The organism is Corynebacterium sp. MSK041 (assembly GCF_030232265.1).
GTDB lineage: Bacteria > Actinomycetota > Actinomycetes > Mycobacteriales > Mycobacteriaceae > Corynebacterium.
On record NZ_JASPJK010000012.1, the window covers coordinates 1 to 56390 of the forward strand.

Here is a 56390-nt window from a genome sequence, read left to right on the forward strand (position 1 = left end):
GCGCGGTAGCGCGCACCGGAGAGTACGGAACATAGCCTTCACCAGCGGGAACAGGACGAGTTCCCAAACCAGCAAAAAAGTTAAATCCCGCAGAGAGTAATTGGGAACAACTTTTGACGCTTAATGGGGAGACGATTAAGAGCCCCACTCTGAGGTGGGGCTCTTAACGGTTGACGCTCTGGGCCCTGTTTCATCCCTAGCTTTCGCAAATAATCCTAAGCACGCGAGACCATCTTTGCGACCACGAAACGAAAAGCCGGCGCCCGAAAACTCGGAGCCGGCCTTAATCGTTGAACGTTAGTTGTTCAGCGGGCGACGCGTGGTGGCCATGGCCACTGCACGGTCGTGGTTTTCCTGACGCGCCAGGACCTTGGCTGCAGCCTCAACCTGACGGCGGCCAAGCTCGTCCTCGTCCGCAGTGCCTTCACCGGCGTAGACGGAGGCGAGAGCCTCGCCGATCGCCTTGTCGGTGTCGGAGCCTTCGGTGTACTCAAGGGTCTCAGTGGTCAGCGGCAGCTGTGCCTCAGCGGGGGCGGAGTAGCCCTCGGCGAGCTTCTTCACCAGGTCCAGTGCGCCTTCAACAACGTGGTCCGGAGACTGGATGAGCTGGTCATCCTTGCGCCAGAAGTCGATGTTGATGGCCGGGACCGGCTTCACGGTGCCCAGCAGTGCGTCGAAAGCAACCTTGTGCGGGTTCGGCACACCCAGGTCCACCAGGCGCTCCAGCAGGCGCACCGGGCCGGACCATGCCGGGAACAGGCCAACGTTGCGCTCCGGGAAGCCAACGCGGGTTTCCGCGTGGATGACGGAAGCGTCGGTGTGCAGGAGGATCTCCATGCCGCCACCGAGGGCAACGCCACGGACAGCGCCAACGACTGGGTACGGGGCGCCGCGCAGTGCGCGGAAACCGTCGATGCCCTGCTTGATGGTGCGGGCCAGCTCCTCGTTGTCACCCTCCGGGCCGGAGAGCTTGGCCAGGGTGCCCAGGTCAGCGCCGGCGGAGAAGGCACGCTCCTCATCGTTGGCAATGACAAGGCCCTTGATGTCCCACTCACCAGCGTGAGTGAGCAGCTCAGTGACATTGTTGGAATTGGAGTTCATCGGGGTCTTGTACACGAAGACACCGAAGCCGGCGTAATCACCATCGGTGAGCTTGTATACCGAAACGTCAGCGTTGCCAGCGATCTCCTCAGCACCAGCGACCAGGTCAGCGACGCGAATGACGCCTTCGCGGGCCGGCAGGTCAGTCAGTTTACCGTCGGTACCCAGCACCTTGCCGTCGGCATAGAAGCCACCGGCGGTCTGGGCGGAGGCGAGGAGGGCCGGGACATCGTCGAAAAGCGATGCAACATAGTCCAACCCGATGGAATCAGCGAGCTGGAATGGGCCCTGCTTCCAGCCGTAGCCGAGCTGCATGGCGATGTCGATCTGGTCGACGGAGTCTGCGATTTCCGGTGCGGTATCGCAGCAGTACTTGATGAAGACCTTGAAGACTTCCTTCGCGTAGTCGCCCTCAGGCGTGCCGGACTCCATGAGCTCCTTGGCGTCCTTCGGCACAGTGAAGGACTCCTTCGGGCGGTAATCGCCTGCAGCAAAGTCGTAGACCTCATCGCGACCACGGAAGAAGCCGGACTCGGCGGTACGGCCGGTGAAGCCCTTGTCCAGCAGGGTCTTGAACTCATCGCGCTCCACGATGTTGTAGTCGTGGTACGCATCCGACTGGGGCAGGGCCTTCAACAGGGAGCCCCAAATGCCCGGGACGAGCTGGATGCCCACGTAGTCGAAGAGGCCGAAGATACCGGTGCGCGGAACGCCGAACGGGCGGCCGAAGGCGACGTCTGCCTGCTCTGGCTTGATGCCCTGATCAAAGGCGGTCTTGGCACCAGCGGCCATCCAGAAGTTACCAATGCGGTTAGCAATGAAGCCCGGGGTATCGCGGCAATCCACCACCACCTTGCCCATCTGACGCTCCAGCACGTGGTGCATCTTCTCGTTGACCTCAGCGGAGGTGTCTGGGCCCTCAACGTACTCCACCAAGCGCATCACGCGCGGCGGGTTGAAGAAGTGGGTGATGGAGAAGTCGCGCTTGAACTCATCCGATGCCTCGCCGAGCAGAACCTCGAGCGGGATGGTGGAGGTGTTCGACGACACTGGGGTGCCCGGCTTGCGGTGTGCGTCAACCTTGGCAAAGGTGTCGCGCTTGACGTTGATGTCCTCGAAGACAGCTTCAACGATCCAGTCCACCTCGCCGAGACGATCCAGGTGGTCCTCGGTGTTACCCGGGGTGACCAGCTTGGCGTACTCGGGGCGCTGGAAACCGTAGCGCTTGATCTGGGTGTCAATGCCGTTCTGGGCGCGAGCATTACGCTCATCGCCTTCAGCACCCTCCACCGGCAGGTCAAGGAGGTGAACCTTGATGCCAGCGTTGGCCATGTGCGCGGCGATGCCAGCACCCATGGAGCCAGCACCGAGAACAGCTGCGGTCTTGATGTCATTTACTGCCATGTTTTAAACCTCCAGAACGAGTGCGATGCCCTGGCCGCCACCGATGCAAGCGGTGACCAGGCCGTAGCCACCACCAGCGTTCTTCAGCTGGTGGATGAGCTTGGTGGTCAAAATGACGCCGGTGGCGCCGATTGGATGGCCGAGTGCGATAGCGCCACCCTGGATGTTGGTCTTCTCATTATCGAAGCCGAGCTGGTCAGCAACAGCGATGCACTGCGCAGCGAACGCCTCATTGGACTCAATCAGCTTGATGTCCTTCAGGTCCAGGCCAGCCTTTGCCAGTGCCTTCGGCACAGCGGCAACCGGGCCAAGGCCCATCGTTGCTGGGTCGCAGCCAGCGAGGCCCCAAGAGACAACTTTGGCCAGTGGCTCCAGGCCGAACTCCTTCAAGCCGGACTCAGTGGTCATGACGGTGGCCGCCGCCGCGTCATTAATACCGGACGCGTTACCAGCGGTGACGGTGCCGTCCTTCTTAAAGGTCGGGCGCAGGCCGGCGAGCTTCTCCAGCGTGGTCTGGCGCGGGTGCTCATCGGTGGTGAACTCGCCAACCGGAACAATCTGGTCGGCGAACTCGCCGTTAGCAATCGCGGCAGCAGCACGCTCCTGGGACTGCAGCGCATACTCGTCCTGGCGCTCGCGGGAAATGCCGAACTTCTCAGCGATGTTCTCTGCGGTGATGCCCATGCCGCCGTTGCCCATTGGGTCCGTCAGTGCACCGGTCAGCCAGTCAATCAGACGACCGTCTCCCATCTTGCGGCCCTGACGCATGCCATCGACGGAGTACGGCGCCTGAGACATGACCTCCACGCCACCAGCGATGGAGAGCTTCGCATCACCCGTGATCAGCTGCTGTGCAGCGGAAATGATGGCCTGAACACCGGAGCCACACAGGCGGTTCACGCCGTATGCGTGGGAGCTCTGCGGCATACCGGCCTCGAGCGACACAGCGCGGGAGGTGTAGTTGTCGCGCGGGATGGTGGTGACAACGTTGGCCCACACAGCAGAATCAAACTGGTCGGCGGAAACGCCGGAAGATTCGATGACAGCCTTGGCAAGGTGGGTGCCAAGGTCAATGGTGGCCATGCGGGACAGCGAACCGCCGAACGTGCCAATCGGGGTGCGCTTGGCCTGGGTAATGTAAATCGGCTCAGACATGGATCTCCTTTATAAATTGTGCTGGATTACACATCGCCACAATTATAGGGAAGATCACACTGGAGTATCGAACCTCAATCACTTTTCTTCAGCTAGGTGCCTGCCCAGCTCCGAGTTACGCACCCAAGTGCTGCGTGACCAGCAGGCCACGGCGCTGGCGTTCCAAAATGTCTGCGCGCATTTTCACGATGAGGAACCACACGATGCCGAACATCACGCCCACTGCACCGACAGACCAGTGGATGAAGAACCCCGGAATGATGAGTGGGACTTGCAGCGCAAGATCAAGCCATAGCGCCCACGGGCGACGCTGGATGAAAGCCACGAAGAAGTGCACGAGCCCCATCACGGTGATGAAGACCCAGTTGAAGGTGGTCCACAATTCGCCGTCGTTAATCTTCAAGATCACGGTGAGGCACAGCAGGATGGTGATGGATTCCATCACCAACGTGCCCGCCAACACACCACTGAGTCCCTTAATCGGATCTTTGACGGGGGCGGCACCGGGGCCCAGCGGGCCCATTTCAACTCCAGGCTTCATTTTTTCCCTTGACATGGGGCCATCGTATCCGGGGTTGGTGCTGAAGTTCACTCCGCATCTCTCACCTGAGCCCGTTTCGGGGCGGCCGCTGCAAAAACGATCAGGGGGAGGGCAAGAATGAAGGCAACCGCAGTCCACCACATACTGATCCCCATGGACGGGACCACCTGCAAAAGCGTGAGCAACCAAGCTAAAGCTGAGAGGACATAGATGTTGAGAGTCTTCTGCAGGAGGTAATTCACATCGCGGTCCACTCTCACGGACTCGTTGATGCCGGGAACCCCGAGTTTTGTGCGTAATCCGACCGGTATGCCAATCACTGCGTCAAGGGTTTCTGCCTGGCTGATATAGGAATTCATACGAAATCTGTCTTCGTCCGTAATCGCCATCGCCCGCGCAATGATTGAATGTTTGCCGTAGCGGATTCGCACCAAGTCCGTCTCCTCAATCCCCAACGATGTCATCGAATCAGGTGACAGACGTACCGCTGCGCGGGATTCATCGATGTCATACGGACGCACAACCCGCAGCATGTGGTCCCGTGAACCCACATACTTTTGCGCCACCCAGTACCAAATGCGACGAAGCCTGGCAAAGCGTTTGCCACGAGTCTTTGCTCCCGCAAAAAGCGAAGACTCTGGTTCCTGGACAAGTGGAGTGATGCAAATGGTGAAGAAATGAGCCTGTTTCAACGCCCGCATAATCGTCTGCATCTCTGGGTAGAGCAAACCGTCCGACCGCACGCGCGGCCACCCACCATCTTCAGCGGTGTAGTAACCGTCGATGACCTTTACAGCCTCAGGCGTCAGAGTGCCATGAAGGAGCTCCTCAAAATCAAGTGGCGGGTACAACCGCAGAAGAATGCGCTGGTACCGGGAGAGTTTGATGGTCCCTTCAGGCTCACTGCCTTCCGGATAGGTTGAAATCTCCTTCCGCGACACAATGAACGAGCATTTCGTTGCGGGACATGTGACCCGGTAGTGATCAGCTTTGGGGAGGCGGGCGAACGCTTCCGGTGCGATCTGCACCGTACGTCCACGAACAATGTCTGCACCCTGGACCCCGTAGCGCGTGAACACCTCTGCTTGTAGTGGAGTGAGTTTCTCCAGTTCCCCCGAAGTCAAGCTACGGGACACATCCCGCACGCGTTTTCCGGCCTGCGCACCACTGCCTACTGGCCCCTTCACCAGCCGTACTACCTGCGTATCGTTCAACAGCGCTGGGTGATAGTCCCTGAGACCTTCCCACCCTTCCCAGTCCGCTTCAATGACGATGGCATCAAGTGGATAGCGCCCAAATTCTAATTTCTTGGAGCTGAGTTGAAGGTGGCGTTCAGGCAGGTACATTTACTTCTCCTCGGCCACGCGCACAAGGTAGTCGATGACATGGCTTGCCACATCAACCCCCGTCGCTTTAGCCAATGTGACAAACTGCGCGTTTGAATTGACCTCCCCAACGAGGGGTTGCCCGGACGCAGGCTCCAGGAAATCAACAGCCGCGATATCCAGGCCCAGTGCATCCATTGCTCGGCGGGCAACATCCACGTGCTCGGCGGGAGGGTCCCACGGCTCCGCCTTCCCGCCTCCCGTGATGTTCGCACGGAAGTCCCCGTCCGAACCAAAGCGACGCATCCCAGCGACAGCCTCGTGCTCCACCATGTACAGTCGCATGTCGCGCCCCGCGGATTCCGCAATAAACTTTTCGACGATCACCGGTGCCGGATACGCCTCCATCACCACGCGCACGAGATCAGAGCGGTTGTGCACCACAAAAACGCCACTCCCCCACGATCCAACCGCGTGTTTCGCCACTGCCGGATACCCCAGCTGCGACTCGACAGCAGCAACGAAGTCACTGTTTTCCCACTCTTGGGCCGAAAGCGCCCGGTATGCCAAAGGCGCAGTGATAGTGGCCGGATGCGCGATACCCGCGCGGGTCAAGGCCGCATGGGTGTACGCCTTGTTATCGCACAATGCAATCGCTTTAGCAGTGTTCACAGTCCGGACACCGAGCGCTTCCAGTTGTGCGACGGCTGCGACGTCCTTGTCCATCACCAGTGCGACGTCCGGGAGGTCACCGTCAAGGTGGGACACAACCCAGTCGGTAGAAACGCGGGAAAGATCGAGGACCCCCTCCGCAGCGGCGAGGAGATGGTCGAACTGGAGCTCAAACTTGTCCCACTCCAACCACTCGTTGGTGATCAGCCATCCCCGCTTCACCGCTCCTCCTCGTTCGCTTCGCGTGGGAGCTCGGCGGGCAGGCGGGACACGATCTTTTCAAGGGCCTGGCACACGACCTCGCGCTGGGAGTCCCCCACCAGAGCGCTGTTGATCTCAATTTGCACGTATGGAATGCCAGTCCGCCGAGACACGTCCGAGGAGACGCGGTATTCGCCCATGGCGGGGAAGATTTCGTCGACAAGCACGGGGATGCCCACCGCATTGAATTCGGTGACGACGATATCGCGGAACCCCCACAAGCGATGAATATTCCTCCCCCTACCTGTGCCCAGAATGATCTGATCTTCCCGCTCCGAGCTCATTTGGTGCAGGTCTATCCCGGCGCGAATGCCAGTTTCAGCGACCAGCGCAACAGCCTGATCCCGGAAAGGACTGGATTCATCAGCATTCGGATCCACCGTGTCTTCATCCGTCTTGATCAGAGCAGTCGCACCACATCGTTCGGCAAGCTGCTGCGCTAACCATGCTGTGGCTGGCTCAGCAAATCTCATCTTCCCGTCACGTTCATGCGCAACCGCGTGCGGTGCAGTCACGAGAACCGGAAACTGCCCCTCAATGAGCTGATGAGAACCCATGCTTTATCCCCCCTACTTCTTGTGGTGTGTGGCGAAGTACGCGCGGGCTTGCCCAGCTGTTGCCACCGAACCAGTCACAACCACTCCGGCGCCGTCCTCACTGTGTTCTTCTGCCAGTTCCATACTCAGCTCAATCGCGGCCCCGAAATGCTCTTCCACCCTGACCCGATCATCACCAAAAATCTCATAGGCAATGTCCACAACATCAAACGGATCGGCTGCCCGCGAGGAGCTGTTGCGGGTGAGCACGACCTCGCTGACCACCGGTTCTAATTCCGTGAGGAAAGCCCGGATGTCCTTGTCGGCGAACACGGAGATCACCGCGATAACCGAGGCGAAGTTGAAATCGCGCTTCAGGGTGTGGGCGAGGCTGCGGGCGCCGTGGGGGTTATGGGCGGCGTCGATAAGCACTGTGGGCTCCGAATGCACGCGCTCAACGCGCCCTGGAATCCTCACTTGCTCAAACCCGGCGCACACAGCAGCGTGATCCAACTGGGAATCCGCCGTTGCGCCGAAGAACGCCTCGACAGCAGCAAGCGCGAGTGACGCATTGGCTGCTTGGTGGGGACCGGACACCGGCAAGAAGATGTCGCTGTACTCCCCGCTGAGCCCTTTCAATCGCAGCTGTTGGCCACCAACTGCCAAAAGCGATTCAGCGACGTTGAATTCCGTACCTTGGCGGGCAACAGCGGAGTTTGTTTCCACCGTGCGTTCCAGAATGACGTGCAGCGCCTCTGGGTCTTGCTCAGCCACAATTGCAATATTCTCTGCGGGCCCAGAGCCCATCGGGTCACGTGGTTTGATGATGCCGGCTTTGTGCCCAGCGATCTCCGGCAGCGTGTCCCCGAGGAAGTCCGTGTGATCAAAACCAATTGGGGTGATCACCGCCACCTCAGCATCAACCACATTCGTGGCATCCCACGTGCCACCCATGCCCACTTCGAAGACGGCAACCTCCACCGGCGCGTCGGCAAACGCGGCGCATGCCATGCCCACGAGCAGCTCGAACCGGCTCATCGGGGCCTGTCCCTGCGACACGAAATGTGCGTCCACCATGTCCACATACGGTTCGATGTCGCGCCACGTTTCTACGAAGCGGGTTTCGGAGATCTCCTCACCATCGATCTCAATACATTCCGTGATCCGCTCAAGCTCCGGCGAAGTGAAAAGGCCGGTGCGCCGGTTGAAGGAACGAAGCAGGGACTCCGTCATGCGTGCCACGGACGTTTTACCGTTGGATCCTGCAACGTGGATGGCTGCGAATGATTCCTCAGGGGACCCGAGGTAATCAAGCAACATTTCCACCCGATCGAGGCTCGGGTTGGGGTCGCGGGCACCAGCCCGCGCATCAAACAACGCGACCACATCGGCGAAGTCTGGGTGAGCCCCCTCCGCAGGTGCTACGGCGGGTTCCTCTCCCCCATCCTCCTCAGCGTTGGTGGGCGTGCCGCTTCCGTCGAGATGCAACGTGAATCCGGTGGAGGTCATCTCCAAAGGACCGAACTCGGTGAGGCGCTGATCTTCGCCTTCATTAGGCAGGTTACCCACTACTTCGCCTCCGGCAGCCCTTCAAGGCGGGCGGTGAGGCGCTCGGCTTCCTCCTGCGCAATCTGCTGGCGGGCCTTGATCTTCTCCACCACTTCAGCAGGAGCATTGGCCAGGAAGTTCTCGTTGCCGAGCTGCTTGCCAGTGGTGTCCAGTTCCTTCTGGGCTGCCGCGAGTTCCTTCTCCAGGCGCTTGCGTTCCGCCGCAATGTCCACGGTGCCGGAGGTATCCAGCGCCACGTCCAGGGTGACGGTACTTAGACGCATCTCGACGCTTGCCGACGCCGTGAAGTCAGCACCCGGCGCCTCCACCTTCGCGATGGAGCGAACCATGTCCTCCTGGCCAGCCAGATCAGCCGCAGCGAAATCAATCTGGGCCGGAACCTTCTGGGAGGGCTTCACACCCTGGTCAGAGCGGAAGCGACGCAGCTCGGTGATGAGCTTCACGGCATCCTCGATGCGGCGCTGCGCTGTCTCATCCACATCTGCCCCACCATTGGTGTCCTCAGCAGTCGGCCACGGCGCCAGGCACAGGGAGTCCTTCTCCGTCAGCGCCTTCCACAGCACCTCGGTGACAAACGGCATGGTCGGGTGGAGCAGGCGCAGGACCACATCAAGCACGCGACCAAGCACGATCTGGGTGGTACGGCCACGCTCCTGCTCCTCGGGTGTCGCTTCAGCGGCATCGCGCGGAATCTGGGTCTTGGCAATCTCCAGGTACCAGTCGCACAGCTCATCCCACGCGAAGTGGTAGAGCTCTTCGTTGGCCTTGGAGAACTGGTAGTCATCGAGAAGCTTATCGACGTGCCCCCGCACCGTCTCCAGCCTGTCCAGAATCCACCGGTCCGCGTCCGTCAATGCGCTGCGCTCAGGCAACGCCCCAACCGCCGCACCATTCATGAGCGCGAACTTGGTGGCGTTGTACAGCTTGGTGGCGAAGTTACGAGCAGATGCGGCGTTATCATCGCCGATCGGCAGGTCAATGCCAGGATTAGCACCGCGTGCCAGGGCGAAGCGCAAAGCGTCCGCACCATAGTCGCGCACCCAATCCATCGGGTCGATGCCGTTGCCCAAAGACTTGGACATCTTCCGCCCCTTCTCATCACGGACGAGGCCGTGGAGGAAGATGTTCTTAAACGGTACCTGCGGACGGCCCTGGCCGTCCGCACCATCTGTGCCAGCACCAAGGACATCGGGCGTCTCGGTGCCGGCGAAGGTGCCAAACATCATCATGCGGGCAACCCAGAAGAAGAGAATGTCGTAGGCGGTGACCAGCACCGTCGTTGGGTAGAACTTCTCCAGCTCCGGTGTCTTGTCTGGCCAGCCCATCGTGGAGAACGGCCACAGGGCAGAGGAGAACCAGGTGTCCAAAACATCTGGGTCCTGCTCGTAACCTGCCGGTGCTTCCTCGTCCGGGCCAAGGCAGATGATGTCGCGCTCTCCGTTTTCATCTTCCGGGCCGTACCAAATAGGAATCCGGTGGCCCCACCACAGCTGGCGCGAAATGGTCCAGTCGTGCATGTTATCCACCCAGTCGAAGTAGCGCTTTTCCAGGGACTGTGGGTGGATAACGGTATCGCCCTTGCGGACAGCGTCACCGGACATGCGGGCAAGCTCATCCACCTTGACAAACCACTGCAGGCTCAAGCGCGGCTCGATCGGCTCGCCGGTGCGCTCAGAGTGGCCAACGGAGTGGACGTACGGGCGCACTTCCTTAACGATTCGACCCATCCGTGCGAGTTCTTCACGAACTCGCACGCGGGCCTCGAAGCGATCCAGACCATCAAACTGGGTACCGGTATTAGCAATGTGGCCGGTCTTGTCCATGATGATCGGCATGTCCAAGTTGTGGCGCAGGCCCATCTCATAGTCATTCGGATCGTGCGCTGGGGTGATCTTCACCGCGCCGGTACCCAGCTCCATATCCACGTAATCATCAGCGATGACTTCAAGCATCAGATCATCACGGAAGGGGTGCGGGAACTTCTCGCCGATGAGGTGCTGGTAGCGCTCATCATCCGGGTGGACGGCAATAGCCACATCCCCAAGCATCGTCTCCACACGGGTGGTGGCAACGATCAGGTGTGGTTCATCGTCATTCAGCGAGCCGTAGCGGATGGAGACGAATTCGCCTTCCACATCCTTGTACATGACCTCGATGTCGGAGACCGCGGTCTCCAACACTGGCGACCAGTTGACCAGGCGGTAATCGCGGTAGATCATTCCTGCGTCGAAAAGCTGCTTGAAGATGGTCACGACAGCGCGGTTCAGACCATCATCGAGCGTGAAACGCTCCCGCGACCAATCAACGGAATCACCAATCGCGCGCATCTGCGACGTGATCGTGCCCCCGTATTTTTCTTTCCACTCCCACACGCGCGAAATGAATTCCTCACGGCCGTAGTCGTAGCGGTCTTTGCCCTCTGTCTCCTTGAGCATGGCCTCGACCTTGGTCTGCGTGGCAATGCCGGCGTGGTCCATGCCCGGCAGCCACAGGACCTCATAGCCCTGCATGCGCTTACGGCGCACAAGCGAATCCATGAGGGTGTGGTCCAGCGCATGGCCCATGTGCAGCTGACCGGTCACATTCGGTGGCGGCAGCACGATCGAGTACGCGGGCTTATCCGACGACGGGTCCGCCGTGAAGTAACCGCGGACTACCCAATCATCATAAATGCCCTGTTCAAGCTCCTGCGGCTCCCAACTCTTGGGCAGGCTATCTGCCCGGTTGACGCCGATGAGGCTCTCATTGAATGCGCTAAAAGTCCCGGAAGTGTCAGTCACGGTTAGATAGTTTAACGCGGGCTGGTTTTCCGGGACTCGTCGATAAGCAAAAAGCCCTAGAACAGGCGGTCCGCGATCGCTGCCTCCTCGCGCAGGGCCTCCACATTCGCGTTGATGCGTGCACGCTGGAAATCAGTCAGCTCCAGGCCTTCCACAACGGACCAGCGACCATCGCGGGCGATAGCCGGGAAGCCGAAGACCAGGCCCTCGTCGACGCCGTAGCTGCCTGTCGACGGCACCGCCGTCGTCGCCCACTTACCTTCCGTTCCAGCAACCCAATCACGCATGTGATCAACAGCTGCGGACGCCGCGGATGCAGCGGAAGAACGTCCACGGACCTCAATGATCTCCGCACCACGCTTAGCCACACGCGGGATGAACTCATCGACGTACCACGCCTCATCCACCAGATCCTTCACCGGCTGGCCATCCACCGTGGCATACGCGATATCCGGGAACTGGGTGTCCGAGTGGTTGCCCCACACCGCGATGTTCTCAAACTCGCTAGAGTGCTTGCCCAGCTTCTGCGACAGCATCGAAATCGCACGATTGTGGTCCAGACGCATCAGCGCGTTGAAGTGCTCCGCCGCCACATCCGGTGCCGCTTTGTTAGCAATGTACGCATTCGTATTCGCCGGATTACCCACCACGAGAACACGCACATCATCCGCCGCATGGTCATTGATTGCGCGGCCCTGACCAATGAAGATCTTGCCGTTGGCCTGCAACATGTCAGCGCGGGACTCACCCTTACCGCGTGGCTTCGCACCTACGAGAAACGCTGCGTTCGCGCCATCAAAAGCCTTCGCCGCATCATCTGTCACCGTGATGTTGCCCACGCGCTCCAGCGCGGAATCAGACAACTCCATGGCAACACCTTCGGTGCTAGCCACATGGGCTGGCACCTCCAGCAACGCCAAGTCAACAATGGTGTTAGGGCCGAAGACTTCGCCTGCGCCGATGCGCCACAGCAACGAATAAGCGATGTTGCCGGCAGCACCGGTGACAGTTACTTTGACCTTGTTGGGTGTGGTGGTCATATCTCCTCCTAGAGGTTGGGCAATGTTGGGTGATGGTGTGCCGTTTCGGAGACCGTGCGTAGCCGCATACCCCCGAATAGGCGCATCCGGACCATCTGCATGCTCCATGCTACCCCCGAAACTCTAGGGCTTTTCCCCATCCAGTGCCCCACCTTGCGCGGTACAAGCGACAAATAGGCCCACTGTTAGGCACGATGAACAGAAGTGGAATTGGTTGAGCACAAGACCACAGAAGAAAAACCACGGAACGAAAAGCCACCGGACATTGCACGGACAAAGGACACGAACGTGACGGAACTTGGTGTAGGCGGCAGCCACCCCGACGGGATTGAACCCACGGGCCCAGTCTCCCCCACTGACGCGGCCGAGGGCGCAAACAAAGCTGACCTCGATCGCGCTATCACCGTTGCCATGTCTCACTTTGCCCAGGAAGGCTATGCAGCCACCAGGCTGGATGCGATAGCCAAGGAAGTGGGCATGTCTAAACGCATGCTCCACTACCACTTCGGGGACAAGAAGGAGCTCTATCGCCGTTGCCTCGTCCACGCCGCGTGGAGCTTCTCCCCACCACAGGATTTCTTAGAGCGCTCCTACGCCGCACCCGTGGAAGGCATCCGCCGTTTCGTCGATGCGCTTCATCACGGCATGGTGCAAAACCCAGAGGCCATTCGTCTGCTGTTGCGGGAGAACCTCGATCCGGTGCTCACTCCCGGTGAAGCCACCTCACTACGCGGTGAGTCCGAGGTGATCCTTCAACTGGAACGCCTTCTGCTCATGGGGCAGGACGTTGGCGCCTTCCGCCCAGGCATCAGCGCTGCGGATGTTGTGGTGCTCATCGCCTCCCTGTCCTTCTTCCGCACGAGCAACCACATCACGATGGACGAGTTCAGCTCCATCAACTTGCTCAGCCCCGCCAACACCGAAGGCATGCGGCGCCTCACCATTGATGCCGTGCTGACATTCCTCACATCCAACATCCCCGACTCGGGCTACGAGTCCTACCTCACCCACACCACTGGCACCCCGCGTGCCATTCACTCCGATGATGATGGCCACACGAAGGACTACCTCTCAGGCACCTCCATCGCCGAGCCGCTTATCGACGACATTTACGACGACGACCTCGAACCCTCCGGCGAATAAAAACCGCCGCGGTGTGCACCCAAAGGTGCGTGCCACGGCGGTGAGTTAAACGAGCTGTTTAGCCCTCAATCTCCTTGACAGGGATCTTGTCAATGAAGCCAGCCAGGGAGGTCAGCCCCAGTTTGCGTAACACGTCAGCAGCAAGCGCCTTGGAGAACTCTGCAGCGGTCTTTCCTGCCTCTGGGTTCGGCGCTGGGCGCAGCTGAGTTGCGATGGCAACGTAGTAGTAGTTCTCATCATGAGCCGTGCGCATATCCCAGCGGACGTTATTCAACCAGTCACCGCCCATACCGGTCTCCGGGTTGAAGATGTTGCCCTTGTGCTCCGTACCAACACCAAGGTCAACGCGGTAGAAGTACACCACCGTCTTCTCATCAGCCTGGTATGCGAGCATATCCACGCCTGCGAGGTCCTTGTTCGGCTTCACTGCCTGGCTGAAGTCCAGGGTGTCCCGCGCCTCAAGCTCCTGCTTTGCAATAGCCGGCAGGCCACCACCGGCGAAACGAACCGAATGGTTCTGAATGCTGCGCCCCACCAGCTCCGTGTTGAAGCGCTGCTCCTTGATACCAATCCGAACCTTCGTCAGACCAAGCTGCTCCTGGCGGGACGGGCCCTCCGGCGGAGTGGTCGGCTCCGTCAGAGTCGGGCGTGGCGCCATGGTGGTCGTCGGCGTGGTCGTCTCAGTCTCCACCGGACCAGACGGCAACGTGGGCATCTCGGTCGGCTCCGGATCCTTCGTTGGCGTCGGCTTCGGTGTCGGCTTCGGCGTCGTAGTGGTAGGGGCGGAAGTCGGGGTGTCCTTCGTCGGAGTCGGCTCCGGAGCCTCCGGGGTGGCTGTCTCGGAGGTAGAGGGCTCCGTGGTCTCTTCGGTGCCGAGGTTCGAAGAACCATTTCCGTCCTTCATCCCAAAGGTGAGGCCGAGGACGAGAGCAAGGATGGAAAGAAGGCCTACGGCTGCACCAGCAATCTGCTCGAGCCTGATCTCACCGACACCAGGAATGTTGATAGTTGGCATGAGAGTCCTTTCAGACACAGGAAAACATTCAACGGAAAGTTAACACACCAAAATTAAAAAAAGAAGCGCAGACTCAAACTGCGCTTCTACAAAATCTGGGAGAGCCTCTCACCAGAGGATCTAGGCCGACTTCTTCGTATCGTGCAAAACGTATTCTGGGCTCGCCCCTGAATCAATAACCGCCTTGCCAATGACTACTTCACGGACATCATCACGGTCCGGCAGGTCATACATGATGGGCACGAGCGTCTCTTCCATGATCGCCCGCAGACCACGGGCACCAGTTCCACGTTCAGCAGCCTTCTTCGCCACCGCATGCAACGCAGCATCCGTGAAACGGAGCTCCGCACCATCCATCTCAAACAGGCGTTGGTACTGCTTCACCAAAGAGTTCTTCGGCTCCGTGAGCACCTTCACCATGGAATCCTCATCCAGGTTCTCCACCGCCGCCAAAATCGGCAGACGACCAATGAACTCTGGGATCAAACCAAACTTGACCAGATCCTCCGGCTGCACCTTCGACAGCATGTTCGCCGCATCACGCTCCGAAGCTGAATCAATCTCCGCTCCGAAGCCAATGCCCTTCTTGCCCACGCGCTCCGCAATGACCTTATCCAGACCATCAAAAGCGCCAGCAACCACAAACAGGATGTTGGTGGTGTCTAGCTGAATGAATTCCTGGTTCGGGTGTTTGCGCCCGCCCTGCGGCGGAACAGAAGCCACGGTCCCTTCCAGGATCTTCAGCAGCGCCTGCTGCACACCCTCACCAGAGACATCACGCGTGATCGACGGGTTCTCCGACTTCCGGGAAATCTTGTCCACCTCGTCGACATAGATGATCCCGTTCTGCGCACGATTCACATCAAAATCAGCCGCCTGGAGCAGCTTGAGCAGGATATTCTCCACATCCTCACCCACGTAGCCGGCCTCCGTCAACGAGGTCGCATCCGCAATGGCAAAAGGCACATTCAGCATGCGCGCCAAGGTCTGCGCCAAGTAAGTCTTACCGGAACCCGTCGGACCCAGCAGGAGGATGTTGGACTTAGCAATCTCCACGTCCTCGTCGTTCTTCCGAATGCCGTCCAGCTCCGTACGGACACGCTTATAGTGGTTATACACAGCAACAGCAAGCGTGCGCTTAGCCTGATCCTGGCCAATCACATACTGGTCCAAGAACGCCGTGATCTCCGACGGACGCGGCAGCTTCGCCTCATCATGCTGCTCCTGCGCCTGGCTGCCAGCGAGTTCTTCCTCGATAATCTCGTTACACAGCTCAATGCACTCATCACAGATGTACACCCCGCCACCGGCGATGAGCTTGCGCACCTGTTTTTGGCTCTTGCCACAAAAGGAGCACTTGAGCAGATCGGAGCTATCTTGCGTAACCGCCATTATGTGTCTCTTCAACCCTCGCTTGCTGGATTTCTAACTGTATAAACGCTACCCCACCCACGCGAGATTCCCGCTAAGTGGCGGGTGGGCGGGGCAAACGGGGCTCGTCGATAAGCAAAAATGCTCACTCCGAACTGTATCCGCTCCCACGACCCCACATCCACTAAGGTGGGCGCGAACGAAGCCCACGAGTTTTAGCGAGCAACCTTGACCATGCACCGCACCTTACGCGCCGCTGCACTCGCCACTGCCCTCCCCCTAGCACTAGCGGCGTGCTCTGAGCCCGATTCCATCGCCGAACCGGAACTGACTGCACAAGCCCCCAGCACCTCTGAACAATCCTCCACCACGGTGAGCACCATTGTTGAAACGGTGTCAGAGGAAGAATCCTCCGAACCAGAAACCCCCGCCACCGGCCCATGTGACTGGAAACCATCCGAACAAGGTCAACCAGGCGAACTCGTGTCCATGTACTGCGACGGTACACACGCATCCATCGGCACCTACGCCTCTGACCACGTCCAATACCTCTCCTGGGACGGCACCGACTGGGTGCCCTTCGAAAAATCAGGCACCACCTACACCGGCTTCGCCTGCTACGACACCGACGAAGCCAAACGCCAAGGATTCCCCGCGCAGATCATTGAACGCATGATTGAGTGCGACTAGCGCGCACAGCCGGATAGCAAGAAGGCCAAGCTACAACCAGCTTGGCCTTTTCTTTTGTGAAAGCTCGAGCGTTTATGCGTTGAGCTTGCGGTAATCAAACACCTGGTCAATGATGCCGTACTCAACGGCCTCTTCGGCGGTGAGAATCTTGTCACGGTCCGTGTCAATACGCACCTGCTCAGGGGTACGGCCGGAGTGGCGGGCGAGAGTCTCCTCCATGAGACGACGCATACGCTCAATCTCTTTCGCCTGGATCTCCAGATCAGAGACCTGGCCGCGGGTACCCTCCGTTGCCGGCTGGTGAATGAGCACACGAGAGTTCGGCAGAGCAGCGCGCTTGCCGGGCGCACCGGCAGCCAGAATCACCGCGGCAGCAGACGCTGCCTGACCCAGGCACACCGTCTGCACATCGGGGCGGACGTACTGCATCGTGTCGTAGATAGCCATCAACGAGGTGAAGGAACCACCCGGGGAGTTGATGTACATGGTGATATCACGGTCCGGGTCCTGGGACTCGAGGACAAGCAGCTGCGCCATGATGTCATTCGCCGACGTGTCATCCACCTGGGTACCCAGGAAGATAATGCGCTCCTCAAACAGCTTCGAGTACGGGTTCGTTTCCTTCGTGCCGTACGAGGACTGCTCAATGAAGCTCGGCAGCACGTAACGGGAGTGAGGCATCTGGAAAGACATTATTTTCTCCTTAAATTCTGTGTCTGCCGGTTAGTTGCTGATGCTGCCCTGGGCGCTGGAGATCACGTGGTCGACGATGCCGTACTCACGTGCCTGCTCCGCCGTGAACCAGCGGTCACGGTCAGAGTCCTTGGTGATCTGCTCAAAAGTCTGGCCCGTGTGCTCCGCAATCAGACGCGCCATTTCTTCCTTTGTCTGCGCAAACTGCTCAGCCTGAATAGCAATGTCAGCTGCAGTACCGCCCACGCCTGCCGACGGCTGGTGCATCATAATCCGCGCATGCGGCAACGCGAAACGCTTACCCTTGGTGCCGCCGGAAAGCAGGAACTGACCCATCGATGCAGCAAGACCCATGCCGTAGGTAGCAATGTCGCACGGGGAGTACTTCATCGTGTCATAAATAGCCATACCCGCCGTGACAGAACCACCTGGGGAGTTAATGTACAGCGAGATATCCCGCGTCGGATCCTCCGCGGAAAGCAGCAAGATCTGTGCGCAGAGCTTGTTAGCAATCTCATCGTCCACTTCCTGGCCCAGGAAGATAATGCGCTCGCGCAGCAGGCGCTCGTAAACCGAGTCACCCAAATTCATACCGGCTGCTGGCGTAGTCATGCGGTGTACTCCTTATCCTCAATGCATGTGCGTTGTTCTTGTAATAACGCCCCACCCTAGTCGCGGATTCCCGCCATGTGGTGCGTGTTCGCTGACAGCGTGCAGGGGCTCACGAAAGACCGCGAGCCCCTGTACTGACACATTCGACCCCGGGGCGGGAGTTTCCTCCGGCCATCCGGGGTCGTTGCATTTTGCAAGCGCTGACGCGACTAACTCCCGTCAGCTGCCTTAAGCGTTGTCTTCCTCATCGAGCTCACCGAAGTACTCGTTCGGGTCAATGTCCTTACCCTCATCGTCCTTGACGGAGGTACGGGAAATAGCGGCGGCCAGAGCCTTGCCGCGACGGACGTCGGCGAACAGGTTTGCAACCTGGCCGGACTGCTGCAGCTGCATGATGAACTGGTTCGGGTCCATGCCGTAAGACTGTGCGGTGAACAGGATGTGGTCCGTCAGCTCCTGCTGGGAAACCTCAGGCTCCTCCTGGTCAGCAACAGCGTCGAGGAACAGCTGGGTGCGCACGGAGCTCTCAGCGTTCTCGCGGGACTCCTTCTCAAACTCCTCACGAGTAGTGCCCTGCGCCTCAAGCAGCTGGGCGAAAGCGTTCTCGTCGTGCGCCAGCTGGCCCAAGATCTGGTGGAGCTGGTTGTGCACCTGCTCATCCACCACTGCCTGTGGCAGCTCGAACTCGGTATTCTCCAACGCAGCCTTGAGCACCTCATCACGGATGGCTGCTGCCTGCTCCGCCTTCTTGGACTCCTCAAGCTGAGTCTTGGTGGACTCGCGCAGCTCCTCGACAGTGTCGAACTCAGACGCCATCTGAACGAATTCCTCATCCAGCTCCGGCAGCTTGCGCTCCTTGGTCTGCTGGACAGTGACCTTGATGGTGGCCTCTTCGCCCTTGTGCTCGCCGTACTGGATCTCAGAGGTGAACTCAGCATCCTCACCGGTCTTGAGGCCCTTCACAGCCTTGTCCAGACCCTCGATCAGATCGTCGCGACCAATCTCGTAAGAAATGCCCTCAGTCGAGGCCTCCTCAACCTTCTCACCATCAATCGTGGCTTCAAGGTCAAGAACAGCGAAGTCACCCTTCTTCAACTTACGACGAGTGTCCTTCAGCTCACCGAAACGCGCACGCAGGTTATCCAACTCAGCATCCACTGCCTCGTCATCAACCTTCAGAGCCGGGACAGTAACGGAGATCTTGGAGAAGTCCGGCACCTCAATCTCCGGACGGATATCCACCTCAGCGGTGAACTCCACAACGTCATTGTCCTCAATCTTGGTGATGTCAATCTCCGGCTGACCAATAACCTTCAGGTCATGTTCGGTCACGGCAGCCTCATAACGCGTCGGCAGCATGTCATTGACCACCTGCTCGAGGATGGGGCCGCGGCCAAATCGCGCGTCGATGAGCTGGCGAGGAGCCTTGCCACGACGGAAACCTGGAATATTGACCTGCTGAGCAATTGCCGCGTATGCCTGGTCAATTTCCGGGCCGAGCTCCTCAAACGGCACGGTCACGTTCAGCTTCACGCGAGTGTCGCTGAGCTTGTCCACAGAAGTCTTCACGGAAATTCTCTCCTGGCTAGATTGCGTAATCGTTCTAAGAATTAAAAGGGACGCGGATGGCGTCCCTTTGTCGGGGCGACAGGATTTGAACCTGCGACCCCCTGCTCCCAAAGCAGGTGCGCTACCAAACTGCGCCACGCCCCGTAAGGTGACCGCAAGCCTACCGATGAAGCACCGGCTTGCTCACGGGAAACGATTCTAGCGTGACCTAAAAACATCCGTTTCATTGGGGGCCGAGTTCTCTCTAACCACGTACAACCAGGAATCTTCTCGCAGGAAAATGGGGTGCAACGAATAACTCCCGCCGCTCAAAAATGCTCAGCTGCACTCTTCGTTCGCCGTTTTAAGCTCGTATACAAGGCTCTCAATGAGCGCCTGCTGCTTGGAGGTCAGGCCGGTAATATCGACGAGTCTTCTGTTGTCCTCTAACGACTTGAAGTGAGAAAGATCAGGCCATTTCTCAATCGGTACATCTCCCACCATGAGGAGCTCTTGGGGGTCTCCGTCCAGTATGAGAGCTAGTTTGACCGCGTTTTCTGGCGTGAGCGATACGCGCTGTTTGCCGTTATTCCATACACCTTTTTCGATCTGGATGACCCACTGGCGACTTTTGCCCATCTTTTCCGCCAAGTCCTCTTGTGTCATTCCGAGTATGGAGCGCTGTGAGCGGACAAGGTTCCCCAGGCGTGTGTTTGGCGATGCAGACATGACCTAAATAGTACGTACATCCCCATAAGGATTGAGGGTTGAAGGGTCCGCGCCCCTTGACCGCTAACCAACCCGACAACAACACATAACCCCCGCTAGACCACACTGAACTAGCGGGGGTTACTCTTTGCCGGTAGCAGGTGCATGCAAACCTGCATGACCACCACGGAACAACAGCCAAAAACATGGCCTGACCTGGAGGGAATGACGGGAATCGAACCCGCGTCTTCAGCTTGGAAGGCTGAGGTATTAGCCACTATACGACATTCCCAGCTGCGCAAAGCGCGCTCAAAAGCATATCTCACCACACGGCCCCCTTCAAAAAGGAACTCTTTTCAGCCCCGATTCGTTGGGAAAGCAGTTGACCATCAAGAAGAAAAGGGATCTCGTGGAACTCGTTATCTTGCTAGGCATTGGTGTCCTTCTCTTCGGCGCCGTCAAAGTCATCGGAGGTGCGCAAAATAAAAGTTCGCGCGCGCAGCTCGACGAGGCCAAGCTTGACGACGAGCTTGCGGACGCCCGCAGGTGGATCGATCGCCTCGGCCACCAGGTCCTCACCATTTCCGGCAGCGATGCTGCGTCGACGCAGGCGATGGCGGACGCATCGGAGCGCTATAACGCAGCGCATTCCGCCCTGACTTCGGCGCGCACGGTGCGCCAAGCGCAGCTCGCCCGCGAATCAGCCCTCGAGGGCCTCTATTACGTCAACGCTGCGCGTGAGATTCTTGGCCTCACCCCCGGCCCACAACTTCCCGAGCTTGAAGCCCAGCGCCGGGCTGGCCGCGTCACCGAACCGCGTACCGCAGAGTTCGACGGCCAGACCATCCAGGCATCCCCTTACGCCAGTGCCCAGACTCCGCACTACTACCCCGGCGGCGCCGTTGCTGGTCGCCCTGTTCCTGCCGGCTGGTACTCCAGCGCCTGGTGGGCACCTGCCGCAATGACTGGCGTGTGGGCCGCGAGTTCCATGATGTTCTACTCCGCTATGTTCGCCGGCATGGCGGGCACCCCCAGCGCAGACGCGTTCGCTGCTGGAGGCATGGGCGATACTGGCGATCTAGGCGATGCCGGTAGCGATCTGGGCGATGCCGGCGGAGACCTTGACGGTGGTGGCTTCGAGGGCTTCGGAGACTTCGGCGGCGGCGACGGATTCGACTTCGACTTTTTCTAGTAACGGACGCAACACTCATGCTCGGTGTGTAATGTAGCTCTCATTACATCGCCACGTACGAAGTCACTTAGAAGGAGAGCAAGACTATGGCAGCAACGATCAATACCCGCATTAATGAGATGCTCGGAATCGAGCACCCGATCATCCAGGGTGGTATGCAGTGGGTTGGAAAGGCCGAGCTCGCAGCGGCAGTTTCCAACGCTGGCGGTCTGGGTATTCTCACCTCACTGACCCAGCCGACGCCGGAAGATCTGGGCAAGGAGATTGATCGCTGCCGTGAGATGACGGACAAGCCCTTCGGTGTGAACCTGACCATTCTGCCGACGATTACGCCGCCGCCGTACGAGGAGTACCTCCGCGTGGCCATCGAAAAGGGCATCAAGATTGTAGAGACTGCCGGTGCAAACCCGGCACAGCTCGTTCCGGGGCTGAAGGCCGCCGGTGTCACTGTCATCCACAAGTGCACCTCTGTCCGCCACGCCATCAGCGCCCAGAGCAAGGGCGTTGACATCCTTTCCATCGACGGCTTCGAGTGCGCCGGCCACCCCGGCGAGGACGACATCCCGGGCCTCATCCTCCTGCCGGCAGCAGCCGACAAGCTGGAGATCCCGTTCGTCGCTTCCGGCGGTATTGCAGACGGCCGCGGTATGGCCGCCGCCCTCTCCCTCGGTGCCGAAGGCATCAACATGGGCACTCGTTTCCTCTGCACCCAGGAAGCCCCGGTCCACCAGAACGTCAAGCAGGCCATCGTTGATCGCTCCGAGCTGGACACCAACCTCATCCTGCGCACCCTGAACAACACCGCCCGTGTGGCGAAGAATGCGGTGAGTGACGAGGTCGTCGAGAAGCTCAATGCTGGCGCAACCTTCCCCGAGATCCGCGACCTCGTGGCTGGCAAGCGTGGCGCGCAGGTATACGAGACCGGCGACTTGGACGCTGGTATCTGGTCCGCGGGTCCGGTCCAGGGCATCATCAACGACATCCCGTCCTGCCAGGAGCTCATCGACACGATCGTGGCGGACGCTGTGGAAATCATCGAAGGCCGCCTCGCTGGCTTCGTGTCCAAGTAAGGCCACCTGCCATGTCACGCCAGCTCAAAGGCAATATCACCAGCGAAACGCGGGGCACCACGGAAATCGTTCGCATTTCCAACCCCGCCAAGCGCAACGCCCTGGAGCCGGACTCCTACTGGGCGATCGGCGACGCAGTCAATGCTGCCAACGCAAACCCGGACATCCGCTGTGTAATCATCACCGGCGACGAGTCCGCGTTCTGCTCCGGCATGGACCTGCAGGCCTTCCTGAGTGAGAATTCCGCAGAGGCTGCCTCGCACTCCCTCGGCGGTATCGAGCACGTTATCTACGCCATCACCCGCGCGGACGTGCCCGTCATCGCGGCAGCTGAAGGCGCCATCGCTGGCATCGGCGCCTCACTGGCGTGCGCCTGTGACCTTATCGTCGCTGGCCAGTCCGCGTTCATCACTCTGCCCTTCGGCCGGATCGGCCTCATGCCGGACGGTGGCGCGGTGGCCACCCTGGCCGCATCCGTTGGACGTCACCGGGCCATGCAGCTGGTCTTGCGACAAGAGCGGATCCCTGCCGTTGATGCAGCGCAGATGGGCCTCGTGACCGAGGTCACGGAAGGCCCCGCCCTCGACCTCGCACTCAACTGGGCCGAGGAGTTCCAACTGTCCCCGCGCGGCGCCGTCGCCCAGACTAAACGCGCCGTCAACCGGGTCGCTTTGCCCCAGCTGCCGCTCAGCCTAGCCGAGGAAGCCCGCGAGCAGACGCTGCTCACCCAAAGCGCGGAGCACAAAGAAGGTGTGGCCGCATTCTTGGAGCGGCGCCCACCGAAGTTCTAGTATTCTATTTTTAAGGACCGCACGGAGCACCCCCATGAAAGCCCTCAAGATCATCGGAAAGATCCTCCTCTGGGGACTAGCAGCCATCCTCGTACTGGCGCTCGTGGTCATCGCTCTGCGCGCCTACAACGGGAACAAGTACCCAATCACGCATTCCATGCCCGGAGGAATGAGCTCCGACAAATCCTCCTACGAGACCTCGGAGCACATCACCGCCATCGAGGGCGACTACTTGAACGGCTTTCATTTCCGCCCAGCCGACAAGAAGCACAGCGGCGTCGTGGTCATCTACGGGGGTTCGGAAGGCTCTCCGGATTACAGTCGCGCCAAGCAGCTTTTCGACGCCGGCTACGAAGTCCTAAGCCTCTTCTTCTTCGGCCAACCGAACCAGAAACCCACCCTCGCCAACGTCCCACTGGAACAGTTCGACGAGGTCACCACCTACATCGACGAACACGTTGAAGACGCCTCCCCCGTGACCGTCATCGGTACCTCCAAAGGCGCGGAGTTCGCTGAACTACTCGCGGCACACGGCTACCCCGTGGACAATGTCGTCGCCTACACGCCAGGCCACTATTCCTACAGTGGCCTCGACTTCACCGGCGGTAAGGACTTCCCCTCGTTCATAGATAAGGGTGAGGTGGTGGAGTATGCGTCGTTTAGGAAGGCGTCGATAAGTTCTGGGGCAAAGATGTTCTGGGACATGGCCACGAGCTACCCGGTCTCCTACCGCGCAACCTATGAGAGCGCCGCGGCCAACGCTGACGCTGGCGCGCGGATCGACCTGTCTGATTTCGACGGCAACGTCCTACTCTTCGCTGGCGACGCCGACCAGATGTGGCAAGCCGACGTTGCCGCGCGTGCACTCGCCGAGCAAGGCTCGAACATTGAAGCGCACGTCTACCCCGACGCTGGGCACGTATTTTTCCCTGATGCCGAAAAGCTACCGAACGGTTGGCACATCATGCTCGGCGGAACCGCGGAAGGAAACCGCGCCGCCCACGAGGCTTCAGAGAAAACCCTGCACGAGCGCCTCGCGGAATGGCACGGGTAATCACGCAGCTTCGCGGCGCGCACGGAGCATACGGCGAAGATCTCTCACGAGCTTCCCACTCACCACATCACGCCACCCGGCGCGCACCACACTAAACCCGAGGGCCTGGATCTCATGCTGGCGATCAAGCTGGTTAAGCAACACCGTCACCCCATCGCCGTAAGTGCCATCAGACTTGATCCGCCCATCAAACTCAACGGCAAGCCACCCATTAATCATCATGTCCACGGACGCAAAACGCTGCTGCGCAAAAATGTCCTCGAAGACGACCTCCACCTGAAACTCAAAGGTGTGTGCCTCCGGGATCTCCGCCCTCAGCACCGTGTCGCGCCCAATCGTCTCAAGCGCGCTTTGCGACGTCCCCGCACTCCACCCCACCAACCCCTCAAACCCCCGAATCCCATTAGCCCTGGGCAGCACGCTCTTGGCCGAACCCATCAGCGCCTCCTGAGTGACTTGGCAGTGGTAACGCAGATGCTCGATCGGCACCAGTGCATCCAATCGGCCGTAATAGCGGTAAATGTCGAAGAGCACCTGGATCGGGTGCGCAGTTCGAACGCCATTGCGCTCTTGCACGAGGTCCTGCCTCATGCTCCCACCGCGATACACCACCCGCGGGTCCTTCGGTTGCTTTCCCGGCTTCGCCCCCGACAGATACCGCAGGTCCACCGCCTCCACCCACCCCAGGGTGGGCAGCCCCATCACGATCGCGGCCGCTGGCCCCGTCACCGCCGCACGAGGAAACCTGGCTGCGACTTCCCTGATCTCCCCCAAGCTCAACCCCTGCTGCTTTCTGTAGTTCCCCCTCATGCCTTCCAATGGTTCCTCATCCGCGGCGGTTGCGCGAGGGAAAATTGTCCACTCTAGTGTGCATCGCGCCCTCCCCTGCTCCTGCACTGCACCCTCCTACGCCCGCCTCCCACGTCACTCTCCGGGGCGAGTTAGTCCCGTCGCAGCTTCACACCACACCAGCCACAGCCGACCTGGACTTTTGCCGCGGCGATTTCGGACGGGACTAACCCGGCCTTAGAACAAGGGTTGAAGGGCAGCGCCGCTGCCGAACGACTGCGGGGACGAGCCCGTCGAAAAGCGAAAAGCCGCTCCCCGCGGCTTCCCCACAGAGCAAGTTAGTCCCGCTGACGTTTCACACCACACCAGCCACATCCCACCTGGGCTTTTGCAGCGGCGAATGCGGACGGGACTAACCGAGCTGCGAAAGGGCGCGGCTTTGAAAGAGCGGCGGCGCGGAAGGCGGTGGCGAGGGAAGGCCGCGGCCAAGGGAAAGCGAAAACCCGCTCGGAGGAGCGGGCTGGGATTAAAGGCGAAGGCCAGAAGGAAACTAGAGCGTCTTCGGCGCCGGGATTTCCTCGGTCTCGCCGGTCTCCTCGTAGCGGGCGAGGATGTCAATGCGGCGCTGGTGGCGCTCCTCCACCTGGTGGTCGGGGCCGATGCCAACGAAAGCATCGACGATAGCCAGGGTCTCCTCCAGCGAGTGCATGCGGCCACCGATGCCGATGAGCTGGGCGTTGTTGTGCTCGCGGGCGAGCTGCGCGGTCTCAACGGACCAGGCGAGAGCGCAGCGTGCGCCCTTCACCTTGTTCGCGGCGATCTGCTCACCGTTGCCGGAACCGCCGAGGACGAGGCCGAGGGACTCTGGGTCGGCGACGGTCTTCTCAGCTGCAGCGATGCAGAAGGCTGGGTAGTCGTCGGCGGCGTCGTACTCGTGGGCGCCGCAGTCGATGACCTCGAAGCCCTTGGCCTTGAGGTGCTCTGCGATCTGGTTTTTCCGCTCGAATCCGGCGTGGTCTGCTCCAAGGTAAATACGCATGGTGCCTAGCCTACGGGAAAACCAGCGGCCAAAACACCAGAGCCCAACCTGGTTAGACCTGCGGGTCCTCAGTGCGGGAGCGCTTGAGCTCGAAGAAGTAGGGGTAGGAGGTGAGGCCGACGGCGTGGTCGAAGATGGCGCCAGCCTCCTCGCCTTCAGGCACGCGGGTGATCACGGGCCCGAAGAAGGCGTTGTCACCGAGTTTGATTACGGGGGTTCCTACGTCGTCGCCGACTTCGTCCATGGCGGATTGGTGGTACTCGCGCAGCTTGGAATCAAAGGAGTCCGAGTTGGCCACAGAAGCGAAGGAAGCATCCAGGCCGACCTGGTCAAGGGCCTGGGCAATCACAGCATCGTAGGCGCCAAAGCCCTTTTTGCCACCTTCGCCGCCGGGGTGGATGAGGGTGCCCATGGCGGTGTAGAGCTCGTCGATTTTGTCGGGCGCCTCGGCTTTCACTTTGGCGAAGACGCGGGCGGGGCCCCAGTTGGCTTCCATCATGGAGGAGTAGTCGGTGGGGAGGTCGCGGCCGTCGTTAAGCACGGAGAGCGACATGGGCACCCAGTCGACGCTGATGTCGCGGACTTTTTCCACTTCTTTGACCCAGCGGGAGGTCAGCCAGCAGAAGGGGCAGGATACGTCGAACCAGAAGGTTACTTTTTGAGTCATGGTGCCAAGGGTACGTTGGTTTGCATGAAGGCAAATCTTTTTCGGTCCGACGCGCAGCATCGCGCGGAGCTCATCAGCAATGTTCATTATTCCGTTGACCTCGACATTACGGGCGCGGACACGTTCACGTCGCGCACGAAGGTGACGTTTGAATCGAAAGCGGGTGAGACGTTCTTTGATCTCATTGCGGACAGCTTCGAGGCCACGCTCGATGGCACGCTTATCGACGAGCGAAAGCTCGCGCTTTCGCCTGGCCCCCACGAACTCGTCGTGGAGGCGACCCACACGTACTCCCGGACAGGCGAGGGCCTGCATAAGTTCACAGACCCGGCTGACGGCAAGGATTACCTGTACACCCAGTTCGAGCCGGCGATGGCAATGCGTACTTTCGCGTGCTTTGACCAGCCCGATCTCAAGGCTACTTATGAGATTGCGGTGACCGCGCCGGAGCGCTACGTGGTGGTGCTCAACGAAGTGGTGGAGCGCACCGACAATGGCGACGGCACGGCCACCACCCGCACGAGGCTCGATTACCCGCTGTCGACCTATCTCATTTGCGTGTGCGCTGGTGAGTTCGAGCGTGTTTCTGACACGTACACCTGCACTTACAACGGCAGGGAGCGGACAATCGAGCTCGGCCTGTACGCGCGCGCGAGCCTGATTCCGCATATGGATTCGGAGCGCCTGTTCAAGCAGACGAAGGACGGATTCGATTTCTACCATGAGAAATTCGGCCGCACCTACCCGTTCGGCGACAAGTACGACCAGATCTTCTGCCCCGAGTACAACATGGGCGCGATGGAGCACGTTGGTGCGGTGACCTACCGGGACGAGTACGTCTTCACATCCGAGCCGACTCCTTACCGTCTTGAGCGCCGCAACGACACGATCCTCCACGAGATGGCCCACATGTGGTTCGGCGACTTGGTCACTATGAAGTGGTGGGACGATCTGTGGCTCAACGAGTCCTTCGCTACGTGGTCTGCCGCAACAGCCCAGGTGGGCATCGGCGAGTATCCGGAGGCGTGGACCACGTTCGCTTCGGTGGAAAAGGCATGGGCTTACAACCAGGACCAGCTGCCATCCACGCACCCGATTGCGGCGGATGCGCCAGATATTGAGACGGCGGAGCAGAACTTCGACGGCATCACCTATGCCAAGGGCGCCAGTGTGCTCAAGCAGCTTCAGGCCTATGTCGGCTACGAGGAGTTCTTCGCCGGGGTTCGCACGCACTTTGACAACCACGCCTACTCCAATGCGGAGTTCGCGGATTTGCTCGGGGCGCTCGAGGAGGCATCAGGACGCGATCTGTCTGACTGGGCGCAGCAGTGGCTGCGCACCACCGGCGTGTCCCGCCTGCGCCCGGAGATCTCCGCGGACAGCTTCGCCGTCGTACAAGAGTCCGATGTGATGCGCACGCACCGCGTTCGTGTCGGGCTGTATTCGCTTATCCACGGCACCGTCACCCGCATCAAACAGGTCGAACTGGATGTCTCCGGCGAGCGCACCGAAATCCCTGAGCTGGCGGGCGTGGAGCACGACCTCGCACTGGTCAATGACGATGACCTCACCTACTGCCTCATGGGCCTGACCGAGGAGCACCAGCGTTTTGCTTTGGAGCATCTCGGCGACATTGAGGATTCCCTCGCGCGCACTCTCGTGTGGTCGTCCTTGTGGGAGTCCGTGCGCGACGGCTTCCTGCCCGCGCGTCAGTTTGTTCGGCTGGTGGCACGCTTTGCCCGCCAGGAAACTCACCCGAGTGTGCAGGAGCGTCTGCTCGCGCAGGCCACCCAGGCAGTGAAGCAGTACGTTGCTGAGGACTGGCACGCCGAGGGCATGGCACTGCTCAACACCGCTTTCCGGGGTGCTGAGCCTGCTGTTGTCTTCGACCGGGCTCTGGCTCGTCTCACTCCGGACAAGGAGACGGTGGATCACTTCACCACACTTCTGGAGACCTCAGATAACCAGGAAACGCGCTGGCTTGCACTGACAAGCCTCATCGCGGCTGGAGTGTTGCCGGTATCAGCTGCTGAGGAGGAAAAGGACTCCACCTCGGAGGGGGTGGTGTCGAGGTTGAGGGTGCGGGCGAGCGTCGATAAGCAATGGGCGTGGGACAAGCTGGTGAGCGAGGACCTCACCAACCTTGAATCCCGCTACCTGATGGATGGCCTGACTTTTACCCGCGAGGGCCTTGAGGGTTTGACCGACGAGTACTTCCGCGTGGCGCCACAGCTATGGGCGCGGCTGTCCAATGAGATGGCACAGCGCACCCTCGAGGGCATGTACCCGTTGTGGGATGTTTCGGAGGAGGCTATCGCGAAGGCCGATGAGCTGCTGGCCGGGGATATTCCGGCTGGCCTGCGCCGCATCATCTCTGAGGGCCAGGACCGCGCAGCCCGCGCACTGCGGAACCGCACGGTGGACGCACAGGCCTAGAGCTTGTCCAGGGCCTGGTCGAGGTCGGCGATCAGGTCCTCAACATCCTCGATGCCGACGGAGATACGCACGAGCGTGGGCGGCACCTCGAGGGCCGAGCCAGCAACGGAAACATGCGTCATGGTGGCGGGGTGCTCGAGCAGGCTCTCCACGCCGCCGAGGGACTCGGCTAGGCAGAACACCTTCGTGGAGCGACAGAAGGTCTTAGCCTGCTCCGCGGTGTTGAAGGCCACGGAAACCATGCCGCCGAAGCGGGTCATCTGGTGCGCGGCGATCTCATGGCCTGGGTGATCCTCCAGGCCCGGGTAGTAGACGCGGGCGACCTTGTCGGAGGCCTTCAGGTGCTTAGCCACTGCCTCGGCGTTGTCGCAGTGCTTGTCCATGCGCACGCTCAGCGTCTTCAGGCCACGGCCGGTGAGGTAAGTGTCGAAGGGGGATGGGATGGCACCGACCCAGCCGAAGAAGAAGCGGAGCTGATCCTCAAAGTCATTGAGGGCATCGAAGCTGGCAGCGGTCACGCCGGTCACACCCTGGGAGGTGGAATCAGCCGGACGGTTCGCGCACACCACACCGCCGATGACGTCGGAGTGGCCACCGATGTACTTGGTGGTTGAGTGCAGTACCACGTCCGCGCCGAGCAGCAGGGGCTTCTGCAAGTACGGGGAGGCAAAGGTGTTGTCCACCACGAGGGTGGCGTCACCCTTAATAGCAGCGATGGCCTGAATATCGGCGATGGACAGCAGCGGGTTGGTCGGGGTTTCTACCCAGATGACCTTGGTGTTGTCCTGGATGGCGCCCGCGATCTCGTCGGTGTTGGTGATGTCCACGGGGGTGTTCTCAATCCCCCACTGGCTGAAGATCTGCTGGATGAGGCGGTAGGTGCCGCCGTAGGCGTCATTACCAATGACGATGTGGTCGCCCGGCTTGAGCAGGATGCGCAGCACCGAGTCCACAGCCGCCATGCCGGAGGCGAAGGCGACGCAGTAATCGGCCTTCTCCAGCGCGGCCATGGTCTTCTCCAGCGCCGTAATGGTCGGGTTGCCCACGCGGGTGTACTCGTAGCCATTGCGGGTCACTGCCAGGTCATCCTGCGCGAAGGTTGTCGACGCGTAGATGGGAGTGTTGATCGGCCCGTAGAGGGAATCCGGCTCATATCCAGCGTGGATGGAGTCGGTGCTGAAACCTGAGCGAGTGTTCTCGGTCATGGGGTCCTTTCCTGGTGGGCTTCTAGGGAGACGTCGATAAGCACAATAGACCAAGCTGTCCACTTTGGCCGACGGCGCGGTCGATTTAGATTCACGGCTAAGGTGAACGGTGTGGACACAATGTATGAGGCACTTGGTGGAGACGCCTTCTTCAGGCGCCTGGTTTCCGGCTTCTACCAGCAGGTCAGGAAAGATGATCTCATCGGACCGATGTACCCGGAAGATGACTGGGACGGCGCCGAGGATCGCCTGCGCTGGTTCCTCGCGCAGTACTGGGGCGGGCCAACCACCTTCAATGAGCGACGCGGGGCGCCGATGCTGCGCCGCCGCCACCTCCCCTACCCGATCGGCCAGGCGGAAGCGGAGCGCTGGCTTGAGCTGATGAACCGCTCGTTGGACCAGTTCACCGCGGATGAGCTGAACGAAGAACAACGTGCCGCGCTGGTCAACCACATGGAGCGCGTGGCCTACATGACGATCAACCAGCCGGGCGAACACCCAGGTATGTCCACCAACCCGAACCTGCTGTAAGTCCCCACCCAAAAACGCAAACACGATAGTTTTGGGGAACTAGCATGTTTTCCATGCCGTCAACGTCGACTTCCCCGTCTCAGACTTTGCTCGCTGTCGTGCCAGGGCTTATCGACGCCGACGAGGCCTCCGCCCCCTGCGCCGCCATGGACATCGCGGCCTTTGATTACAACGCAGCCCAAATGCAGCAGCGCGCCAAAGGGTTGCCCATCCGGGTGGCATCCAAGTCCCTGCGCAGCGTGGCTGCCCTTCGTCGGGCGTTGTCTCATCCAGGGTTCCAGGGCATCTTGTCCTACAGCGTGCCGGAAGCAATCCACTTGGCGCGGGAGGGCTTTGACGACATCGTGGTCGCCTACCCTTCAGTGAACAAGGTGGCGCTACGCGAGCTGGCTAGTGATGACCAGCTGCGCAGCACCATCACTGTGATGGTGGACTGCGTGGAGCACCTGGACCTCATCAGCTGTGCGGTCCGGAAGGCTGGTAACGCCGGCCCGGTGCGGGTGGCAATTGACCTGGATTGCACGTTGCACCTCCCCGGCCTGGTCATCGGGCCACGCCGTTCCCCCATCCGCACGCCGGAACAAACCGATGAGCTGGCGCGCCAGATCACCTCACGGAAAGAACTCTCACTGGTGGGGCTCATGGCCTACGAAGGCCAGGTCGCCTCGGTTGCAGATGCGGAATCCGGCATTCCCGGCGCGGTGAAGCGCTGGCTGCGCACCACCTCCATGGACCAGCTTGGCCCGCGCCGGGCAGAGTGCATTGCGGCAGCACGCCAGCACGCTGACCTGGAATTTGTCAACGGTGGCGGCACGGGCTCGCTCGATGTCAGTGCTGCCGAAGGCACGCTGACAGAACTCGCTGCGGGATCCGGGTTCTACACCCCCGTCATCTTTGACAACTTCGCCGACATCAACCACAAACCGGCCGCGTTTTTCATCTGTCAGGTCTCGCGCATTCCGGCACCAGGATGGGCCACGGTGAACTCCGGCGGGTGGATCGCCTCCGGCCCGCCGGCGGCAGATCGAGTGCCCGTCCCGGTGCACCCGGCCGGGCTGCGGTACTCCACCACTGAGGGGGCCGGTGAGGTGCAAACGCCGCTCCACGGCCCGGCTACCAGCAGCTTGGGAGTAGGCGACACAGTGTGGTTCCGTCACGCAAAGGCAGGCGAAATGACCGAGCATGTCGACGAGATCATCGCCGTCTTTCCGGACGGCTCAACCGAAACATGGGATACCTACCGAGGACAAGGGTGGACACTGCGATGACACTTACACCGGAAAAACGCACCAACCAGCGTTTTAGCAACTGGTCTGGCTCCGTCAACACTAGCCCGGCTGCCTTCTACTACCCCGCCACCATCGCGGAGGTGCAGCACATCATCCGCACGCTGCCCGCCGGACAGAGCGTGCGCACGGTCGGCGGTGGCCACTCCTTCACCCCGGTAGCTGCCGGTGCGCAGGCGATGATCAGCCTGGACAAGCTCGCCGGCATCATCAACGTGGACCGAGAGACAAAGCGCGTCCGCTTCCTCGCCGGCACACGCCTGTACCGCATTCCGGAATACCTCCAGCCTTTCGGCCTCGCGCTGGCCAACCAGGGCGATATTGATAACCAGTCCGTCGCCGGCGCGATCTCCACCTCCACCCACGGCACCGGCATCGAGTGGACCGGATTCGCCGGCACGGTGACAGGTCTCACGCTTGTCGACGCCACCGGGGAGCTCCGCACCTACTCCATCGACGACGATCCAGACTTGCTACGCCTCATCACCGTCTCGGTTGGCGCTTTGGGCGTTATTGTCGAAGTAGAAATGCAGTGCGTTGACGCCTTTGATCTCCTGGCGCGTGAGACCAGTGACAACCTGGATGATGTCCTGGACAGCTGGGAGGAGCGCACTCGCGCCGTTGACCACTTCGAGGCGTTCTGGTTCCCGCACACGGACAAAGCGATGATCAAGAACAACACCCGCCTCGCCCCGGGCGATCCGGCTCCGGGCGGTGAGCCGAAGAAGCGTGGCCGTCTCACCCAATTCATCGAGGATGACCTGGTGGGCAACGGTGCTTTCGCCGCCGCGTTGACGGTCGCACGTATCGCGCCGAAGACCACGACATTCCTCAATGGCATTGCCACCGATGCGATGGCGGCCAACACGTACCGCTCCCGTGCGCATGAGGTCTTTGCCACCCCGCGCCGCGTGCGCTTCCACGAAACCGAATTCGCTGTGCCACTTGCCGATGGCCCGGAGACCGTCCGCGAAATCCGCCGGGAGATTGAACGTCGCGGCTGGCTTATCCCCTTCCCGCTGGAGCTGCGCTCCACCGCCGCGGATGATGTGGCACTGTCCACCGCCAACGGGCGCAAATCGATGTACATCGCCTTCCACGTCCCCCGCACGATGAACCCGCACGATTACTTCCCCCACATCGAGCAAATCTTCATCGCCGCGGGCGGCCGCCCCCACTGGGGCAAGATGCACACCCGCGACCGGGAATTCTTCTCCCAGGCGTACCCGCGTTTCGACGAATTCTGCACCCTCCGCGAAACCATGGACCCCACCCGCACGTTTGGGTCCCCGCACCTTACGCAGCTTTTCGGATAACTCCGAAAAGCTGCGTAAGGAAAAGAAGAGTGAAGGACCTCTAGAACAGCAGGTTGAGTGCGGTGGCGTGGTACACACTGCCGAAGGGGGCGTCCATGCGCACCCACCGGCCAGACGTGGCAATCCGTAGATGACGGGGCACCTCGGCCGGGGCACCCGGACCAGGGATGAAGCCCAAAGATGTGCAGGTGAAAACCATGCGCATGGGCACTTCCACCGTTCCTGCCCCGGTTTCCTGCTCCGCATCCACGGTGAGCACCGTCTGGTTGAGCAAGGACCGCGGCGGACCGAGTGGTCCCGAGAACTGGCGTGCCAAGCGGCGCCCTTGATCCGCCAGATCACGCACGACGGCAACCGGGACCACGTCGCGCTCCGCAAAACCCTCTGCCGGGGGAAGTGCGCCAGGCCAGCGGGAATCACGGGCAGGACCGATCTCGGTGCGCCCTGCTGCGAGAGCAGCATCGAGGTCTTTCAACGCCACGACGGCTTTGTCTCGGGACACCGTTCCCCTCACCCGTCGCGCAGCCAAACAGTCAAAGGGGGTGGTGACGAAGATGTCGAGGGACCCGTCCCTGCGATCGTCGATACGCACTGAGGCGTCCTCATCCAACGACAAGGCGCGGGAGGTGAGGGCCTTGAGCCCCGCTGCTCCCGCGCTGATTGCGAGCGTTTCGATGATTACTCGCCCGAACCCGCCGTGAGAATCCCACGCTCCTGCTGCGTGATCTCGCGCGGCGAGGCAGTGGACAGATCCACAGCCACAAGCACCGTCTTGACCACACCGCACACATTGCCGTGGCGGTCCTTCAAATCCTGCGTGGTTTTGAAAGACGTGTTCCCGATCTCCGTGACCGTGGTCTCCACGGTCACCTGCGTGGTATCAGGCATCACCGGGCGGAGGTAGTCCACCTCAACGCGGCGGACGAATACACCGAACTCCTGCTCCCGGTCCGCGAAGTTCTGCTGCATGAAAGCAATACGTGCTTCCTGCGAGATGTCCACGAACTTGCAGTTGTTCAGGTGCCCATAACGGTCATAGTCGTTCCAACGCAGCGGAATGACCTGGGTATCTGAAAGAAGGTTGCTCATAGTGAATGTCCTTATCTTCTCAGACCTTTAGCGGGTGAGCTTACGGTGGGTGACGCGGGACGGCTTGGCCGCTTCCTCACCGAGACGCTCAATCTTGTTGGCCTCGTAGTCACCGAAGTTACCCTCGAACCAGAACCACTTACCCTCTTCCACGTTGCCCTCCCAGGCAAGGATGTGGGTACAGGTGCGGTCCAGGAACCAGCGGTCGTGCGAAATCACCACAGCACAGCCAGGGAATTTCTGCAGCGCGTTTTCAAGGGAACCCAGGGTTTCCACATCGAGGTCGTTCGTCGGCTCATCGAGCAGGATCAGGTTGCCGCCCTGCTTCAGCGTCAGCGCCAGGTTCAGACGGTTGCGCTCACCACCGGAGAGAACCTTCGACGGCTTCTGCTGGTCCGGGCCCTTGAAGCCGAATGCGGACAGGTATGCACGCGACGGCATTTCGTTCTGGCCAACGTGAATGTAGTCCAGGCCGTCGGAGACGACCTCCCACACGGTCTGCTCTGGGTCGATGTTCTCGCGGTTCTGGTCAACGTAGGAGATCTTGACGGTATCGCCGATCTCCACCGTGCCAGAATCCGGCTCTTCGAAACCAACAATGGTTTTGAAGAGGGTGGACTTACCCACACCGTTCGGGCCAATCACGCCGACGATGCCGTTGCGTGGCAGGGTGAACGTGAGGTCCTTGATCAGCGTGCGACCATCGAAGCCCTTGTTCAGATTCTTCACCTCGACGACCTTGTTGCCCAGGCGCGGCGGGGTAGGAATCTGAATCTCCTCGAAGTCGAGCTTCTTGTACTGCTCCGCCTCGGCTGCCATCTCTTCGTAGCGCTCCAGACGAGCCTTGTTCTTCGCCTGACGTGCCTTTGGTGAGGAACGCACCCACTCGAGCTCGCTCTTCAGACGCTTCTGCAGCTTCTGGTCCTTCTTGCCAGCAACCTCAAGGCGCTCAGCCTTCTTCTCCAGGTAGGTGGAGTAGTTGCCCTCGTACGGGTAGAGCTTGCCGCGGTCGACCTCACAGATCCACTCTGCAACGTTGTCCAAGAAGTAGCGGTCGTGCGTAATCGCCAGCACTGCACCCGGGTAGGACTGCAGGTGCTTCTCCAGCCACAGGACGCTTTCGGCGTCGAGGTGGTTCGTCGGCTCGTCAAGAAGCAGGAGATCCGGCTCGGACAGCAGCAGCTTTGCCAGGGCAACACGGCGGCGCTCACCACCGGAAAGGTTGGTCACCGGCGCATCAGACGGCGGGCAGCGCAGAGCCTCCATCGCCTGCTCAATCTTGGAGTCCACCTCCCATGCGTCCGCAGCATCCAGCTCCTCCTGCAGTTTGCCCATTTCTTCCATGAGCTCATCGGAGTAGTTCGTAGCCATCTCCGTTGCGATCTCTTCGAAGCGCTGCTTCTTTTCAAAGATCTCGCCGAGGCCCTCTTCGACGTTCTCCCGAACCGTCTTTTCCTCATTCAGTGGCGGCTCCTGCAGCAGGATGCCCACGGTGGCACCGGGGTCCAGGAAAGCCTCACCGTTATTCGGCTGATCAATACCAGCCATGATCTTCAGCAGGGAGGACTTACCTGCACCGTTCGGGCCAACGACACCAATCTTGGCGCCGGGGTAAAAGGCCATGGTGACATTGTCCAGAATGACTTTTTCACCGACGGCCCTGCGAACGTTTTTCATCGTGTAGATGAACTCAGCCACTAGCGTCCCCTTCTCTCGCGTTTCATGCGTTGTGGTGGAAGTTTAAAAACCACCTCAAAGGGTACATCACCCCGGCGACAAGCTGGGTCGCCCCGTCTTAGCCAGCCATTGCTGGCTGTTGTCGCGGTGCGTTCGCGCCGGACGGCCTATTGAGCACACCATCGCCCGCGCCGCTCTGATTGCTTGAGGACGGCGCCGGTTTCTCCTGCTGATCCCCCTGAGCGTTCTGGCTCTCTTGGCTTTCCTCCGGCGCCTTGACATTCTGCGTCACAGTCACGCCGTGCTTCTTACCAAATTCCTCCGCGGTGAGGAGTTTGACTTCGTCTACACCATTGGGGGTGTGCGCCTGGGAGGCAGTGGAGCGATATGCCACCTGGTGGCGGCTGAGCTCCAAGGCAATGTGGTTGGCCTTAATGATGTGCTTGTAGCGCGTCACGTTTTCCTTGTCTGTCCACTTCTCGGAGACAAGGCGCCCGGAGACAATCACGGGCACCCCCTTGCGCAAAGAGGCGTTGACGTTCAATGCCAACTGTCCCCAGCATTCAACGTCGATGTACAGGTTGTCCGTGTCCGCCCACATGTTGTTGCCACTGGGGTCCACGCTGTCCGTGCGTACGCGACGGCTCGAGGCGAGGCGCAGGCGGGTAAGGAAGGTGCCGGTATCAAAAACCTTGCTCACCGGATCCTCAATGAGATTGCCCGACAGTGTGATGGGTAGGTACGTCATTGCAGTGTCCTTTCGGAAAAGTTGTTGTGGTGTTTCATGTACTTTTTGCCCCGCTCCCGTATCGGGGAGAGGTGACACCACCAACGTTTCCTCACAACCACACATTGCGCGAGTACCCCCCAAAAGACCTGTGGATAACTCAAACGAATTCCACAGGCTGATCCTCCGCTAAGCGCCCCCTTCGGAAGAATTTCGTGCCACAAAGTGGCGCCCGCTGTGCCACATCTGCTACTGGCGCGGTGGGCCCCCTCGGCCCTGCGAGTACTGGGCTAGCATCTCGTTGTATGCGCGCCACTCCTCATCATCGTTTTCCTCTTCGCGCAGGTCACGGGCCTTTGCGTCGGCGCGATCCTCATGGAGCCAGCCGACGGCGAGGTAGAGGAACACCACCGCCATCGGGAAACTTCCAGCGGCCCAGCCGATACCGGCGCCGACTTTTTGGTCGCGCAAAAAGTCGGGGTTCCATGGAAGAGCAAGATTTTCGTAAAAAGTTTCCCCCAAAACCAAATTCAGCTGCATGAGGTACACGCCCATGAACAAATGGACCGGCATGGAGAAGACAAACCACGCGAATCGGACCGGTGTTGGCTTCCTGTTGGGAATATGATCCGGGCCAATAAGTTCCCAGAAGTAGAAGTAACCGGAGACCAAGAATGCGGCGTTCATGAGCACGTGACCGGCATGTTCAGACACGGCAACCTGGTAAAAGGCCGGATAGACATACAGCACGTAGAAAACAACGAGGAACTGCACCGTGGACACTGGCGGGTAGGTAAGCACGCGAACGAACGCTGATTCCTCAAAAGCCTTCACCCAAGCGTATGGCCCGAATTCATCCTCCGGGTACGCACGTTTGATCAATGTCAACGGCGCACCGAGCACCAGGAAGACGGGTGCCCCCATGGACAGAATCATGTGCACAACCATGTGGACCGAAAATGCAGCCGGCATATACATGCCTAGGCCGGAAGACATGGTCACTGCGATCGTCGCGCAGCCAGCCAACCACCACGCGGTGCGGGCTTTCTCCCACCCGCTCACGCGCCGTAGCAAGTGCAGGTAGTACACGGCCAGCAGAATCGCGATGACGGAGAACAGGACCTCTGGGCGCCAGATCGTCCACACGTTAGTGAACGTCGGCGCTTCGTAGAGGTTGTAGCCCATCTTCACCTGCATCTGGGTCAGGTCAGTCACCACCGGGGTGGGCGGCGGGGTGCGGCCCATCGAGACAGCCACACCGGTGACAGCGGCCATGACCACTGCCTCCACCAGCGCAATACGCCGGAAGAGCCCCGGCCGCTCCTGCAAGTGCGGGATGGTCAGTTCACGGTGAGCAAAACCAAGTAAGCCCAACACCACCAAGCCAACGGCCTTGGCTAGGACGGTGGCGCCGTAAGCGGTGGCCAAAAGATCGTCGATACGCACTCTGATGAGCGCATTGATCACGCCTGAAATGGTGACCGCGAAGAAGGCGAACAGCGCAATGCGCGAGTACCGTGCGACAGCTTGGGGCATGTGGGGGCCGAGGCGGCGACCATGCGCGATGAGCGCGAGCAGACCACCCACCCACACGAGCATGAACACAAGGTGCCAGAGGAAGGAGTTCGTACCGTAATCGTGGTTACCACCCGCCGCTGAGTGCCCGGACATACCCAGCGGCATGATGGTAGCCAAACTACCCAGCAGCAGTGCCACCTGCGAAGACCAGCTACCTGCCAACAAACCGCACACTGCCACCGCTGCCGCAAACACGGCGACGAGCAGCCAAATCTTGGCATCCGCCACGCGATCCAGAGCCATCGCCCACATCTCAGGACTAAACAGCACATCAGTCAGCGGCGTGCCCGAAACATCAGAGAGCACCAGCGGAATCATGAACAGCCCAATGAGCGCCATACCTGCGCTCGCCCACGCGCCCGTACGGCCCGCAATGTGCCCGTCCACCGTGAGCTTCGCGCCGTGCAAATCCTTCTGATCAGGCGGAATTAGGAAGGCAGAAAACATGAAGGAGCCCGTGGCCAGCGCCGCCAGAATCCACGCCGCCGCACGCATCATGGGCAGCCCCACCGTGGTCAACGGCCCCGGATCCGGAATGCCCAGCGCCGCCAGCGAATCGCCGAGGAACGCAAACGACAAGGTGCCTGCCACCAGCGCACTGATAAGCATCAATACCAGATAGATTGGCCAAGCTACGCGCGCTGAAACACTCAAGGACATGCAATAAAGCGTACAAGTTGCCATTGCTTATCGACGACTCCCCCACCACCCACCATCCCCACCCTAGGCGTGAGTTACCATGATGAACACCAAGCCTCCATAGCTCAGTGGATTAGAGCATCCGGTTTCTACCCGGCTGGTCGCGGGTTCGAGTCCTGCTGGGGGCACCAATTTTTTCACCATCCGCCCCACCCGTGGGCGGAAATTTTTTGCCAGAACCCTTGACGGCATATCGATTAGCGATAATATCGAATTACGACAGCATCGAATATCGATAAGAAAGGATCGCCGTCATGAACACGCCTACCCCGACCCCCAGGCCCCGCCCACCAAAGGGCCGCGACCGCACAAAGATCTCCCGGTTCGACGCTCTCGCCGTCGCCATCGCCTTCGCATGGCTCCTGCCAGAGATCATCGCGCTGGTGAACGATGGAACGATTTCCAGCCGCCTCTCCCCCGCCATCGAAGACGGTTTGCACTTCGCCGATCTGACCACCGGCCCGCAGACCATGTTCACCGTCGCCCTGGGTTTGAAGTTCGTTGCCCTGCTCAGCGCAGTGTTCCTTGTCACCAACGCCTTCACTGACATGGCGAAAGAGAAGGTCTTCACCGAAAAGAACGCACGTCGCCTCACTGGCGCATGGATCAGCATTGTCGTCTTCTTCATTGCCCGTTTGGGCCTGGAAGGCATGGCCAATAACTGGGCCGCCGCTCAGCTTGGAATCGACTGGTGGGGCGCCCCGGGAACCGGCACCCCACTTTCTGAGCTCGCCCCGGCCCTCCTTCTCATCCTCGTTCTCGGCGCACTGGCCACGATCCTGCGCCGCGGCGCGAAGCTGGAAGAGGATGTTGATGGCCTTGTCTAACCCCACCGATGCACCACGGGTGGTGTGCCATCTCGACGAGCTCATGGCCGCGCGCGGCATCACCGGCGCAGCCCTCGCCGAACAAGTGGGCATCACGCCCGTTAACCTGTCCGTCCTGAAAAACAACCGCGCCAAAGCCGTTCGCTTTACTACCCTCGCCGCGATCTGCCAGGCACTCGACTGTCAGCCGGGGGATGTCTTCTCAGTGAAGTAGGCTCGCAGGCATGAGTTTTCCTTCTCCCTCCCACGACTCCTACGCCCTTGTCACCGGCGCCAGCCAAGGCATCGGTGAGGCCATGGCGCGTGATTTGGCTAAAGCTGGGTACAACCTGATTGTCGTCGCAAGGCGAAAGGACGTGCTCGAAGCACTCGCGGCGGAGCTTGAAAAAGCGCACGGTGTTGATGTCATCGTCGCCGCACATGATCTCTCCGTCGCCGAGGACGTAGACAAGCTCCTTGCGCTTATCCGCGATTACCGGGTCTCCATCTGCATCAACTCCGCCGGCATCGCCTCCTTCGGCCCCTTCATGGAGCAGGACTGGGACTATGAGACGAACCAGTTCAACCTTAATGCCACCGCCGTCTTCCGCATCACCAAAGCTGCACTGGACCAGATGGTTCCGCGCGGTGAGGGCGCATTGTGCAACGTCGGCTCTGCGGCCGGCAACGTGCCCATCCCGAACAACGCCACCTACGTGTTCACCAAGGCTGGCGTGAACGCTTTCACTGAGGCCCTGCACTACGAGCTGAAGAAGACCGGCGTGCACTGCACCCTCCTCGCCCCAGGCCCCGTCCGCGATGCCGTGGTGCCTGAAGCGGAACAGTCCATCGTGGACAAGGTTGTCCCAGACTTCCTCTGGACCACCTATGAATCCTGCTCCCGCGAAACCATCGAAGCCATGATGAAGAACCGCCGCCGCATCACCCCAGGCCCACTGTCCAAGGCCATGGATTTCGTCTCCTCCTTCGCCCCACGCGGTGCACTTGCACCCGTCATGGGCTGGTTCTACGCCAAGATGGGCTAGCGTTGTGCCCATGAATGAAGCACTCGCTGCTAAAGATGACCGCATTGTCTGGATCGACCTTGAAATGACCGGACTGGAACCAGACCGCCACGTGATCGTGGAGGTTGCAGCCCTGGTCACCGATGCGGACCTCAACGTCCTCGACGAGGGCATTGACCTTGTCGTTCACGCCACCGACGCCGAGCTCGCAGAGATGGATGACTTTGTCACCAACATGCACGAAACCTCGGGCCTCACCGAACAGATCAAGGCTTCCACGATCACGGTGGAGGAGGCGGAAGCGGCGGTTCTGGAGCTCGTCGAGAAGCATTGCGCTGGAATCCGCCCACCTCTTGCCGGCAACTCCATTGCCACGGACCGCTCCTTCATCCGCGCATACATGCCACGCCTGGACGAACGCCTGCACTACCGCATGATCGACGTGTCCACCATCAAGGAGCTCACCCGTCGCTGGTTCGCCGACACGTACTACAACCAGCCCGACAAAAACTTGTCCCACCGTGCGCTCGCCGACATCGTGGAATCCGTCCGCGAGCTCGACTACTACCGTCGCTCTGTTTTCATCGCCAGCCCCGGCCCCGTAACAAGCGAAGCAGCAGCACACGCGCAGGACGCCGTGGGCCGCTACCAGCAGTTTTTGTAATTCAGACCAAGTGAACTAGAGTAGGTTTCCGCTGTGCAAACAGCGATGGTGGCTGTAGTTCAGCTGGTAGAGCACCAGGTTGTGATCCTGGGTGTCGCGGGTTCGAGCCCCGTCAGCCACCCCGAAGGTTAAGGCCCTGCACCATCCCGCAAATGGAATCGGTGCAGGGCCTTACCCATACCCCCGGCGGACCGGGAAACTAGGAAGACGTATCGGCGTTGCCAGCCTTGATCGTCTCCCAATCAATGTTCCAGTAGCCCAAACCATCCGTGCCCGGCAGTGTGCTGCCCTTGGTGTTCACAATCTCAACCGGGTCGCCGCGCTTGACGGTGTCCATGTACCACTTGGCATCCGCCGGGGTGGCGTTGATGCAACCGTGGGAGACGTTGGTTTGCCCCAAAGCCCACGTTGCCCACGGGGCCGAGTGGACGTAGATGCCGGACCAGGACAGCTGGGTGGCGTAGTTCACCGGCGTGACGTAACCGCCCGCCTCCAGGCTTAGACCGTAGGTGCGCGAATCCATGACCAAGCTGTCATGGCGATCCCCCACCACATAGTTGCCGTTTGGAGTGTCATAGCTGCCGTCGCGGCCCAGCGCGATGTTGAAGGACTTAATCTTTTCACCGTTGCGGTACACGGTCAGTGTTTTGGTGCTGTTGTCCACCACGGTGCGGACCTCCTCACCACTGGTGAAGTTGGTTTCCGTGTCCTGCTGGCCGTAAATACCGTTGCCAAAGTCCTTGCCGTACAGGTCTGCCTTCACCGTCACCTTCGTGCCCGGCTCCCAGTACTCCTTGGGGCGCCAGATGAGCTTGTTGGCCTCGATCCAGTAGAAGCCACCCACGGTGTTGTTGGACGTCTCAATCGTGATTGCGTCCTGCACAGCCTGGCGGTCCTGCGGTGACACATCAAAATAGAAGACAACAGCCTGAGCCACACCGACTTCGGACCCTTCAAGCGGGCTAACGGAGCCAGACATCTGCAGGCTCGGCGTCACCGTGGTGAAGCTGGCCAGCGTTGCCGTCCCCTGCTTGGTCATGGCTTTCACCGTGTAAGTCTTGCCGTAGCCCAGTGGCTCGGCGGTGGTCCACTCAGTGCGGTCATCGTTGAAGGATGCCTTGACTTCCTTGCCAGACTCATTCGTCATGGTGACGCTACTCAGCCCCGCCGGCGTATTCACCTTCACGGGAATGCCCGGCTCCACTTCAGTGGCGCCGTCCTTCACGGAGATGGTGGCCGGGGTGTCCTTAACAATCTCCTTTTCGGCCTCTGCAGCCGCGTCACTACGTTCCAGCGTGCAACTAGCCAACGCAGTCCCCACAAGCACGGCTGCCGCACTCGTGGCAACAACACGACGGAGCTTCGACACCGACCACACCGACCTAGAAGACATGCTTCAACCACTTAACTTTCTGCCGCACCCCGATACCGCTATCGGACTTCACCTTTGTTAATCGCAGGTATCGCCTGGTTAGTTACATGATTCACCTTCAAAGAAACTGCACCACACACAACGCTTTGAGCGATTATCGTGCCCGTTACCTTAACGCCAAACCCAACATTGTCCTACTTGAAACAGTCACATCCGCCAAGTCGTTATCGTATTGTTTCCCTAGCCCCATAACACCGTTCTAACCAGGCGATTTCATGTATTGAGGGTGGGGTGCTATATTTTTCTTTCGTTGCCTTCCAAAGGCAAAGCGCCATTAGCTCAACTGGCAGAGCAACTGACTCTTAATCAGTGGGTTCGGGGTTCGAGTCCCTGATGGCGCACAGACTACGAGGTCAGAGCACCCCCACGGTGCCTGGCCTCGTTTTTCGTATCCATAGCCCTGCCGGCAAGACTACTCTTAAGTGACATGAGCACCGCCGAGACAACACCACCCAGCCCCATCCATGCCGTGACTGTTTTTGCAGGAGCCCGAGAGGCAACTGCGCCAGAGATGAACACGCTGGCCAGGGATTTTGGGGTGGCACTCGCCCGGCGCGGCATCACACTTGTGTATGGCGGTAGCCGGTTGGGTTTGATGGGGGCAGTCGCCCAGGGCGCGATTGATGCTGGTGGTGCGACGGTGGGTATCATTCCGGAGCATCTCGCAGCGCATGAGATTGCGCACACGGGCCTCACGGAGCTCGTGTTCGTGGATACACTCGCGCAGCGCAAGGCCCTCATGAGTCAGCGGTGCGATGCATTTGTTGCGCTTCCTGGGGGTGCGGGCACGCTCGATGAGCTTTTCGACGAATGGACCAACCAACAACTCGCCCTCCACACCAAACCCATCGGCCTGCTGGGCACCGAGTTTTGGCAACCGTTGATCCAGATGGTGGACCACATGGTGGCGCACGGCTTTGTGCGCCAAGAGGACCGTGACAGTCTCATCGTGGTGGATGATCCGGACGAGTTGTTGGATCAGCTGGCACAGTGGCGCCCACAACGCCCTCGGTGGTGCCCTGCGCCGCAGAGCGCTGAACAGGACAAGGATTGAGTAGGGTTACGGGGTATGACCAAGGCTCTTGTCATTGTTGATGTTCAGAATGATTTCTGCCCCGGTGGCTCCCTTGCCACCGACCGTGGTGACGTGGTGGCGGAAAGCATTGCCCAGCTGCTTACCACCAACGCGAAGGATTATGACCACATCGTGGCCACCCAGGATTGGCACATTGATCCGGGGACGCACTTTTCTGACACCCCAGATTTTGTCGATACGTGGCCCGTTCACTGCGTTGCGGATTCGGAAGGCGCTGCCATGCGCGCACCGCTGGCCGAGGAAGCAGCCGCATCCGTCATCGAAGAGTACTTCCGCAAAGGGCGGTATGAGGCGGCGTATAGCGGGTTCGAGGGGGCGTCGACAAGCGAAGATGTACTTCTTGCGCAATGGCTGAATGAGCGTGGGGTAACGCTTATCGACATCGTAGGCATCGCCACCGATCACTGCGTCCGCGCCACCGCACTGGATGGGCTGCATGAAGGCTTCGAGGTGCGCGTGCTCAGCCAGCACTGCTCCCCCGTGAGCGAAGAACGCGGCCGTGCGACCTTGAATGAGCTCCGCGAAGCCGGCGCAACGGTACTTTAAAAAAGCAGCGCGCCCTTGCCTAACTGGCAAGAGGGCGCGCTGTACTTATCGAGCTTTAGTTACGCTCAGCGAGCAGACGCTGCAGCTCCTTAAGGTCCTTCTTCTTCTTGCGGCTGCTCGAAGACTTCAGGGCAACAAGCAACACCACAGCAACGGCTACACCGGCAAGCACCTTCTGCACCTTGCCATCCTTGAGCTTGGTGCTCACCTGCGCCTTCGCATTGTTGGCCAGGTTCTCCGGACTGGTACGGTCAGCGAGCTCATCGATCGTGCTGGCCAGGTTGGCGCGGGTGCGCTCGATCTCGCGCTGAATATCGTTAATATCGCGTGCCACTTCTAACTCCCATAAAGGTTTGCTTGTCTATCTCGTTCCCACAGTACCGTACCGAAGAATCCCTGACGCAGCACCGGTTCCATGCCAGCGCACCACAAGTACAGTGGCCAGTATGACTGAACAGATTCGTTTGAACGTCGGCGACGCCGCCCCCGCCTTCAGCCTCCCCAACGACAAGGGAGAAACCGTTTCCCTGTCCGACTACGCAGGCAAGCGCGTCATCGTGTACTTCTACCCACGCGCCAACACCCCAGGCTGCACCCGCGAAGCATGCGATTTCTCCGAAAACCTCTCGGAATTCTCGGAGTCCTCCGTGGCGGTGGTAGGTATCAGCCCGGACTCCCCAGAAAAGCTGGCTAAGTTCCGCGCCGACCATGACCTGACCATCGAGCTGCTTTCCGACGAGTCCAAAGACGTCATGACCGCCTACGGCGCCTTCGGCGAGAAAAAGAACTACGGCAAAATCGTCCAAGGTGTCATCCGTTCCACCTTCCTCGTCGGCGCCGACGGCACCATCGAGTCCGCCCAGTACAACGTCAAAGCCACCGGCCACGTTGGCCGCCTCCTGCGTGACCTCGACCTGAGCTAAACACTCCCCCACCCCTTTTCAGCACTTGTTTCTTTCGCAGGGCGGTGCACTGTACACTGTGAACCGCTCCGCGCCATGAATCATGGACACTGTGCATTTCAGCGCGGGAGCGCGCCCGTGGCGGAATTGGCAGACGCGCTGGATTTAGGTTCCAGTGCCGCAAGGCGTGTGAGTTCAAGTCTCACCGGGCGCACACTCTTCTTGCCCCACCTCCGGACCTTGGGGCCTCAACAGTTTGATTGATAGAGTTTGGGTTGTGAGCGACCAAGACAATCAGGACATTCAGACTGAGCAACCTCCCCAACGCAAACGCTTGCGGGTACGTGCCTGGCACGTAATCCTGCTTATTGTGGCTGTGGCGGTGAGCATCATGCTGGCCAGCTGGCAGTGGTCGCGATACACCTCCGGCACCGGATCACTACAGAACCTGGGCTACGCGCTGCAATGGCCAATGTTTGGCCTGTTCCTCGTGTACATCTACCGCGCAGGCATGAAGATGGAAAACGAAAAGATCGATGCCGAAAACGCTGGTAAGTCCATGGATGCGCTCTATGAGGCGGATGCCGCCGCGTTCGGCGATCCCGATGCCGCGCCAGCCATGACTGAAATCAGCGAGGACTTCCTCCCCCAGCGACGCGAATTGGATGTGGAAGAGTTCAATGAGCTGAACACACCACGTCGGCGCCACCACACCGAAGACGTTTAAGGAACACGAATAATGAGCACTCCCCCGATGAACCCTGACACCCCTACTCCCCCAGATGCTGGCGCCCCGCGCATTCACCCAGAACGCAAACGTCGCGTGAAAACCGCACTCACACTATTCGCTATTACAGCATGGGTCACCGGTGTCATGCTGCTCCTGTTGTGTGTGCGCATGATCATGGAGTACATCCTCCACATGGACGTTTCTAGCCTGAACTGGGTAGCCATCGCCCACGGCTGGGTGTACGCCCTGTTCCTGTTGGCCACCCTGAACCTGGGCATGAAGGCCCGATGGGCCACCAAAACCTGGTTGGTCACGGCACTGGCGGGTGTGGTGCCCTTCCTCTCCTTCTTCGTGGAGCACTGGCGACGCAAGGAAGTTACAGAGGAATTCGCCCTCAATGAGCCGTAGCAGGCACTAAAGCGTCTCCTAGGGAGGCACGGGCCAGCCTTAGACTTAAAGGTCAAAAGTGTGTCTGGATTGGCTAATTTCGAGCAGGTGAACTGGGACGATACCGAAAATATACGCGTCTGAAACCTGTATCTGCTCATCGTACTGAGCTCCCCGCTGCGACACGGGTGGGGTGTTGGCGCCGGGGCCTTGGCGTGGTTGCGCCGGTTTGACTATCGCGCTTTGCGACGATCGACGACCTGGGGTTTTGTCTCCCACTCGCGGCGATAGTCAAACCTGGGCATGCCGAAAGACCAGCTGTTGCTGGCTTTCGACATGTGTTGGCGGGCTATCTTCCGTACAGGAGTGTCATGGCCCCAAAGGGGTGGATGGTGTTGGGGATGAGGTGTCCGTTTGGTGATCTCCATATGGGTGCGCCCCGGATGTTGTCTACCCGGCCGTGGTAGCTGTGTTCGGGGTCATCGTCGTTGGTGCGGTTGTGATACCTGCACAACATCGCCAGGTTATCCATGTTGGTTAGCCCACCCTTCGACCAGGCTTTGATGTGGTGGACCTGACAGTTATCCGCCGCATGCCGACAATCCGGTACTGGACACGTTGGTGACAACGCTCTGGCTAGGTCGCGTTGTTTCTGGTTAGCAAACCGTTGCGTGTCATACAGGTTGACCGCACCAACTTGTGGGTGGAACACCGCTACTTCGAGTACGTCCCCAAAATTCTGGGCCAAGTATTCCGCACCGGTCATGGTGGTGCCATCCGTTAGCCCCAGGATGATGTCATCGCCAACACCACTGATGATCTTGATGTGTTCTTCTAGTGGGATCAGGATCAAGGGGCGGGGCACAGCAGGAGCAATCCGAGCTGGAGTCTCGCCCACAGTGTCGGGGCGAAGGCCCAGGATGGTCATGAATGCTTCATACATCTGTGGGCCTGCTGGCCCATCACCGGTGACTTTTTGGCGTAGCGCGTACTCGATGGCTGCCATGTCGTGTTCTGGACCCATAATGTTCATGGGGCGGGACTGTTTACGTGAGCGACCAAACCGGATTGTTGGCTCCGGGGCAGGCGTGTCCACTTCGGGGATGATGTCTTTCGCCCGACGCTGCAACGTGGCGTAGTCACCCTTAACGGAGAGCAACGCTAGGCGCACCCGCCACTTCTCGTGGGGATTATTGATGCCCACGAGGCGGGATTCGATGTAGACAAGCTGATCCAAGGACTTCTTCGTCGAGCGTGCCACTGTAATCGCGTTGGCTTGTTTACGGGTGAACTTGGTGGGCCCGTAGTAGACCTTGTGGACTTTGGTCCATTCGCGTACAAGGGCGGGTTTGCAGCCAGCGTCGAGGAGGACCTGGGCATCAAAGGAGGCCAGGGTCTCGATCGGGTTGGTTAGACCCGCCACTAGTGCTGCAAAAGTGTTCATGCCTCGCACACTAAACGGAAAATCAGAAACGTGCAGCTAAGGGCTAAAAAAGCCTGTGGATAACCCAAAAACTATCCACAGGGGGTGCGCGCGGTAGCGCGCACCGGAGAGTGCGGAACATGCCGTCTGCCAGCGGGAACAGAACGAGTTCCCAAACCACCAAAAAAGTTAAATCCCGCGGAAAACGTTTGGCCCCGCGTTTTACGCGCCCACTAGTTCGGCGATCGCGGGTGCAAGCTCGCGTAGGGCTTTGCCGCGGTGGGAGCGTTCGTTTTTCTCTTCCGGGTTGAGTTCGGCAGAGGAACGGCCGGGGCAATCCGCTGGTTCAAACAGGGGGTCGTATCCGAAGCCGTTCTCCCCACGCGGTTGGCGGAGCAGGGTGCCTTCCCAGCGCCCCTCCGCGGTGGTCTCATGTGACTTCCCGTCGGTTGATAGTTCCGCGGGGACCACGAGGGCACAGCACGAGACGAAGGCGGCGGCGCGCTGGTCGATGTCGGACATCTGGGCTAACAGAAGATCATTGTTTGCCTGGTCATCGCCGTGGGAACCAGACCAGCGGGCGGACAGCACACCCGGCAAACCGTTGAGTGCATTAACGGCTAGACCTGAATCATCCGCAACGCAGGCAAGCCCGGTGGCAGCGGCACCGGCGCGTGCTTTGATCAGGGCGTTCTCCGCGAACGTTAGGCCCGTTTCGGCGGGTTCCGGGTACGGCGCCACGTCTTTTAAAGACACCAGTTCCACGCCCTCAATCGCGCATTCAGCGAGGACAGCTTCAAGCTCATGGAGTTTCTTTGCGTTACCGGAGGCAACGAGGATTTTCAGCGGTGTTTCTACCACCCCAACGCCGCCTTCTGCGCGGCAATGAGCTCGTAGCAGCCCTTCTGTGCCGAGTCGAGCATGGCGTTGAGTTCATCCCTGCCGAACAGGCCGTGCTCACCGGTGCCTTGTACTTCTACGAAGTTGCCGGACTCTGTCATCACAACGTTGAGGTCCACTTCCGCGCGGGAGTCCTCCTCGTACGGCAGGTCAAGGCTTACGCGGCCGTCCACAATGCCTACGGATACGGCAGCCACCGGTGGCTGGAGGGGCTCGCCAGGAACCAGGCCTCGTTCCTTGAGGTAGGCAATGGCATCAGCCAAAGCAACGTAGGCACCGGTGATGGAGGCAGTGCGGGTACCGCCGTCGGCCTGGAGCACATCGCAGTCAATCTGGATGGTGTTCTCGCCCAGCTGCGACAGGTCGACTGCCGCGCGCAAGGAGCGTCCCACCAAGCGGGAGATCTCATGGGTACGGCCCTTCACCTTGCCTCGCATGGATTCGCGCGGCATGCGCTCATGCGTTGCTGCCGGCAGCATGGAGTATTCGGCCGTAAGCCAGCCTTCACCAGAGTCTTTCTTGAACCGAGGCACGCCTTCTTCAGCAGAGGCGGTGCACATCACGCGGGTGTTGCCGAATTCGACGAGGACGGAGCCGGCAGGATTCGTCGTAAAGCCACGCGTGATGCGCACTGGACGCATTTCATCGAGCGCGCGACCGTCAGCGCGGACAAAGGAATGTGATTCAGTCATGCCACGAGCCTACAGGCCCCGGAATTAAACCTCGTAGACATCCTTCGCGCAGCCCAGCACGACCTCACCGTCGAACTCCGCCTGCGCGGCCGCCAACGTCGCAGCTTTGTCAGACCACGGCTGAATATGCACGAGAACCAGCTTCTTCGCGCCAGCTTCCCGCGCGATCTGGCCTGCCTCCTGGCCGGACATGTGCATGCCGGGTGGGGTGTCCGCCGCGGCAAAGGGTCCCCACGCGGCCTCGCAGAGGAAAAGATCAGCCCCACGCGCAGCCTCAACAAGCGCGGGGGTGGAAGCTGAATCACCAGAGAAAGCAATCACACTGCCGGTGTCCTTGGACTCCACGCGCAAAGCGTGGGACTCTACCGCCGGGTGCAGCACCGCAAAGGGCGTGACCGTCACGGCATCGATGTCTACCGGCTGACCGGAAACCCACGTACGCACGTCGAAAGTATCCGACAGATCATCAATCTCATCTGGGCCGTTCGCCCCCATCCGTCCGAGATGGTCCGCCGCATAGCTGGGTCCATAGAGCATGTGGCGTCGTGTTGCGGGGGCCGTGGGGTGGTAGCGCCGCCATACGCACAGCGACGTGGTGTCGGAGCAGTGGTCAGCGTGAAGGTGACTGAACAGCAGATGCACATCCGAAGGATCCCCAACTTCCTGCAGCGCTGCCAATGCGCCCGGCCCAAAATCCATGAGAATTCCCGGGTCCCCCTCGCGCGCATTGATCAGGTAGGACGATCCGGGGTTGCCCGGGGCCGCGAGCGACCCAGTGCATCCGAGAACAGTCAGTTTCATGCGATCACTGTGCCACGGAAACTAGGAAATACCTAAACATAGGGCGCCGATGACCTGCCGGGATACTGGCCGACATGGGGTAAATCACTTATAGGTTCTCGTGTGACACGGCCTCCACATGGGGTCCAAGGAAGCGCGCGGCAAGCCTGTTGAAGGTTTCCGGGTCTCCCGTGGACTCAAAAATCCGGGTAGGTTCGTGCTCTTCATCTGCAAACATGTCATTTTCGGTGAGGATGCGCAGCACGTCTTTCGCGGTCTCCTCGGCGGAAGATACAAGCGTGACATTCTCACCGATCGCCAGCTGAATGACGCCGGAGAGCAGCGGATAATGGGTACATCCAAGGACGAGCGTGTCTACCCCCGCGGCCTGCAGCGGCTCTAGGTAGCCCTGCGCCACGCCGAGGATCTGTCGCCCTGATGTGATGCCGCGTTCCACAAATTCCACGAAAGCGGGGCACGCCGCGGCAGTCACTTCGACGGACGGTGTCAGGTTGAACAGGTCCTGATAGGCGCCAGAGCGAATCGTTGCCTCTGTACCAATCACGCCAACTTTGCCATTACGGGTGGTGTCCACCGCGCGGCGCACAGCCGGCTTGATCACCTCAATCACCGGCACGTCATATCGCTCACGCGCATCGTGCAGAAATGCAGCCGAAGCGGTGTTGCAGGCTATGACAATCATCTTGCAGCCGCGTTCAACCAGATCATCCGCGATCGCCATCGCATGTTCACGCACCTGTGCCAGCGGCTTCGGCCCATACGGTCCGTTCGCAGAATCCCCGATGTACAGCACCGATTCATGTTGCAGCTGATCCATGACCGCGCGGGCCACCGTCAGCCCCCCAAAACCAGAATCAAAGATGCCAATCGGCGCATTATTATCCACGCACAGAAGTGTACCGCCCCACTAGGAGGGCGGTACTGAGAGCTCATTGCTTATCGACGCCCCCTACGCCGCACTAACCTTCCCCGTTTTCTCCGCCGCCTCGTCGAGCTCCGACTCAGATACAAGGGCAGAGTTCATACGGGCGAAGACGTCTGCCAGCTGCTCCAGCTCCTCGCCCTCAAGATTGTCAAAGATGACGCGACGCAACTCAGCGGTATGTCCCGGCAGAGCCATCTTCACGGTCCGCTCCCCTTCCGGGGTGAGTGTGGCAAACGTTGAGCGGCCATCATTCGGGTCTGGGATACGAACCACGAGGCCCTTCTTTTCCAAACGAGTAACCACGCGTGACAGGTGGGACAGCGACATTGCCGTCGCCTCAGACAAATCTGTCATACGGCGCGACTTGCGCTTGGACTCCGCAATCTTCTGCAGCGCATGAAACTCAAAGTAGGCGACACCAGCATCACGCTTCAGCTGTGCGTCGAGAATAGCGGGCAGCTGCATTTGCACAGCCCAGAAACGGGACCACACATCGGATTCAGGGACAGAGAGAGACCCAAGTTGTGCATTCATGTTGCTCATGAAAGTAAGAATAACTTAAGCCTGAGAAAACTCATACTTTCACGTGAAATTTTCTCATGAATACTGGAAAGTACCCCCATCTGGTGTAGTGCAGCGTTTGTACCTAAGAAGATTTTAGATACAGCCACAACCATTTAGTGCAATACCCTGCACCCATTCAAAGTCTGGAGGAAGTTGTCTAGCGAACTTTCCGCGCGGACTGCTTGATCGCCTTCTTCTGCTGCTTCCGGGCTGCCAACGCTGGTGGATCATCAGAAGTGATGAAGATGCCGGCGGCTATTCCACCGAGCGCCCCAAAGAGGTGCGCCTGCCAGCTCACCCCTGGTGTCAACGGCAAGACACCCCACACCAAACCGGAGTAGGACAGGCCTAGTAGAACACCGAGCACAATCTGTGACGCAGAGCGGTTGAAAATGCCACGCACCAGCAAGTACCCCAACCAGCCGTACACCAGCATGGATGCGCCGATATGGTTCGTGCCAATACCGCCTAACAGCCACACGCCGAGGCCCCCGATGCCCACGACGAAAGCGGTGACTTCCCAGAAGACCCTGCTACCGGAATAGCCAATGAGGAAAGCGAAGATCGCCCCCGGCACCGTGTTGGACATGAGGTGCTCAAAATTCGCGTGCAGGATCGGCGAGGTGAAAATGAAGGGCAGGGACGACGTATCCAGGGGATGGATGCCAAACGCGGTTAAGGCACCACCGAAAAGGAACACGTTGATGATGTGCACTGCCCAGATGAGCGCCACATACCCCATCGCATACATCAACCCCAGACGCATCTGACTGCCTCGAGTTTTCTGCCGTGGATGGCGTGGTTGTGTGGGCTGCCCAGGGTAGGACGGCCGAGTAGGCAGGCCACCGTTGGATGCGCCAAACGGCTGACCATACTGGTTGCCGTACTGGTTACTGTGCTGGCTGCTGTACTGGTTGCCGGGGTACGGGCCGGAAGGGGGAAAATTGCTCATGGTGCGGCTTAGCTTAATGGCTTTGATGCAAGGATGTCGGCCCAGGCGGTCACGGCGTAGCCGGATTCAGCGGAGGCCACCGCATCCACGATCGCTGCTTCCACGCATCGGGCAGAGGCGTCGCACAGGGTGTACAGGAGGTCGGGGTCGGGGATGGTGGTGGGGGATTGTTGGGCCGTCGATAAGCAAAAAAGCGTGTCTCCGTCGAGCGGTGAGTGCGCGGGACGCACTGCGCGCGCCAAGCCGTCGTGGCCGGTCATGGCTAGGCGCTCAAGCTGCGCGGGCGGCAAAGGGCAGGTGGTGGCCACGACGCCGATGGTGGTGTTCAACTTCGGGGTGGGGCGTTCCAACTGGGCGAAGGCCTGCGTGTCCACCGGCGGACGGGTGGGATCGCCGTAGAACCTGCCGGTAGCTGGGTCAATCGGACTTCCCAGGGGATTGGCCACGACTGCCACGGCGATGATGTACTCCTTGTCCCCGTCGGCGCTTACCACTGTGGTTTGTGCACGACCGAAACCACCACGCAACACCCCGGCCAAAGTGCCGCAGCCCGCCCCGACCGTGCCGGAGGTATCCGCAGGTTCACCATCGAGGGCGGCGCGGACGGCTGCCACACCATCCTCAGCGCCGGGACGGTGGTTCGGGTCACCCACGATGAGATCAAAGATGACGGCGGCAGGCACGATGGGCACGCGCGGGCCTGGATTATCTTCACCGAAAACGGGGAAGCCAACACCACGAGCTTCCAGCTCCCGCATGGCGCCATCAGCGGCGGCTAGCCCGAATGCGGAACCGCCAGCGAGTACGACGGCGTGGACCCGTTCAACACTGTTGTGCGGATCCAGCAAATCCGTCTCACGGGTACCGGGGCCACCCCCGCGCACATCCACGGCACCGAGTGCGCCGGCGCTATCCGTGGATACGACCGCGGTAACTCCTGTGTCCCCCAAAGAACAATGGCCGAGCTTGAGGCCCGGCACAGAGAACTCCGTGACTACCGGCGTGATGTGCCACGCTGCGCCCGAAGCCACGTCACTCCCCCATCAAGGCTTCCAGCAGTGAATGCTGGCAGTAAGCGAGCCACTCCACCAGGTTGGCTTGGTCCTGCTCCGCAGCTTCCGTCGGTGCTTCCGCCGCCGAGACGTACAACCGCATGTCATTGAGCGCCGCGATGAACTGCTCCGCCTCATGCTCCTCGATGGTGACGGCAACGCCACCGGTGGGGCCCAGCGCCGCGTTGACCACCTGCAGGTTAGTCAGCTTCGCCTTGATGATGTCGGTTTCATGCAGGGAACGCAGCAGCGCATTATCCCCATCGAACTCTTCATCGCCCTCGCGCTCAAAATCTGGGAGGAGACGCGCCAGGGAAGGATCCGTCGGCGCTTCTGTGTGGCCAGCGGCCATGCCCATCATTTCCGCCAGCTCATCCTTCGGCGCGGACTGCGCCCGCTGAATGAGTGCCTCGGAGACAGTAGCGGTGAGATCACCGATCACTTCCCGCTCCATCGGATCAAACACGGTGCTAAACCGCGGGCTCCGCCTGAGCCCTTTCTTGCGCCGCCACGGCTGCATGTTGTCTGTCCTCCCTCTAAAGCCAGTCTTAGCCGGCCTGCTGCATGGTTGCCCATAGGCCAGCGGTGTGCAGCTTCTTCACATCGCCTTCGACCTTATCTTTCTCGCCTGAGGAGACCACGGCTTTGCCTTCTGTGTGCACCTGCATCATCAGTTCCTGTGCACGCTTGCGGCTATACCCCAGCACGGTTTGGAAAACGTAGGTGACGTAGCTTTGCAGATTCACCGGGTCATCCCACACGATGCACATCCACGGCAGGTTCTCTGCTGTTTCAACATTGATCTCAATCGCCTCGTCCAACTCGGGCGTGGCCATGGGGGACCCCAAGCGGACCTCATGTGTGACACCGTTCATGGCGCCAAGAATACTAAACATCTCAATCCCAGAATGGTCCGGACGAGCGCTGGCCCCACTCGCAGCACCTACGACTAGTGTTGTGTGCATGACACAGTCTGAGTCCGCGTCCACATCCCAGCAGCCGTCGACAGCTTTCTTGACGGATATGTATGAGCTGACCATGCTCGATGCCTCCATGAAAGATGGCACCCATTCACGCGAGTGCGTCTTTGAGGTTTTCGGGCGCAAGCTACCCAATGAGCGCCGTTACGGTGTTGTCGCTGGTACTGGACGCCTGATCCAGGCGGTGCGCGATTTCCGTTTCACCGAAGATCAGATTGCCACCGCCGATTTCTTGAGCGAGGAAACGAAGGACTACCTGCGCAACTACCGCTTCACCGGGCAGATCGACGGGTATAAGGAAGGCGAACTGTACTTCCCGTACTCCCCCATCCTCACCGTGCGCGGCACCTTTGCGGAATGCTGCATCCTGGAAACAGTCATCCTGTCTATCCTCAACGCTGACTCCGCCGTTGCTACCGCCGCTTCCCGCATGGTCACGGCCGCTGATGGCCGCCCGATCATGGAGATGGGCTCCCGCCGCACCAATGAGCAAGCTGCTGTCACCGGTGCGCGCGCGGCCTACATCGCTGGTTTTTCCTCCACCTCCAACATGGAGGCCTCCCTGCGCTACGGCATCCCCGCCGCCGGAACTGCCGCGCACGCATGGACGTTGCTGCACACCAATCCGGACGGCACGCCGAATGAGAAGGCCGCGTTCAAGGCCCAGATTGAATCCCTCGGCGTGGACACCACCTTGCTGGTAGACACCTACGACATCACCCAAGGCGTGGCCAATGCCATCGAGGTCGCCGGCACGGAACTGGGCGGTGTACGCATTGACTCCGGTGATCTGGGCATCATGTCGCGCCGGGTCCGCGCACAATTGGATGACCTAGGTGCGTACAACACCAAGATCATCGTGTCCTCTGACCTGGATGAGTTCACCATCGCCGGTCTGCGCTCTGACCCAGTGGATGGCTATGGTGTGGGCACGTCCGTGGTCACTGGTTCCGGCGCACCCACCGCTGGCATGGTATACAAGCTCGTTGAGGTGGACGGTGTGCCCGTGGCAAAGCGTTCCTCCGGCAAGCAGATGAAGGGCGGCGCGAAGGGCGCAGTGCGCACCTACCGCGGATCTGGTGTCGCCGTGGAGGAAATCGTATACCCGCTGGACAACGTGCCGGAGAACCCAACTTCCTTGGATTACCGCCAACTCGTTGTCCCGCTCATGCGTGATGGGGAGATCGTCGATGGGCTGGATGA

General features: G+C 60.1%; 56 protein-coding genes and 6 tRNA genes (1 of these 62 running past the window's edge). 24 read left to right on the plus strand and 38 right to left on the minus strand.

The genetic code is table 11. The annotated features are described in order from the left end of the window. Positions 1 to 297: 297 nt before the first annotated feature. The 9 genes from QP968_RS09130 to QP968_RS09170 form a co-directional block, all read right to left on the minus strand. On the minus strand, positions 298 to 2505 hold the full coding sequence (locus QP968_RS09130) for a 3-hydroxyacyl-CoA dehydrogenase/enoyl-CoA hydratase family protein (protein WP_284856095.1): 2208 nt from the start codon (positions 2503 to 2505) through the stop codon (positions 298 to 300). A gap of 3 nt (positions 2506 to 2508) precedes the next feature. After that, the gene (locus QP968_RS09135) at positions 2509 to 3660 is read right to left on the minus strand and encodes an acetyl-CoA C-acyltransferase (protein WP_284856096.1); all 1152 of its coding nucleotides are present in this window, start codon (positions 3658 to 3660) and stop codon (positions 2509 to 2511) included. 115 nt (positions 3661 to 3775) lie between these two features. Further along, positions 3776 to 4201 (minus strand): DUF4233 domain-containing protein, encoded by a 426-nt coding sequence (locus QP968_RS09140; protein WP_284856097.1) that lies wholly within the window; start codon positions 4199 to 4201, stop codon positions 3776 to 3778. Positions 4202 to 4248: 47 nt separating this feature from the next. Next, positions 4249 to 5547, minus strand: a complete 1299-nt coding sequence (locus tag QP968_RS09145) for a hypothetical protein (protein WP_284856098.1) — start codon at positions 5545 to 5547, stop codon at positions 4249 to 4251. Then, the gene (locus tag QP968_RS09150) at positions 5548 to 6420 is read right to left on the minus strand and encodes an ATP-grasp domain-containing protein (protein ID WP_284856099.1); all 873 of its coding nucleotides are present in this window, start codon (positions 6418 to 6420) and stop codon (positions 5548 to 5550) included. It abuts the gene before it with no gap. Beyond that, positions 6417 to 7016 carry a hypothetical protein gene (locus QP968_RS09155; RefSeq protein ID WP_284856100.1) on the minus strand — a complete coding sequence of 200 codons (600 nt, stop codon included), beginning with the start codon at positions 7014 to 7016 and terminating at the stop codon, positions 6417 to 6419. Before QP968_RS09155 ends, QP968_RS09150 begins: the two co-directional genes overlap by 4 nt. Before the next feature lie 12 nt (positions 7017 to 7028). Beyond that, a complete protein-coding gene (locus QP968_RS09160) occupies positions 7029 to 8564 on the minus strand; it encodes a bifunctional folylpolyglutamate synthase/dihydrofolate synthase (protein WP_284856101.1) in 1536 nt (511 codons plus the stop codon). After that, a complete protein-coding gene (locus QP968_RS09165) occupies positions 8564 to 11344 on the minus strand; it encodes a valine--tRNA ligase (RefSeq protein ID WP_284856102.1) in 2781 nt (926 codons plus the stop codon). The genes QP968_RS09160 and QP968_RS09165 overlap by 1 nt, the downstream gene beginning before the upstream one ends. A gap of 56 nt (positions 11345 to 11400) precedes the next feature. Then, positions 11401 to 12384: a malate dehydrogenase gene (locus QP968_RS09170; protein ID WP_284856103.1), complete on the minus strand. Its 984-nt coding sequence runs from the start codon at positions 12382 to 12384 to the stop codon at positions 11401 to 11403. A gap of 288 nt (positions 12385 to 12672) precedes the next feature. On the opposite strand from QP968_RS09170, the gene QP968_RS09175 reads away from it, so the two are divergent. Next, positions 12673 to 13527, plus strand: coding sequence for a TetR/AcrR family transcriptional regulator (locus QP968_RS09175; RefSeq protein WP_284856104.1), 855 nt, complete (start codon positions 12673 to 12675; stop codon positions 13525 to 13527). A gap of 58 nt (positions 13528 to 13585) precedes the next feature. Here QP968_RS09175 and QP968_RS09180 read toward each other — a convergent pair whose 3' ends face one another. Further along, entirely contained in the window at positions 13586 to 14542 is a 957-nt protein-coding gene (locus QP968_RS09180) for a hypothetical protein (RefSeq protein ID WP_284856105.1), read from the minus strand. Between the two features lie 120 nt (positions 14543 to 14662). Further along, positions 14663 to 15934: an ATP-dependent Clp protease ATP-binding subunit ClpX gene (gene clpX, locus QP968_RS09185; protein ID WP_284856106.1), complete on the minus strand. Its 1272-nt coding sequence runs from the start codon at positions 15932 to 15934 to the stop codon at positions 14663 to 14665. Positions 15935 to 16147: 213 nt separating this feature from the next. Between clpX and QP968_RS09190 the strand changes: the two genes are divergently transcribed. Continuing rightward, positions 16148 to 16603: a hypothetical protein gene (locus tag QP968_RS09190; RefSeq protein WP_284856107.1), complete on the plus strand. Its 456-nt coding sequence runs from the start codon at positions 16148 to 16150 to the stop codon at positions 16601 to 16603. A 72-nt stretch (positions 16604 to 16675) separates the two neighbouring features. Here QP968_RS09190 and QP968_RS09195 read toward each other — a convergent pair whose 3' ends face one another. The 6 genes from QP968_RS09195 to QP968_RS09220 form a co-directional block, all read right to left on the minus strand. Continuing rightward, a complete protein-coding gene (locus tag QP968_RS09195; protein WP_284856108.1) occupies positions 16676 to 17296 on the minus strand; it encodes an ATP-dependent Clp protease proteolytic subunit in 621 nt (206 codons plus the stop codon). A 30-nt stretch (positions 17297 to 17326) separates the two neighbouring features. Further along, positions 17327 to 17908, minus strand: coding sequence for an ATP-dependent Clp protease proteolytic subunit (locus tag QP968_RS09200; RefSeq protein ID WP_284856109.1), 582 nt, complete (start codon positions 17906 to 17908; stop codon positions 17327 to 17329). Positions 17909 to 18136: 228 nt separating this feature from the next. After that, positions 18137 to 19477: a trigger factor gene (tig, locus tag QP968_RS09205; protein WP_284856110.1), complete on the minus strand. Its 1341-nt coding sequence runs from the start codon at positions 19475 to 19477 to the stop codon at positions 18137 to 18139. Between the two features lie 70 nt (positions 19478 to 19547). Next, positions 19548 to 19621 (minus strand) — tRNA-Pro (locus QP968_RS09210). Between the two features lie 174 nt (positions 19622 to 19795). Next, complete coding sequence (locus QP968_RS09215) at positions 19796 to 20185, minus strand: helix-turn-helix transcriptional regulator (RefSeq protein ID WP_284856111.1); 390 nt, start codon at positions 20183 to 20185, stop codon at positions 19796 to 19798. Between the two features lie 196 nt (positions 20186 to 20381). After that, positions 20382 to 20456: transfer RNA gene (locus QP968_RS09220), tRNA-Gly, on the minus strand. Between the two features lie 117 nt (positions 20457 to 20573). Between QP968_RS09220 and QP968_RS09225 the strand changes: the two genes are divergently transcribed. The 4 genes from QP968_RS09225 (at position 20574) to QP968_RS09240 (ending at position 24271) form a co-directional block, all read left to right on the plus strand. Beyond that, complete coding sequence (locus QP968_RS09225; protein WP_284856112.1) at positions 20574 to 21356, plus strand: DUF1542 domain-containing protein; 783 nt, start codon at positions 20574 to 20576, stop codon at positions 21354 to 21356. Positions 21357 to 21442: 86 nt separating this feature from the next. Beyond that, the gene (locus QP968_RS09230; RefSeq protein ID WP_284856113.1) at positions 21443 to 22426 is read left to right on the plus strand and encodes an NAD(P)H-dependent flavin oxidoreductase; all 984 of its coding nucleotides are present in this window, start codon (positions 21443 to 21445) and stop codon (positions 22424 to 22426) included. Positions 22427 to 22437: 11 nt separating this feature from the next. Further along, positions 22438 to 23217 (plus strand): enoyl-CoA hydratase-related protein, encoded by a 780-nt coding sequence (locus QP968_RS09235; RefSeq protein WP_284856114.1) that lies wholly within the window; start codon positions 22438 to 22440, stop codon positions 23215 to 23217. 34 nt (positions 23218 to 23251) lie between these two features. Beyond that, on the plus strand, positions 23252 to 24271 hold the full coding sequence (locus QP968_RS09240; RefSeq protein WP_284856115.1) for an acyl-CoA thioester hydrolase/BAAT C-terminal domain-containing protein: 1020 nt from the start codon (positions 23252 to 23254) through the stop codon (positions 24269 to 24271). Here the strand turns inward: QP968_RS09240 and QP968_RS09245 are convergent, their stop codons facing one another. From QP968_RS09245 to QP968_RS09255, 3 genes are all read right to left on the minus strand, one after another. Beyond that, on the minus strand, positions 24272 to 25081 hold the full coding sequence (locus tag QP968_RS09245; RefSeq protein WP_284856116.1) for a hypothetical protein: 810 nt from the start codon (positions 25079 to 25081) through the stop codon (positions 24272 to 24274). 529 nt (positions 25082 to 25610) lie between these two features. Next, the gene (locus tag QP968_RS09250; RefSeq protein ID WP_076599626.1) at positions 25611 to 26099 is read right to left on the minus strand and encodes a ribose-5-phosphate isomerase; all 489 of its coding nucleotides are present in this window, start codon (positions 26097 to 26099) and stop codon (positions 25611 to 25613) included. Between the two features lie 52 nt (positions 26100 to 26151). Next, the gene (locus QP968_RS09255) at positions 26152 to 26766 is read right to left on the minus strand and encodes a mycothiol-dependent nitroreductase Rv2466c family protein (protein ID WP_284856117.1); all 615 of its coding nucleotides are present in this window, start codon (positions 26764 to 26766) and stop codon (positions 26152 to 26154) included. Between the two features lie 24 nt (positions 26767 to 26790). Here QP968_RS09255 and pepN point away from each other — a divergent pair, with 24 nt between their 5' ends. Next, positions 26791 to 29202: an aminopeptidase N gene (pepN, locus tag QP968_RS09260; RefSeq protein ID WP_284856118.1), complete on the plus strand. Its 2412-nt coding sequence runs from the start codon at positions 26791 to 26793 to the stop codon at positions 29200 to 29202. Here the strand turns inward: pepN and QP968_RS09265 are convergent. Then, positions 29199 to 30407, minus strand: coding sequence for a cystathionine gamma-synthase (locus QP968_RS09265; protein WP_284856119.1), 1209 nt, complete (start codon positions 30405 to 30407; stop codon positions 29199 to 29201). The two genes, pepN and QP968_RS09265, sit on opposite strands and share 4 nt — an antisense overlap. A gap of 120 nt (positions 30408 to 30527) precedes the next feature. Here QP968_RS09265 and QP968_RS09270 point away from each other — a divergent pair, with 120 nt between their 5' ends. Genes QP968_RS09270 through QP968_RS09280 form a run of 3 tightly spaced genes read left to right on the plus strand, consistent with a single transcriptional unit; the run spans position 30528 to position 33540 of the window. Then, positions 30528 to 30938 (plus strand): globin, encoded by a 411-nt coding sequence (locus QP968_RS09270; RefSeq protein ID WP_284856159.1) that lies wholly within the window; start codon positions 30528 to 30530, stop codon positions 30936 to 30938. 53 nt (positions 30939 to 30991) lie between these two features. Next, positions 30992 to 32206, plus strand: coding sequence for an alanine racemase (locus tag QP968_RS09275; protein WP_284856120.1), 1215 nt, complete (start codon positions 30992 to 30994; stop codon positions 32204 to 32206). Further along, a complete protein-coding gene (locus QP968_RS09280) occupies positions 32203 to 33540 on the plus strand; it encodes a D-arabinono-1,4-lactone oxidase (protein WP_284856121.1) in 1338 nt (445 codons plus the stop codon). Before QP968_RS09275 ends, QP968_RS09280 begins: the two co-directional genes overlap by 4 nt. A gap of 40 nt (positions 33541 to 33580) precedes the next feature. Here QP968_RS09280 and QP968_RS09285 read toward each other — a convergent pair whose 3' ends face one another. The 5 genes from QP968_RS09285 to QP968_RS09305 all read right to left on the minus strand — a co-directional run bounded on the left by QP968_RS09285 (position 33581) and on the right by QP968_RS09305 (position 39271). Beyond that, positions 33581 to 34219: a DUF8185 domain-containing protein gene (locus QP968_RS09285; RefSeq protein ID WP_284856160.1), complete on the minus strand. Its 639-nt coding sequence runs from the start codon at positions 34217 to 34219 to the stop codon at positions 33581 to 33583. After that, positions 34219 to 34629, minus strand: coding sequence for an acyl-CoA thioesterase (locus tag QP968_RS09290; protein WP_284856122.1), 411 nt, complete (start codon positions 34627 to 34629; stop codon positions 34219 to 34221). The genes QP968_RS09285 and QP968_RS09290 overlap by 1 nt, the downstream gene beginning before the upstream one ends. Positions 34630 to 34656: 27 nt before the next feature. After that, the gene (gene ettA / locus QP968_RS09295; RefSeq protein WP_284856123.1) at positions 34657 to 36327 is read right to left on the minus strand and encodes an energy-dependent translational throttle protein EttA; all 1671 of its coding nucleotides are present in this window, start codon (positions 36325 to 36327) and stop codon (positions 34657 to 34659) included. A 97-nt stretch (positions 36328 to 36424) separates the two neighbouring features. Then, complete coding sequence (locus QP968_RS09300) at positions 36425 to 37054, minus strand: single-stranded DNA-binding protein (RefSeq protein ID WP_284856124.1); 630 nt, start codon at positions 37052 to 37054, stop codon at positions 36425 to 36427. 228 nt (positions 37055 to 37282) lie between these two features. Then, positions 37283 to 39271, minus strand: coding sequence for a bifunctional copper resistance protein CopD/cytochrome c oxidase assembly protein (locus QP968_RS09305; RefSeq protein WP_284856125.1), 1989 nt, complete (start codon positions 39269 to 39271; stop codon positions 37283 to 37285). Between the two features lie 93 nt (positions 39272 to 39364). On the opposite strand from QP968_RS09305, the gene QP968_RS09310 reads away from it, so the two are divergent. From QP968_RS09310 to QP968_RS09335, 6 genes are all read left to right on the plus strand, one after another. After that, positions 39365 to 39441 (plus strand) — tRNA-Arg (locus tag QP968_RS09310). Positions 39442 to 39564: 123 nt separating this feature from the next. Beyond that, entirely contained in the window at positions 39565 to 40137 is a 573-nt protein-coding gene (locus QP968_RS09315) for a hypothetical protein (protein WP_284856126.1), read from the plus strand. 19 nt (positions 40138 to 40156) lie between these two features. Next, entirely contained in the window at positions 40157 to 40351 is a 195-nt protein-coding gene (locus tag QP968_RS09320) for a helix-turn-helix domain-containing protein (protein WP_502870052.1), read from the plus strand. Between the two features lie 10 nt (positions 40352 to 40361). Further along, the gene (gene cmrA / locus QP968_RS09325) at positions 40362 to 41162 is read left to right on the plus strand and encodes a mycolate reductase (RefSeq protein ID WP_284856128.1); all 801 of its coding nucleotides are present in this window, start codon (positions 40362 to 40364) and stop codon (positions 41160 to 41162) included. 10 nt (positions 41163 to 41172) lie between these two features. After that, positions 41173 to 41805 (plus strand): oligoribonuclease, encoded by a 633-nt coding sequence (gene orn, locus QP968_RS09330; protein WP_284856129.1) that lies wholly within the window; start codon positions 41173 to 41175, stop codon positions 41803 to 41805. A gap of 48 nt (positions 41806 to 41853) precedes the next feature. Next, a tRNA-His gene (locus QP968_RS09335) sits at positions 41854 to 41926 on the plus strand. Between the two features lie 78 nt (positions 41927 to 42004). Here the strand turns inward: QP968_RS09335 and QP968_RS09340 are convergent. Further along, positions 42005 to 43198: a L,D-transpeptidase gene (locus QP968_RS09340; protein ID WP_284856130.1), complete on the minus strand. Its 1194-nt coding sequence runs from the start codon at positions 43196 to 43198 to the stop codon at positions 42005 to 42007. A gap of 307 nt (positions 43199 to 43505) precedes the next feature. On the opposite strand from QP968_RS09340, the gene QP968_RS09345 reads away from it, so the two are divergent. The 3 genes from QP968_RS09345 to QP968_RS09355 all read left to right on the plus strand — a co-directional run bounded on the left by QP968_RS09345 (position 43506) and on the right by QP968_RS09355 (position 44879). Then, positions 43506 to 43578, plus strand: a tRNA-Lys gene (locus QP968_RS09345). Positions 43579 to 43664: 86 nt separating this feature from the next. Next, positions 43665 to 44291, plus strand: coding sequence for an LOG family protein (locus tag QP968_RS09350; RefSeq protein ID WP_284856131.1), 627 nt, complete (start codon positions 43665 to 43667; stop codon positions 44289 to 44291). A 15-nt stretch (positions 44292 to 44306) separates the two neighbouring features. Beyond that, positions 44307 to 44879: an isochorismatase family protein gene (locus QP968_RS09355; protein WP_284856132.1), complete on the plus strand. Its 573-nt coding sequence runs from the start codon at positions 44307 to 44309 to the stop codon at positions 44877 to 44879. Between the two features lie 55 nt (positions 44880 to 44934). Here the strand turns inward: QP968_RS09355 and QP968_RS09360 are convergent, their stop codons facing one another. Beyond that, on the minus strand, positions 44935 to 45213 hold the full coding sequence (locus QP968_RS09360) for a DUF3618 domain-containing protein (protein WP_284856133.1): 279 nt from the start codon (positions 45211 to 45213) through the stop codon (positions 44935 to 44937). 112 nt (positions 45214 to 45325) lie between these two features. Here QP968_RS09360 and bcp point away from each other — a divergent pair, with 112 nt between their 5' ends. The 4 genes from bcp (at position 45326) to QP968_RS09380 (ending at position 46919) form a co-directional block, all read left to right on the plus strand. Beyond that, positions 45326 to 45802 (plus strand): thioredoxin-dependent thiol peroxidase, encoded by a 477-nt coding sequence (bcp, locus tag QP968_RS09365; RefSeq protein ID WP_284856134.1) that lies wholly within the window; start codon positions 45326 to 45328, stop codon positions 45800 to 45802. Between the two features lie 111 nt (positions 45803 to 45913). After that, positions 45914 to 45995 (plus strand) — tRNA-Leu (locus QP968_RS09370). Positions 45996 to 46058: 63 nt separating this feature from the next. Further along, complete coding sequence (locus QP968_RS09375; RefSeq protein ID WP_284856135.1) at positions 46059 to 46508, plus strand: MreC domain-containing protein; 450 nt, start codon at positions 46059 to 46061, stop codon at positions 46506 to 46508. Between the two features lie 12 nt (positions 46509 to 46520). After that, complete coding sequence (locus QP968_RS09380) at positions 46521 to 46919, plus strand: DUF3817 domain-containing protein (protein ID WP_284856136.1); 399 nt, start codon at positions 46521 to 46523, stop codon at positions 46917 to 46919. Between the two features lie 328 nt (positions 46920 to 47247). On the opposite strand, the gene QP968_RS09385 is transcribed toward QP968_RS09380, so the two are convergent. From QP968_RS09385 to clpS, 10 genes are all read right to left on the minus strand, one after another. Beyond that, positions 47248 to 48342 (minus strand): HNH endonuclease signature motif containing protein, encoded by a 1095-nt coding sequence (locus tag QP968_RS09385; RefSeq protein WP_284856137.1) that lies wholly within the window; start codon positions 48340 to 48342, stop codon positions 47248 to 47250. A gap of 201 nt (positions 48343 to 48543) precedes the next feature. Then, positions 48544 to 49167 carry an RdgB/HAM1 family non-canonical purine NTP pyrophosphatase gene (rdgB, locus tag QP968_RS09390; protein WP_284856161.1) on the minus strand — a complete coding sequence of 208 codons (624 nt, stop codon included), beginning with the start codon at positions 49165 to 49167 and terminating at the stop codon, positions 48544 to 48546. Positions 49168 to 49175: 8 nt separating this feature from the next. Continuing rightward, positions 49176 to 49913: a ribonuclease PH gene (gene rph, locus QP968_RS09395; RefSeq protein ID WP_284856138.1), complete on the minus strand. Its 738-nt coding sequence runs from the start codon at positions 49911 to 49913 to the stop codon at positions 49176 to 49178. A 24-nt stretch (positions 49914 to 49937) separates the two neighbouring features. Continuing rightward, on the minus strand, positions 49938 to 50714 hold the full coding sequence (locus tag QP968_RS09400) for an MBL fold metallo-hydrolase (protein ID WP_284856139.1): 777 nt from the start codon (positions 50712 to 50714) through the stop codon (positions 49938 to 49940). Between the two features lie 88 nt (positions 50715 to 50802). Beyond that, positions 50803 to 51600, minus strand: a complete 798-nt coding sequence (gene murI / locus QP968_RS09405; RefSeq protein WP_502870934.1) for a glutamate racemase — start codon at positions 51598 to 51600, stop codon at positions 50803 to 50805. Between the two features lie 63 nt (positions 51601 to 51663). Beyond that, entirely contained in the window at positions 51664 to 52182 is a 519-nt protein-coding gene (locus QP968_RS09410) for a MarR family winged helix-turn-helix transcriptional regulator (RefSeq protein ID WP_284856140.1), read from the minus strand. A gap of 178 nt (positions 52183 to 52360) precedes the next feature. Then, positions 52361 to 53155: a rhomboid family intramembrane serine protease gene (locus QP968_RS09415; protein ID WP_502870935.1), complete on the minus strand. Its 795-nt coding sequence runs from the start codon at positions 53153 to 53155 to the stop codon at positions 52361 to 52363. A gap of 8 nt (positions 53156 to 53163) precedes the next feature. Continuing rightward, entirely contained in the window at positions 53164 to 54186 is a 1023-nt protein-coding gene (locus QP968_RS09420) for a P1 family peptidase (RefSeq protein ID WP_284856141.1), read from the minus strand. 1 nt (position 54187) lies between these two features. Then, on the minus strand, positions 54188 to 54727 hold the full coding sequence (locus tag QP968_RS09425) for a DUF2017 domain-containing protein (RefSeq protein WP_284856142.1): 540 nt from the start codon (positions 54725 to 54727) through the stop codon (positions 54188 to 54190). Between the two features lie 28 nt (positions 54728 to 54755). Beyond that, positions 54756 to 55082, minus strand: coding sequence for an ATP-dependent Clp protease adapter ClpS (clpS, locus tag QP968_RS09430; protein ID WP_084576706.1), 327 nt, complete (start codon positions 55080 to 55082; stop codon positions 54756 to 54758). An 88-nt stretch (positions 55083 to 55170) separates the two neighbouring features. Here clpS and QP968_RS09435 point away from each other — a divergent pair, with 88 nt between their 5' ends. Continuing rightward, on the plus strand, positions 55171 to 56390 hold the 5' portion of the coding sequence (locus QP968_RS09435; RefSeq protein WP_284856144.1) for a nicotinate phosphoribosyltransferase. 121 nt of this gene lie beyond the right edge of the window; only the first 1220 of its 1341 coding nucleotides appear in the window; the start codon lies at positions 55171 to 55173; its stop codon lies off the right edge, out of view.

Bases quoted from the DNA above. Each gene is read 5' to 3' on its own strand.
- QP968_RS09245 (WP_284856116.1), bottom strand. From the start codon at position 25,081: ATGAGGGGGAACTACAGAAAGCAGCAGGGGTTGAGCTTGGGGGAGATC.
- orn (WP_284856129.1), top strand. From the start codon at position 41,173: ATGAATGAAGCACTCGCTGCTAAAGATGACCGCATTGTCTGGATCGAC.
- QP968_RS09155 (WP_284856100.1), bottom strand. From the start codon at position 7,016: ATGGGTTCTCATCAGCTCATTGAGGGGCAGTTTCCGGTTCTCGTGACT.
- QP968_RS09400 (WP_284856139.1), bottom strand. From the start codon at position 50,714: ATGAAACTGACTGTTCTCGGATGCACTGGGTCGCTCGCGGCCCCGGGC.
- QP968_RS09130 (WP_284856095.1), bottom strand. From the start codon at position 2,505: ATGGCAGTAAATGACATCAAGACCGCAGCTGTTCTCGGTGCTGGCTCC.
- QP968_RS09215 (WP_284856111.1), bottom strand. From the start codon at position 20,185: ATGTCTGCATCGCCAAACACACGCCTGGGGAACCTTGTCCGCTCACAG.
- QP968_RS09385 (WP_284856137.1), bottom strand. From the start codon at position 48,342: ATGAACACTTTTGCAGCACTAGTGGCGGGTCTAACCAACCCGATCGAG.
- QP968_RS09195 (WP_284856108.1), bottom strand. From the start codon at position 17,296: ATGTCTTTCCAGATGCCTCACTCCCGTTACGTGCTGCCGAGCTTCATT.
- QP968_RS09280 (WP_284856121.1), top strand. From the start codon at position 32,203: ATGACACTTACACCGGAAAAACGCACCAACCAGCGTTTTAGCAACTGG.
- QP968_RS09135 (WP_284856096.1), bottom strand. From the start codon at position 3,660: ATGTCTGAGCCGATTTACATTACCCAGGCCAAGCGCACCCCGATTGGC.
- QP968_RS09140 (WP_284856097.1), bottom strand. From the start codon at position 4,201: ATGAAGCCTGGAGTTGAAATGGGCCCGCTGGGCCCCGGTGCCGCCCCC.
- QP968_RS09265 (WP_284856119.1), bottom strand. From the start codon at position 30,407: ATGACCGAGAACACTCGCTCAGGTTTCAGCACCGACTCCATCCACGCT.
- QP968_RS09290 (WP_284856122.1), bottom strand. From the start codon at position 34,629: ATGAGCAACCTTCTTTCAGATACCCAGGTCATTCCGCTGCGTTGGAAC.
- QP968_RS09305 (WP_284856125.1), bottom strand. From the start codon at position 39,271: ATGTCCTTGAGTGTTTCAGCGCGCGTAGCTTGGCCAATCTATCTGGTA.
- QP968_RS09380 (WP_284856136.1), top strand. From the start codon at position 46,521: ATGAGCACTCCCCCGATGAACCCTGACACCCCTACTCCCCCAGATGCT.
- QP968_RS09350 (WP_284856131.1), top strand. From the start codon at position 43,665: ATGAGCACCGCCGAGACAACACCACCCAGCCCCATCCATGCCGTGACT.
- rph (WP_284856138.1), bottom strand. From the start codon at position 49,913: ATGACTGAATCACATTCCTTTGTCCGCGCTGACGGTCGCGCGCTCGAT.
- QP968_RS09415 (WP_502870935.1), bottom strand. From the start codon at position 53,155: ATGAGCAATTTTCCCCCTTCCGGCCCGTACCCCGGCAACCAGTACAGC.
- cmrA (WP_284856128.1), top strand. From the start codon at position 40,362: ATGAGTTTTCCTTCTCCCTCCCACGACTCCTACGCCCTTGTCACCGGC.
- QP968_RS09315 (WP_284856126.1), top strand. From the start codon at position 39,565: ATGAACACGCCTACCCCGACCCCCAGGCCCCGCCCACCAAAGGGCCGC.
- QP968_RS09200 (WP_284856109.1), bottom strand. From the start codon at position 17,908: ATGACTACGCCAGCAGCCGGTATGAATTTGGGTGACTCGGTTTACGAG.
- QP968_RS09355 (WP_284856132.1), top strand. From the start codon at position 44,307: ATGACCAAGGCTCTTGTCATTGTTGATGTTCAGAATGATTTCTGCCCC.
- QP968_RS09180 (WP_284856105.1), bottom strand. From the start codon at position 14,542: ATGCCAACTATCAACATTCCTGGTGTCGGTGAGATCAGGCTCGAGCAG.
- QP968_RS09270 (WP_284856159.1), top strand. From the start codon at position 30,528: ATGTATGAGGCACTTGGTGGAGACGCCTTCTTCAGGCGCCTGGTTTCC.
- QP968_RS09170 (WP_284856103.1), bottom strand. From the start codon at position 12,384: ATGACCACCACACCCAACAAGGTCAAAGTAACTGTCACCGGTGCTGCC.
- QP968_RS09250 (WP_076599626.1), bottom strand. From the start codon at position 26,099: ATGCGTATTTACCTTGGAGCAGACCACGCCGGATTCGAGCGGAAAAAC.
- QP968_RS09340 (WP_284856130.1), bottom strand. From the start codon at position 43,198: ATGTCTTCTAGGTCGGTGTGGTCGGTGTCGAAGCTCCGTCGTGTTGTT.
- QP968_RS09145 (WP_284856098.1), bottom strand. From the start codon at position 5,547: ATGTACCTGCCTGAACGCCACCTTCAACTCAGCTCCAAGAAATTAGAA.
- clpX (WP_284856106.1), bottom strand. From the start codon at position 15,934: ATGGCGGTTACGCAAGATAGCTCCGATCTGCTCAAGTGCTCCTTTTGT.
- QP968_RS09410 (WP_284856140.1), bottom strand. From the start codon at position 52,182: ATGAGCAACATGAATGCACAACTTGGGTCTCTCTCTGTCCCTGAATCC.
- pepN (WP_284856118.1), top strand. From the start codon at position 26,791: ATGAAGGCAAATCTTTTTCGGTCCGACGCGCAGCATCGCGCGGAGCTC.
- QP968_RS09190 (WP_284856107.1), top strand. From the start codon at position 16,148: ATGCACCGCACCTTACGCGCCGCTGCACTCGCCACTGCCCTCCCCCTA.
- QP968_RS09300 (WP_284856124.1), bottom strand. From the start codon at position 37,054: ATGACGTACCTACCCATCACACTGTCGGGCAATCTCATTGAGGATCCG.
- QP968_RS09255 (WP_284856117.1), bottom strand. From the start codon at position 26,766: ATGACTCAAAAAGTAACCTTCTGGTTCGACGTATCCTGCCCCTTCTGC.
- QP968_RS09240 (WP_284856115.1), top strand. From the start codon at position 23,252: ATGAAAGCCCTCAAGATCATCGGAAAGATCCTCCTCTGGGGACTAGCA.
- QP968_RS09230 (WP_284856113.1), top strand. From the start codon at position 21,443: ATGGCAGCAACGATCAATACCCGCATTAATGAGATGCTCGGAATCGAG.
- bcp (WP_284856134.1), top strand. From the start codon at position 45,326: ATGACTGAACAGATTCGTTTGAACGTCGGCGACGCCGCCCCCGCCTTC.
- QP968_RS09275 (WP_284856120.1), top strand. From the start codon at position 30,992: ATGCCGTCAACGTCGACTTCCCCGTCTCAGACTTTGCTCGCTGTCGTG.
- clpS (WP_084576706.1), bottom strand. From the start codon at position 55,082: ATGAACGGTGTCACACATGAGGTCCGCTTGGGGTCCCCCATGGCCACG.
- QP968_RS09425 (WP_284856142.1), bottom strand. From the start codon at position 54,727: ATGCAGCCGTGGCGGCGCAAGAAAGGGCTCAGGCGGAGCCCGCGGTTT.
- QP968_RS09235 (WP_284856114.1), top strand. From the start codon at position 22,438: ATGTCACGCCAGCTCAAAGGCAATATCACCAGCGAAACGCGGGGCACC.